The organism is Aestuariimicrobium sp. G57 (assembly GCF_050110855.1).
Classification (GTDB): Bacteria; Actinomycetota; Actinomycetes; order Propionibacteriales; family Propionibacteriaceae; genus Aestuariimicrobium.
Map to the genome: position 1 here is coordinate 115,344 of NZ_JBNINW010000004.1, position 56,734 is coordinate 172,077.

Annotated in this window: 53 protein-coding genes and 4 tRNA genes (2 of these 57 only partly in view); 45 read left to right on the forward strand and 12 right to left on the reverse strand. The window is 67.4% G+C overall.

What is annotated here, in order from left to right:
• The 8 genes from ACQCX5_RS10560 to ACQCX5_RS10595 all read left to right on the forward strand — a co-directional run.
• Window positions 1–352, forward strand: partial view of an NADH-quinone oxidoreductase subunit C gene (locus ACQCX5_RS10560; protein WP_434541995.1) — the 3' portion only. The gene continues 278 nt to the left of window position 1, outside the view; the window shows 352 of its 630 coding nt (coding positions 279–630); its start codon lies off the left edge, out of view; the stop codon is at window positions 350–352.
• On the forward strand, window positions 349–780 hold the full coding sequence (locus ACQCX5_RS10565; RefSeq protein ID WP_434541996.1) for a 4Fe-4S binding protein: 432 nt from the start codon (window positions 349–351) through the stop codon (window positions 778–780). Before ACQCX5_RS10560 ends, ACQCX5_RS10565 begins: the two co-directional genes overlap by 4 nt.
• A 14-nt stretch (window positions 781–794) precedes the next feature.
• The gene (mptB, locus tag ACQCX5_RS10570; protein ID WP_434541997.1) at window positions 795–2,297 is read left to right on the forward strand and encodes a polyprenol phosphomannose-dependent alpha 1,6 mannosyltransferase MptB; all 1,503 of its coding nucleotides are present in this window, start codon (window positions 795–797) and stop codon (window positions 2,295–2,297) included.
• 15 nt (window positions 2,298–2,312) lie between these two features.
• A complete protein-coding gene (locus ACQCX5_RS10575; protein WP_434541998.1) occupies window positions 2,313–3,275 on the forward strand; it encodes an enoyl-CoA hydratase/isomerase family protein in 963 nt (320 codons plus the stop codon).
• 10 nt (window positions 3,276–3,285) lie between these two features.
• Window positions 3,286–4,164, forward strand: a complete 879-nt coding sequence (locus ACQCX5_RS10580; protein ID WP_434541999.1) for an exodeoxyribonuclease III — start codon at window positions 3,286–3,288, stop codon at window positions 4,162–4,164.
• Window positions 4,165–5,063: 899 nt separating this feature from the next.
• Window positions 5,064–5,315 carry a hypothetical protein gene (locus ACQCX5_RS10585; protein ID WP_434542000.1) on the forward strand — a complete coding sequence of 84 codons (252 nt, stop codon included), beginning with the start codon at window positions 5,064–5,066 and terminating at the stop codon, window positions 5,313–5,315.
• A gap of 10 nt (window positions 5,316–5,325) precedes the next feature.
• Window positions 5,326–6,306 carry an L-lactate dehydrogenase gene (locus tag ACQCX5_RS10590; RefSeq protein ID WP_434542001.1) on the forward strand — a complete coding sequence of 327 codons (981 nt, stop codon included), beginning with the start codon at window positions 5,326–5,328 and terminating at the stop codon, window positions 6,304–6,306.
• A gap of 2 nt (window positions 6,307–6,308) precedes the next feature.
• Window positions 6,309–6,722 carry a DUF1801 domain-containing protein gene (locus ACQCX5_RS10595; RefSeq protein ID WP_434542002.1) on the forward strand — a complete coding sequence of 138 codons (414 nt, stop codon included), beginning with the start codon at window positions 6,309–6,311 and terminating at the stop codon, window positions 6,720–6,722.
• A gap of 73 nt (window positions 6,723–6,795) precedes the next feature.
• Here the strand turns inward: ACQCX5_RS10595 and ACQCX5_RS10600 are convergent, their stop codons facing one another.
• On the reverse strand, window positions 6,796–10,374 hold the full coding sequence (locus ACQCX5_RS10600; protein ID WP_434542003.1) for an alpha-amylase family glycosyl hydrolase: 3,579 nt from the start codon (window positions 10,372–10,374) through the stop codon (window positions 6,796–6,798).
• Window positions 10,375–10,547: 173 nt separating this feature from the next.
• Between ACQCX5_RS10600 and ACQCX5_RS10605 the strand changes: the two genes are divergently transcribed.
• A complete protein-coding gene (locus ACQCX5_RS10605) occupies window positions 10,548–11,210 on the forward strand; it encodes an SGNH/GDSL hydrolase family protein (protein WP_434542004.1) in 663 nt (220 codons plus the stop codon).
• Between the two features lie 119 nt (window positions 11,211–11,329).
• Here ACQCX5_RS10605 and ACQCX5_RS10610 read toward each other — a convergent pair whose 3' ends face one another.
• Both ACQCX5_RS10610 and ACQCX5_RS10615 read right to left on the reverse strand, forming a co-directional pair.
• Complete coding sequence (locus ACQCX5_RS10610; protein ID WP_434542005.1) at window positions 11,330–12,190, reverse strand: class II fructose-bisphosphate aldolase; 861 nt, start codon at window positions 12,188–12,190, stop codon at window positions 11,330–11,332.
• 63 nt (window positions 12,191–12,253) lie between these two features.
• The gene (locus ACQCX5_RS10615) at window positions 12,254–12,745 is read right to left on the reverse strand and encodes a YajQ family cyclic di-GMP-binding protein (RefSeq protein ID WP_434542006.1); all 492 of its coding nucleotides are present in this window, start codon (window positions 12,743–12,745) and stop codon (window positions 12,254–12,256) included.
• Between the two features lie 73 nt (window positions 12,746–12,818).
• Between ACQCX5_RS10615 and ACQCX5_RS10620 the strand changes: the two genes are divergently transcribed.
• Together ACQCX5_RS10620 and ACQCX5_RS10625 are read left to right on the forward strand one after the other, a co-directional pair.
• Entirely contained in the window at window positions 12,819–13,331 is a 513-nt protein-coding gene (locus tag ACQCX5_RS10620; protein ID WP_434542007.1) for a hypothetical protein, read from the forward strand.
• 87 nt (window positions 13,332–13,418) lie between these two features.
• A tRNA-Tyr gene (locus ACQCX5_RS10625) sits at window positions 13,419–13,504 on the forward strand.
• Between the two features lie 115 nt (window positions 13,505–13,619).
• On the opposite strand, the gene deoD is transcribed toward ACQCX5_RS10625, so the two are convergent.
• On the reverse strand, window positions 13,620–14,330 hold the full coding sequence (gene deoD, locus ACQCX5_RS10630; RefSeq protein WP_434542008.1) for a purine-nucleoside phosphorylase: 711 nt from the start codon (window positions 14,328–14,330) through the stop codon (window positions 13,620–13,622).
• A gap of 453 nt (window positions 14,331–14,783) precedes the next feature.
• Here deoD and ACQCX5_RS10635 point away from each other — a divergent pair.
• The 13 genes from ACQCX5_RS10635 (at window position 14,784) to ACQCX5_RS10695 (ending at window position 23,017) form a co-directional block, all read left to right on the forward strand.
• Window positions 14,784–14,856 (forward strand) — tRNA-Thr (locus ACQCX5_RS10635).
• A gap of 52 nt (window positions 14,857–14,908) precedes the next feature.
• Window positions 14,909–14,984: transfer RNA gene (locus tag ACQCX5_RS10640), tRNA-Met, on the forward strand.
• A 37-nt stretch (window positions 14,985–15,021) separates the two neighbouring features.
• Window positions 15,022–15,192 (forward strand): 50S ribosomal protein L33, encoded by a 171-nt coding sequence (gene rpmG / locus ACQCX5_RS10645; RefSeq protein WP_434539285.1) that lies wholly within the window; start codon window positions 15,022–15,024, stop codon window positions 15,190–15,192.
• 82 nt (window positions 15,193–15,274) lie between these two features.
• Window positions 15,275–15,709 carry a MaoC family dehydratase gene (locus ACQCX5_RS10650; RefSeq protein WP_434542009.1) on the forward strand — a complete coding sequence of 145 codons (435 nt, stop codon included), beginning with the start codon at window positions 15,275–15,277 and terminating at the stop codon, window positions 15,707–15,709.
• On the forward strand, window positions 15,706–16,116 hold the full coding sequence (locus ACQCX5_RS10655; RefSeq protein WP_434542010.1) for a MaoC/PaaZ C-terminal domain-containing protein: 411 nt from the start codon (window positions 15,706–15,708) through the stop codon (window positions 16,114–16,116). Before ACQCX5_RS10650 ends, ACQCX5_RS10655 begins: the two co-directional genes overlap by 4 nt.
• Window positions 16,113–17,279, forward strand: coding sequence for a UDP-N-acetylmuramate dehydrogenase (locus ACQCX5_RS10660; protein WP_434542011.1), 1,167 nt, complete (start codon window positions 16,113–16,115; stop codon window positions 17,277–17,279). Before ACQCX5_RS10655 ends, ACQCX5_RS10660 begins: the two co-directional genes overlap by 4 nt.
• Window positions 17,280–17,360: 81 nt before the next feature.
• Complete coding sequence (locus ACQCX5_RS10665) at window positions 17,361–18,629, forward strand: aminotransferase class I/II-fold pyridoxal phosphate-dependent enzyme (protein ID WP_434542012.1); 1,269 nt, start codon at window positions 17,361–17,363, stop codon at window positions 18,627–18,629.
• Between the two features lie 110 nt (window positions 18,630–18,739).
• Window positions 18,740–18,812: transfer RNA gene (locus ACQCX5_RS10670), tRNA-Trp, on the forward strand.
• Between the two features lie 152 nt (window positions 18,813–18,964).
• Entirely contained in the window at window positions 18,965–19,534 is a 570-nt protein-coding gene (secE, locus tag ACQCX5_RS10675) for a preprotein translocase subunit SecE (protein ID WP_434542207.1), read from the forward strand.
• A 42-nt stretch (window positions 19,535–19,576) separates the two neighbouring features.
• Window positions 19,577–20,410 carry a transcription termination/antitermination protein NusG gene (gene nusG / locus ACQCX5_RS10680; RefSeq protein WP_434542013.1) on the forward strand — a complete coding sequence of 278 codons (834 nt, stop codon included), beginning with the start codon at window positions 19,577–19,579 and terminating at the stop codon, window positions 20,408–20,410.
• A gap of 168 nt (window positions 20,411–20,578) precedes the next feature.
• Window positions 20,579–21,010, forward strand: coding sequence for a 50S ribosomal protein L11 (rplK, locus tag ACQCX5_RS10685; RefSeq protein WP_434542014.1), 432 nt, complete (start codon window positions 20,579–20,581; stop codon window positions 21,008–21,010).
• A gap of 110 nt (window positions 21,011–21,120) precedes the next feature.
• The gene (rplA, locus tag ACQCX5_RS10690) at window positions 21,121–21,828 is read left to right on the forward strand and encodes a 50S ribosomal protein L1 (protein WP_434542015.1); all 708 of its coding nucleotides are present in this window, start codon (window positions 21,121–21,123) and stop codon (window positions 21,826–21,828) included.
• A gap of 94 nt (window positions 21,829–21,922) precedes the next feature.
• Window positions 21,923–23,017, forward strand: coding sequence for a winged helix DNA-binding domain-containing protein (locus ACQCX5_RS10695; protein ID WP_434542016.1), 1,095 nt, complete (start codon window positions 21,923–21,925; stop codon window positions 23,015–23,017).
• A gap of 39 nt (window positions 23,018–23,056) precedes the next feature.
• Here the strand turns inward: ACQCX5_RS10695 and ACQCX5_RS10700 are convergent, their stop codons facing one another.
• Both ACQCX5_RS10700 and ACQCX5_RS10705 read right to left on the reverse strand, forming a co-directional pair.
• Window positions 23,057–23,875, reverse strand: coding sequence for a C40 family peptidase (locus tag ACQCX5_RS10700; protein ID WP_434542017.1), 819 nt, complete (start codon window positions 23,873–23,875; stop codon window positions 23,057–23,059).
• Between the two features lie 163 nt (window positions 23,876–24,038).
• On the reverse strand, window positions 24,039–25,262 hold the full coding sequence (locus ACQCX5_RS10705; protein ID WP_434542018.1) for an NAD(P)/FAD-dependent oxidoreductase: 1,224 nt from the start codon (window positions 25,260–25,262) through the stop codon (window positions 24,039–24,041).
• Between the two features lie 443 nt (window positions 25,263–25,705).
• Between ACQCX5_RS10705 and rplJ the strand changes: the two genes are divergently transcribed.
• The 4 genes from rplJ (at window position 25,706) to ACQCX5_RS10725 (ending at window position 34,530) form a co-directional block, all read left to right on the forward strand.
• Entirely contained in the window at window positions 25,706–26,353 is a 648-nt protein-coding gene (gene rplJ / locus ACQCX5_RS10710; protein ID WP_434542019.1) for a 50S ribosomal protein L10, read from the forward strand.
• Window positions 26,354–26,368: 15 nt separating this feature from the next.
• The gene (rplL, locus tag ACQCX5_RS10715; RefSeq protein WP_434542020.1) at window positions 26,369–26,767 is read left to right on the forward strand and encodes a 50S ribosomal protein L7/L12; all 399 of its coding nucleotides are present in this window, start codon (window positions 26,369–26,371) and stop codon (window positions 26,765–26,767) included.
• A gap of 285 nt (window positions 26,768–27,052) precedes the next feature.
• The gene (gene rpoB, locus ACQCX5_RS10720) at window positions 27,053–30,532 is read left to right on the forward strand and encodes a DNA-directed RNA polymerase subunit beta (RefSeq protein ID WP_434542021.1); all 3,480 of its coding nucleotides are present in this window, start codon (window positions 27,053–27,055) and stop codon (window positions 30,530–30,532) included.
• A 104-nt stretch (window positions 30,533–30,636) separates the two neighbouring features.
• Complete coding sequence (locus ACQCX5_RS10725; protein WP_434542022.1) at window positions 30,637–34,530, forward strand: DNA-directed RNA polymerase subunit beta'; 3,894 nt, start codon at window positions 30,637–30,639, stop codon at window positions 34,528–34,530.
• A gap of 171 nt (window positions 34,531–34,701) precedes the next feature.
• On the opposite strand, the gene ACQCX5_RS10730 is transcribed toward ACQCX5_RS10725, so the two are convergent.
• Window positions 34,702–35,535, reverse strand: coding sequence for an endonuclease domain-containing protein (locus ACQCX5_RS10730; protein ID WP_434542023.1), 834 nt, complete (start codon window positions 35,533–35,535; stop codon window positions 34,702–34,704).
• Window positions 35,536–35,985: 450 nt separating this feature from the next.
• Between ACQCX5_RS10730 and rpsL the strand changes: the two genes are divergently transcribed.
• From rpsL to tuf, 4 genes are all read left to right on the forward strand, one after another.
• Window positions 35,986–36,357, forward strand: coding sequence for a 30S ribosomal protein S12 (gene rpsL, locus ACQCX5_RS10735; protein WP_434542024.1), 372 nt, complete (start codon window positions 35,986–35,988; stop codon window positions 36,355–36,357).
• The gene (gene rpsG / locus ACQCX5_RS10740; protein ID WP_434542025.1) at window positions 36,357–36,827 is read left to right on the forward strand and encodes a 30S ribosomal protein S7; all 471 of its coding nucleotides are present in this window, start codon (window positions 36,357–36,359) and stop codon (window positions 36,825–36,827) included. The genes rpsL and rpsG overlap by 1 nt, the downstream gene beginning before the upstream one ends.
• Before the next feature lie 124 nt (window positions 36,828–36,951).
• Window positions 36,952–39,054 carry an elongation factor G gene (gene fusA, locus ACQCX5_RS10745; protein WP_434542026.1) on the forward strand — a complete coding sequence of 701 codons (2,103 nt, stop codon included), beginning with the start codon at window positions 36,952–36,954 and terminating at the stop codon, window positions 39,052–39,054.
• A gap of 264 nt (window positions 39,055–39,318) precedes the next feature.
• Entirely contained in the window at window positions 39,319–40,512 is a 1,194-nt protein-coding gene (gene tuf, locus ACQCX5_RS10750) for an elongation factor Tu (protein ID WP_434542027.1), read from the forward strand.
• A 716-nt stretch (window positions 40,513–41,228) separates the two neighbouring features.
• Here the strand turns inward: tuf and treY are convergent.
• Window positions 41,229–43,559 (reverse strand): malto-oligosyltrehalose synthase, encoded by a 2,331-nt coding sequence (gene treY, locus ACQCX5_RS10755; protein WP_434542028.1) that lies wholly within the window; start codon window positions 43,557–43,559, stop codon window positions 41,229–41,231.
• A gap of 56 nt (window positions 43,560–43,615) precedes the next feature.
• On the opposite strand from treY, the gene gltX reads away from it, so the two are divergent.
• Window positions 43,616–45,100 carry a glutamate--tRNA ligase gene (gene gltX / locus ACQCX5_RS10760; RefSeq protein ID WP_434542029.1) on the forward strand — a complete coding sequence of 495 codons (1,485 nt, stop codon included), beginning with the start codon at window positions 43,616–43,618 and terminating at the stop codon, window positions 45,098–45,100.
• Between the two features lie 27 nt (window positions 45,101–45,127).
• Here the strand turns inward: gltX and ACQCX5_RS10765 are convergent, their stop codons facing one another.
• From ACQCX5_RS10765 to ACQCX5_RS10780, 4 genes are read right to left on the reverse strand one after another with little or no spacing between them, the layout of a single operon-like run.
• Window positions 45,128–45,913: a siderophore-interacting protein gene (locus tag ACQCX5_RS10765; RefSeq protein ID WP_434542030.1), complete on the reverse strand. Its 786-nt coding sequence runs from the start codon at window positions 45,911–45,913 to the stop codon at window positions 45,128–45,130.
• Between the two features lie 3 nt (window positions 45,914–45,916).
• The gene (locus tag ACQCX5_RS10770; RefSeq protein ID WP_434542031.1) at window positions 45,917–47,605 is read right to left on the reverse strand and encodes a glutamine--tRNA ligase/YqeY domain fusion protein; all 1,689 of its coding nucleotides are present in this window, start codon (window positions 47,603–47,605) and stop codon (window positions 45,917–45,919) included.
• Between the two features lie 54 nt (window positions 47,606–47,659).
• Entirely contained in the window at window positions 47,660–48,361 is a 702-nt protein-coding gene (locus ACQCX5_RS10775) for an exonuclease domain-containing protein (protein WP_434542032.1), read from the reverse strand.
• A gap of 15 nt (window positions 48,362–48,376) precedes the next feature.
• Complete coding sequence (locus ACQCX5_RS10780) at window positions 48,377–50,254, reverse strand: DUF294 nucleotidyltransferase-like domain-containing protein (RefSeq protein WP_434542033.1); 1,878 nt, start codon at window positions 50,252–50,254, stop codon at window positions 48,377–48,379.
• 90 nt (window positions 50,255–50,344) lie between these two features.
• On the opposite strand from ACQCX5_RS10780, the gene ACQCX5_RS10785 reads away from it, so the two are divergent.
• The 12 genes from ACQCX5_RS10785 to rpsQ form a co-directional block, all read left to right on the forward strand.
• The gene (locus ACQCX5_RS10785) at window positions 50,345–51,187 is read left to right on the forward strand and encodes an SGNH/GDSL hydrolase family protein (protein ID WP_434542034.1); all 843 of its coding nucleotides are present in this window, start codon (window positions 50,345–50,347) and stop codon (window positions 51,185–51,187) included.
• A gap of 326 nt (window positions 51,188–51,513) precedes the next feature.
• Window positions 51,514–51,825: a 30S ribosomal protein S10 gene (gene rpsJ / locus ACQCX5_RS10790; RefSeq protein ID WP_259809982.1), complete on the forward strand. Its 312-nt coding sequence runs from the start codon at window positions 51,514–51,516 to the stop codon at window positions 51,823–51,825.
• 14 nt (window positions 51,826–51,839) lie between these two features.
• Window positions 51,840–52,496 (forward strand): 50S ribosomal protein L3, encoded by a 657-nt coding sequence (gene rplC / locus ACQCX5_RS10795; RefSeq protein WP_434542035.1) that lies wholly within the window; start codon window positions 51,840–51,842, stop codon window positions 52,494–52,496.
• Window positions 52,493–53,197, forward strand: coding sequence for a 50S ribosomal protein L4 (rplD, locus tag ACQCX5_RS10800; protein ID WP_434542036.1), 705 nt, complete (start codon window positions 52,493–52,495; stop codon window positions 53,195–53,197). Before rplC ends, rplD begins: the two co-directional genes overlap by 4 nt.
• Entirely contained in the window at window positions 53,194–53,502 is a 309-nt protein-coding gene (gene rplW / locus ACQCX5_RS10805) for a 50S ribosomal protein L23 (protein ID WP_434542037.1), read from the forward strand. Before rplD ends, rplW begins: the two co-directional genes overlap by 4 nt.
• 26 nt (window positions 53,503–53,528) lie before the next feature.
• Complete coding sequence (gene rplB / locus ACQCX5_RS10810) at window positions 53,529–54,365, forward strand: 50S ribosomal protein L2 (protein ID WP_434542038.1); 837 nt, start codon at window positions 53,529–53,531, stop codon at window positions 54,363–54,365.
• An 18-nt stretch (window positions 54,366–54,383) separates the two neighbouring features.
• On the forward strand, window positions 54,384–54,665 hold the full coding sequence (gene rpsS / locus ACQCX5_RS10815) for a 30S ribosomal protein S19 (protein ID WP_434542039.1): 282 nt from the start codon (window positions 54,384–54,386) through the stop codon (window positions 54,663–54,665).
• Window positions 54,666–54,690: 25 nt separating this feature from the next.
• Entirely contained in the window at window positions 54,691–55,194 is a 504-nt protein-coding gene (gene rplV / locus ACQCX5_RS10820) for a 50S ribosomal protein L22 (protein WP_434542040.1), read from the forward strand.
• A 2-nt stretch (window positions 55,195–55,196) separates the two neighbouring features.
• Window positions 55,197–56,009 carry a 30S ribosomal protein S3 gene (gene rpsC, locus ACQCX5_RS10825; protein WP_434542041.1) on the forward strand — a complete coding sequence of 271 codons (813 nt, stop codon included), beginning with the start codon at window positions 55,197–55,199 and terminating at the stop codon, window positions 56,007–56,009.
• 3 nt (window positions 56,010–56,012) lie between these two features.
• A complete protein-coding gene (gene rplP / locus ACQCX5_RS10830) occupies window positions 56,013–56,432 on the forward strand; it encodes a 50S ribosomal protein L16 (RefSeq protein ID WP_434542042.1) in 420 nt (139 codons plus the stop codon).
• On the forward strand, window positions 56,432–56,656 hold the full coding sequence (gene rpmC, locus ACQCX5_RS10835) for a 50S ribosomal protein L29 (RefSeq protein ID WP_434542043.1): 225 nt from the start codon (window positions 56,432–56,434) through the stop codon (window positions 56,654–56,656). Before rplP ends, rpmC begins: the two co-directional genes overlap by 1 nt.
• Before the next feature lie 2 nt (window positions 56,657–56,658).
• Window positions 56,659–56,734, forward strand: the beginning of a protein-coding gene (gene rpsQ, locus ACQCX5_RS10840) for a 30S ribosomal protein S17 (RefSeq protein WP_434542044.1). It continues 218 nt past the right edge of the window; the window shows 76 of its 294 coding nt (coding positions 1–76); its start codon is at window positions 56,659–56,661; its stop codon lies off the right edge, out of view.

Below are 56,734 nucleotides of genomic sequence, written 5' to 3' on the forward strand. Positions count from 1 at the left end.
CAGCTCGCTGGCCGGGGTGGTGCCGGGCGCGGTGTGGCATGAGCGCGAGGCACACGACTTCTTCGGGGTGGTTTTCGAGGGCGGCGACGACCATCCGTTGCTGGTGCACCGGGCCGAGGGCATCGAGTCGAGCCCGCCCATGCTCAAGCATGTGGTGCTCGGGGCGAGGGTCGTCCAGCCGTGGCCGGGGTCGAAGGACCCCGACGACACCGCCCAGGCCAGCCGGCGGCGCATGGCCCCGGCAGGGGTGCCCGACCCGCAGGTGTGGGGCGAGCGCGCCCCCGGCGACCCGGCGCAGGCCGACGAGGTCACCCAGGCCCTGACCGGTGGCCGGGTCAGGAGGCGACGATGAGCGAGCCGAGCCGGCAGGGTGTTGTTCAGCAGGGTGTTGGGCAGACCGGCGTGGTGCAGCACGGGTCGATCCGGCTCATCGAGTCGAAGTGCACCTCGTGCATGATCTGCGTGCGCGAATGCCCGACGTGGTGCATCCACATCGAGTCGCACAGCGAAGCCGATGGGCCGGCCGCAGCCGGGCAGGCGGGCCGCGGCCGCGAACGCCGCCACAACGTGCTCGACAGCTTCGACATCGACTGGTCGCTGTGCATGTACTGCGGCATCTGCATCGACGAATGCCCCTTCGACGCGCTCGAATGGGCGGGCGCTCATGTGGCCGGGGTTGATCGCCGAGCCGACCTGGTGCACGACCGGACGGTGCTGGCCCACGCCGGTGAAGTGCCAGCCGCCCAGACTGACGTCCAGCCGCCGGGCACGCCGTGCTGAGGTGGCTGCGCAGGGTGCTCACCCTGCGCGCGGAACAGGTGCGCGATGCGTGGCGCATCAACCATGTGCGCCGCGGCTTCTTTGGCACCGTGCTGATCACGATCGGCTCGTTCACCCCGGCCTACCTGCCGCAGGCCTCGCCGTTCTGGCCGGCGATGCGCGCGCTCAAACTCGACAACCCCGTCGCCGAGATCATCGGCACCGGCCTGGTGCTGGCGGGGGTGGCGCTGCTGGTGTCGGCGTGGTTCAGGCTGCGTCCTTGGGGTGATGACCGCATGGTCGAGGCCTACAGGCACGTGCGCCACTGGGCGGTGCTGATCATCTGGGGCGGGCCGTTCGTGCTGGCGCCGCCGATCTTCAGCCACGACGCGTATTCGTATGCGGCGCAGGGCTGGCTCGTGCACAACGGCATCAACCCCTATGAACAGGGACCCGGGGTGCTGCCCGGCGGGTTCGCCGACCAGGTGGCCTGGGTGTGGCGGTTCACCCCGGCGCCGTACGGGCCGCTGAGCCTGCAACTGCAACATTTCCTGGTCGACCTGGTCGGGCACGACCCCTACATCTCAGCCGTGGTGATGCGGGTGCCGGCACTGGTCGGCGTCGCCCTGATCGGTGCCCTGCTGCCGCGGTTGGCCGCCCGCATGAAGATTGACCCGGCCAGCGCGGCCTGGTTCGCCACGCTCAACCCGGTGCTGGTCATCGACTTCATCGGCGGCGCCCACAACGACGCCCTGATGATGGGGCTGGTGGTGCTGGCGCTGTGGCTCACCCGCATCGTGGGCTGGGGTTGGGTGCCGGGGGCGGTGATCATCGGGGTCGCGGCGGCCATCAAGCAGCCGGCACTGCTGGCGGCCTACGCGTTGCCACTCGTCCACAGGCCGTGGCGCAGACTCGAACTCGGCGAGACCCTGGACATCATTGCGCGGGCCATGGCCGCCATGACGCTGGCCATCGGCACGTTCGCGGGGGTGTCGTGGCTGACCGGGCTCGGGTTCGGCTGGCTGAACGCAGTCAACGTGCCCGGCCTGGTGGTCACGGTCAGCCCGTTCACCGTCATCGGTCAGGCTCTGTCGTGGGTCTTCGACGTGGTCGGCTGGCAGTCCGGGGCCGAGGGGGCCGTGCGCTGGTCGCGATCGGTGGGCCTGCTCACCAGCGTCGCCATCGTGGGCACACTGGCGGTGACGGTGGCCAGGCGTCGTCCGATGACGTTCCTGTCGTACTCCTACCTGGCGGTCGCAATCTGCGCGCCCGCGCTGCACTCGTGGTACGTGCTGTGGGGCGGGCTGCTGCTGCCACTGGCCAAGCCGAGCCCCAAGGCCATCCGGGTGGCGGTCTGGGCGACGGTCGTCCTGCTGTCGTACGCGGCCATCAACCTGGCCTTCCGCAACGGGGCGCTGTCGCTGGGCGTGGCCGCGATCGGGCTGTATTTCTGGCAGAGTCGCACCGAAGACCTGAAGGCCCAGCGCCGGCACCGGCGAGCGGCCCGCCAGCGCGAGAAGCAGCGAAACGCCCCCTAGCGAGAGGACCCGCCGATGAGCCAGGCCACCACCGAACCCGAGCTGATCCTGGGTGTGCATGATGGCATCGGCGCGATCCGGTTGAACCGGCCCCGGGCCATCAATGCGCTGACCCACGAGATGATGGCGGGCATCGGCGCTGCGCTGCAGGAATGGCAGCACGACGAGCGGGTGCAGCGCATCGAGATCACGGGTGCGGGCGAGCGGGGCATGTGCTCGGGTGCCGACGTGCGGGCGCTGCGCCAGCACATCGTCGAGGGCCGCCCTGAACAGGCAGTGGCATTCTTCGAGCTCGAATACCCGATCAACGCGCTGATCGCCGAATATCCCAAGCCGGTGTGGTCGGTGATGGACGGCATCACCATGGGCGGCGGCATGGGCCTGTCGCTGCATGGCACCCGTCGCATCGGCACCCACACCACGTCGCTGGCAATGCCAGAGGTCGGCATCGGACTGTTCCCCGATGTCGGGGCGACGTTCGAGTTGTCGCGGATGCCCGGCCAGACGGGCACCTGGATGGCGCTGACCGGCAACCCCGTCGACGCCTCGTCGGCGCTGTGGGCCGGGCTACTGACCGAGACCGACGAGCTGGCCACCCACCCGGACGACTCGTGGCTGACGGTCAATCGCGGCTGGATCGACGAGTGCATGGCCGGTGATGACGCCGTCGAGATCGTCGGTCGCCTGGGCGAGCATGCCGACCCGGCGGCGCGCGAGACGGCTGCGGTCATCTCGGGACGCAGCCCGCTGTCGGTGGCGGTCACCCTCGAACTGCTGCGTCGCTCGGCGAACGCACCGACCGTGCGGGCCGTCACCGAGGTCGACCAGGTGCTGGGCGAGAACTTCATGCACGACTCGGACTTCGCCGAGGGCGTGCGGGCCCAGCTGGTCGACAAGGACCGCAACCCGCAGTGGCGGCACGGGTCACTGGCCGAGGTGTCACGCGACGAGGTGCTGGGCATGTTCGAGGCCCGATAACCTGTGCCGCATGCGCATCTCGACCCTGAACGTCAATGGTCTGCGGGCGGCGTCCCGCCGGGGGTTGGGGGAGTGGCTCGCGCGACGCCAACCCGATGTCATCGCGCTGCAAGAGGTGCGCTGCCCCGTCGGTGAACTGCCGCTCGAGGTGCTCGGCGACTACCTGCTGACCTATGAGTCCGGCACCATCCCGGGACGCAACGGCGTCGCCGTGCTGACGCGCACCCCGGTCGCGGCCGTCCGCTCGTGGGGTGATGCGGTCGTCGGCGCGACATCGACGACGGAGCCGCAGCCATTGGCCGTCGAGCAGGTGCCGCTGGCGCGAGAGCTCGGCTACTTCCGGGGGCACGGGCGCTACCTCGAGGTCGACCTGGCCGACGCGCCTGTGACCGTCGCGTCGGTCTACGTGCCCAAAGGCGGACGACCGAGCGACGACACCGAACCCGCGTACGAGGCCAAGCTCGCGTTCATGGCAGGGTTCGCCAAACAGGTGACCCGCGCCCGGCGGGCGGCGGCCGCCCGGGGCAGGCACTACCTGCTGATGGGCGACGTGAACATCGCCCACACGGCCGACGACCTGGCCAATGCCGCGGGCAATGTGCGCAACCCCGGCTTCCTGCCGGTCGAACGGGAGTGGTTGACGTCGCTGGTGGGGCCTCGCCGGCTCGTCGATGTGGTGCGTTCGTTGCACCCCGGGGTGAAGGGGCCGTACTCGTGGTGGTCGTGGCGCGGCCAGGCGTGGACGAATGACTCGGGCTGGCGCATCGACTACCACCTGGCAACTCCCGGGCTGGCGGCGCTGGCGCGTGTGGGGGGTACTGATCGTGACGAGTCGTACGAGGCTCGGATCAGTGACCATGCCCCGGTGAGTGTCGACTACGACCTCTGAGGTTTGGGGGAGGGGGTCCGGGGCGCGACGGCGGGGACGACGGCGGGGACGACGGCGGGCGCGACGGCGGGGACGACGGCGGGCCGGGCGCCCCCGTGGGGCAGGCCCGGCCCGCTGATCGATCAGGGCTCTGCTGAGCCCGCGAGTCACTTCTTCTTCGACTTCTTCTTGTCCTTCTTCTTCTTCTTGTCCTTCGCCATGTGTGTCCACCCCCTTCGTGGTGTCAAGGTTTCATTGACGTGTGAGTCAATCAGGTGTTGACGGTGATGTCAACTGCTTGTTGACTGGCGGCGTGTCGGGGGCGTGGTCGGTGATCTTGCACAAGTGGCACGGGTGCCTCGTCCGCACGTTGGTGGGGCTGGATCGGTGGCACAACTGGCACTCGTGCCGCGTTCGCAGGTTTGGGTGGGTCCTGGGTGGCTGGACGGGCCTGGGCTGGGATGTCCGCGGGGCTGGTGTGGGCCGCGTTCCTGCACAAGTGGCACCAGTGCCTCGTCCGCACGTTGGTGGGGCTGGATCGGTGGCACAACTGGCACTCGTGCCGCGTTCGCAGGTTTGGGTGGGTCCCGGTGGGTGGACGGGCCTGGGCTGGGATGTCCGCGGGGCTGGTGTGGGCCGCGTTCCTGCACAAGTGGCACCAGTGCCTCGTCCGCACGTTGGTGGGGCTGGAACGGTGGCACAACTGGCGCTGGTGTCAGTTCTGCAGGTTGGGGCGGGTCCTGGTGGGTGGACGTGCCCGTGCCGGGGCAGTGCGCGGCTGGGGGTGGGGTCGGTGATCTTGCACAAGTGGCACGGTGCCTCGTCCGCATGCTGGTGGGGCTGGATCGGTGGCACAACTGGCACCTGTGCCGCGTTCGCAGGTTTGAACGCACCCACCGGCCGGTCGATACGATGCGGCCATGGCCAGCACCGAACCGACCCCCGACCCGCGTGCCGATGCGCTGCAGGCTTTGGACACCGCCCGTCGGCGCCGCGAGAAGGCCGAACGTGAAGAAGAGGCTGCGGTCGTCCGCGCTCGAGAGGCCGGTGCATCGTGGGCCCGGATCGGTGCGGTCTACGGGTTGACGAAGCAGGGTGCACAGCAGCGGTTCAAGCGGCCGGCCGAACCTGCACCCACCACCCCCTCGGCCGGGGATCGCGACGACAGCTAGGGTTTGTGACGTGCGCAACACGTCGAAGAAACTGACCAAGCTCAGCGTCATCGGGGCGGGTGCCGTCGGCACTGCCGTCGCCTACGCGAGCATCATCCGGGGATCGGCCCAGCAGGTCGCCCTCTACGACATCAACGAGGCCAAGGTCGTCGCCGAGGTCAAAGACCTGCAGCACGGCACCCAGTTCACCCCCGTCACCGAGGTGATGGGCGGCTCTGACCCGGGGGTGGTGGCGGGCTCGGACGTCGTGGTCGTCACCGCCGGCGCCAAGCAGAACCCCGGCCAGACCCGGCTCGACCTCGCCGCCAAGAACGTCAAGATCCTGGGCCAGATGCTGCCGCAGCTGCTCGAGCACGCCCCCGATGCGGTCTACGTGCTCGTCACCAACCCCGTCGACGTGCTCACCTACGAGGCCACCCGCATCGCCGGGCTGCCGGCCGGCCGCGTGTTCGGGTCGGGCACGTTGCTCGACACCAGCCGGTTGCGGCTGATGCTGGCCCAGAAGGCGCAGGTCGCGCAGGGCAATGTGCACGCCGTCATGATGGGTGAACACGGTGACACCGAGTTCCCGGTCTGGTCGTCGGCCACCATCGGCTCGGTGCCGCTGCGGGAATGGGAGCGCGACGGCAAGCCCGTCTTCACCGACGCGGTGCTCGACGAGCTGGCGCATTCGGTCACCAACGCCGCCTACGAGGTCATCGAGGGCAAGGGCGCCACGAACTACGCCATCGGCCTGGCCGGGGCGCGCATCGTCGAGGCGATCATCAACGACGAACAGGTGATCCTGCCGGTCTCGACGGTGCTCGACGACTACCGCAGCATCACCGACGTCGCGCTGTCGGTGCCGTCGCTGATCGGGCGCCAGGGCGTGACGAAGGTCTACGAGATCCCCATGTCGGTGGCCGAGCGCAAGCAGCTGCGCGCATCAGCCGACACGCTGCGCGCCGCGTTGGACGAGCTCACGGCCAGTGCACCAGCCCAGGAGGGCTGAGCATGGCGGCGTCCGACCGCAAGACCAGGCCCACGGCGCAGACTGTCGACGAACTGGTCGCCGGCATCGAGGACGAACGTCGCCGCGCTGACGTGACGGCGCTGCTGGCATTGCTGGGCGAGGTCACCGGTGAGCAGCCGGTCGTCTGGACCGGTGGCATCATCGGTTTCGGCGACCAGACCTACACCACCGCTGATGGCAAGCAGCACCAGTGGATGCGGCTGGGGTTCGCCAACCGCAAGGCCGCACTGACGCTGTACGGGCTGACGTACTACGGGTCGAACGTCGACCTGCTCGACCGGCTGGGCAAGCACACCACCGGCAAGGGCTGCCTGTACATCAAGCGGCTCAGCGATGTTGACCGGGACGTACTGTTCGAGCTCGCCGAGCGGGCGTGGGCCCAGAACTCGGACTGACTGCTCGGGCGTGATGGCTGCGGCCGGATGGGCATGGACCCGTCCGGCCGCAGGCATCACCGCAGTTGCCTACTCAGTTGCCGCAGGGCGACACGTTGCGCCAGTTCGCCACGGTGTCGGTGACGTTCATCGTGCCGTCGCTGCCATAACTGAGCGTCAGCAGGCGGTTGCCGATCTCACCACAGCCGGAATCCTTCTCGACGAAGTCCCAGCTGCCCAGCGCGTACTTGTACTGGATACTCGCGCCCTCGATGCCGGTGAGCGTGATGCGCCACTGGGTGTCGCTCAGCTGGGTCATCGCCCCCTTGGTGGGGTCCCACTCCGCCCCGCCGAGAGGCACCAGCGAACCGGCGATGTGCACAGGTGTGCTGCCGGCCGGGACGGTCACCGTGAACACCACGTCCACCTGCCGGGCATCCGCGGTGGCTGTGACGTGCGCCGACCACGGCGAGATGTTGGCCGACTGGTCGACCGCCCGCACCGCGTAGTCATAGCTGCTGCCCTGGGCCGCGCTGGTGTCGGTGAACGTGGTGCCGGTCACCGAGCCGATGACCACGAACCCGTCTGACGAGCCAGCCGCCCGCCTGCCGACCTCATAGCCGTACAGGGTGGGGTCCGCCGTCACGGCCTGCCAGGTCAGACTCACCTGGGACGGGCCGGCAGTGACAACGGCCAGCCCTGTCGGTGCCGCAGGTGGGGTGGTGTCGTCAGAATCGAGCACGGTGAGGGTGCCCGGCTGCGTCGCCGGGGCATTGCCGGCGACCGGGCCCGACAGGTCGGCGTACAGCCACGTCTGACCGTCATCGGTCGAGTAGCGGTAGACGTAGTCGAACATGCCGGCGCGGGTCAGCGGCAGCGTGGCGACGTACTCGTCATTGTTGCCGGCCTGCACGTTGAACGCGGCCTCCTGCCAGGCCCATTCGGGTGAGTCCGGGGCGCTGCCCTGTGGCCCGAAGCCGAGCTGGGCCCGGATGCCCGGCGCCTGCCCCGGTGCCTCGGTCAACCCCTCGGACCAGACCTGTCCGTACACGGCCGCCGAGCGCGTCGATGCCGACACCGTCGCAGTCAGGGTTGGGGGCCACTGCAGATTGGCCCACCCGATCGATGCCCGCGGGGTGGCGGTCACCTCGTTCGATTCGGTGCCCTCGTTGCCGGCGGCATCGACCGCGCGGACGATGAAGTGCTGCCGCTGGGCATTGGTCAGCCCGGTGGCGGTGAAGGTCGTCTCCGTGATGGGGGACTGGTTGAGCTTGACCCAGCCGCCACCGCTCAGCGGCGAACCATAGACGTTGTACGCGACCGCCCCCTCGACCGGGGACCAGTCGAGCGCCACGGTGCCGCTGCCCACGTCGCCGACCCGCAGGCTGGTGGCCCCCGGACCGGACAGGTCGACCTCGCCGGTGGCGAACCAGGCTGCGGCCCCGGCCGGCAGCGTCACGATGACCTGCCCATCAGCGACCACCGCCGTGGCACCCTGGCCCATGTTGGCCGTCATCGTGGCGGACAGCTTGGTGCCGTCGGGCAGGTAGCCCCGCACCGGCACCGTGATCGTGCGGGCCACCGTCGCGGTGTTGACCACCACGATGCCGCCACGGGTGCCGATCTTGCGCCCATACGCCAGGGTGCCGTTGGCATCATCGGCGAGCAGCGCGGCGAAGTCACCCTGGGTCAGCGCCGGGTCGGCCGCGCGTGCCTTCGCCAGTGCGGCGTAGTGGTTGTACAGGGCCATGTCCCGGCCGCTGCCCCACGGGTAGGTGCGGCGGTCGTCCGGGTCGTCGGCGCCCGTCAGGCCGACCTCGTCGCCGTAGTAGATCGTCGGCATGCCGGCCTGGGTGAACTGGATCAGCGTGGCCAGGGCCAGCCGCTTGGTGCCGGCGGCCTTCGCGGCGGCCGCGTCACGCTCAGGACCGTAGGCCCCCGGGGTCAGCGACCACAGGATGCGTTCGGTGTCGTGGCTGTCGAGGATGTTCAGCAGCGAGTAGTAGGCGGCGTCCGGGTAGTCCTCCCGCACCGACGAGAGCCGGTTGAGGAACTGGCTGGGGCTCAGCTGGTAGCCGGAGTCGGGGAAGCCCTTGGCGTCGAAGGGCTGCGGCGCGAGCAGCCCGATCACGGCGTCCCGCAGTCGGTAGTTCATCGTCGTGTCGAGCTGGTCGCCGCGCAGCTGGCGCAACGTCTCGGAGTTCTTCTGCCATGCCTCAGAGATCGTCAGGGCCTCGGGGTTGGTGCCCTTGACCACCTCGCGGAACGTCTGCCAGTAGCCGTCGGGGAAGGACGCGTCGGTGGAGACGTCCATGCGCCAACCGGACGCACCCGAGCGCAGCCAGTGCTTGGCCACCGAATCGGTCGAGGTCAGGAAGTATTCCTGCACCTGCGGCAGTGACTTGGTGAGCACCGGGATCGAGTCGAAACCGAACCAGGCCTCGTAGTTCATGGTGTTGGGGCCGTCGGGACCGGCGCAGGGGCCGCCGGCCTGGGGCTGGAACGTGAACCATTCGCGGTAGGGCGAATCGACCGACTCGCACGCACCCACGGTGGGGTAGTGGCCGTAGCGGTCGAACATCGGGCTGTCGGAGCTCATGTGGTTGAACACCCCATCGAGGATCACCCGGATGCCCAGCTCGCGGGCATGCTTGATCAGGTTGTCGTAGTCCTTCTGGGTGCCGAAGTACGGGTCGATCTTGTAATAGTCCTGGGTGTCGTAGCTGTGGTTCGAGCCGGCATCGAAGATGGGGTTGAAGTACAGCGTGGTCACGCCCAGCTGCTTCAGGTACGGCAGCTGCTGGTCGACGCCCTTGAGGTCCCCGCCGAAGTAGTCCCGTCCGCGGGGCGTCTCCTTCTGGCCCTGTCCCCACGTGGGTACGGGTGGGTAACGCCACGGGCACGTGGACGTCGTCGCGCCGGCGTAGTTGCGGCAGTAGCCCTCGGGCCGGGTGCCCCAGGCCAGCTTCAGCACCGGGTCGTCATAGCGGGTGTCGCCCGACTTGGCGTCGTTGTTGGACCGGCCGTTGGCGAACCTGTCGGGGAAGATCTGGTACACGACCTGGTTCGGTGCCCATGCGGGTGAAGTGAAGCCCGGCACGTGCAGCATCAGTGCCCAGCTGTTGTCGACGACCGTGTCGGACGGGCGCCCCGGGCCACCATCGAGGGCGGCGGTGTCGTCGGCGTAGTACACGGTCTTCGCGCCGTCCTTGATGATGAACCGGTACCAGAGGTTGTCGGCCTGGTGGTCGGCAGGCAGGGTGTGTTCCCAGTAGTCGCAGGACGAGGCAGCCAGCGTGGGCTCGTAGCAGCTGACGCCGGTGGCGGCCCGGGTCATGGCCACGACGCGCTCCCGGCCGTCGGCGACCGAATAGAGCCTCAGGTCGACCGACGTGACGTCATTCTGGAGGGTGCGGAACCGGATCGTGACCGCAGTGCCTTCGGGTACCGCGCCCTGGGGCGTGCGATAGACGGTGCTGCGGGAGTCGTGCTTCAGCCCGTCCCATTCGACGTTGCCGTCGGGGGCGGCGGTCGGCACGGCGCCGATGGACGGCGCGCCGGCGGGTGCTGAGGATGGTGCTGGCGGGCCCGCCATGGCGGGGACGGCCAGGCCCACCAGCATGGCGAGGCAGGACAGGATGGCGGCCAGTGGTCGGCCGAGGTGGCGCTTCATTGCGGGGGACCTCCAGAGGGGCGCTCGAGCGATCGCTCGCGAGCAGCATTCCAAATGGGTCCGACAAATTTGTCGAGTCGAGCAAACTGGGTGACCCAGCCCTGTTCGGCGGCGGGCCGGCAGAAGCCCCACTAGGGTTCATGACAAGCAACGATGCTGACCTTGGAGGATCAATGGCGATCAAGAACATCATGTGCTTCGGCGACTCGCTGACCTATGGCTGGGTGCCGGTACCCGAGGGGGTGCCGACCACCCGCTACGCCCCGGACGTGCGCTGGACCGGCGTGCTGGCACAGACGCTCGGCGAGGGCTACCACATCATCGAAGAGGGCCTGTCCGCCCGCACCACCGCCGTGGACGACCCCACCGACCCCCGGCTGAATGGCTCGACGTACCTGCCCTCGGCGCTGGCCAGCCACCTGCCGCTCGACCTGGTCATCATCATGTTGGGCACCAATGACACCAAGCACTACTTTCACCGCACCCCGCAGGACATCGCGGTGGGCATGTCGCTGCTGGCCGGCCAGGTGCTGGGCAGCGCGGGTGGGGTGGGCACCGGCTACCCGGCCCCGAAGTTGTTGATCATGTCGCCCCCGCCGCTCGCAGACCAGATGGGCCACCCATGGTTCAGCGTGATCTTCGACGACGAGTCGGTGGACAAGTCCAAGGAGCTCGGCCCGCTGTACGCCGCCCTGGCCGACTTCATGAAGGTCGACTACTTCGAGGTCGGCTCGGTGCTGACCACTGACGGGGTCGACGGCATCCACTTCACGCCCGAGAACAACCGGGCCCTCGGCGAGGCGTTGGCAGACAAGGTCCGAGACCTGCTGGCCTGAGCGCGGCCCCGTCCACAAAACTGCCCTGCACGCAACGACACATTTGCCCCCGCTTCGAAACAGGGGCAAATGTGCCGTTCAGGGGCAGTCAGCTACCGGCCCACGGCCCAGCGGCATCGTCAGGACAGCTGACCCTCGTACAGGCACTGCACCAGGCCCTCGAGGTTTTGCTGCACGGCATCGCGGGCGGCCACGGTCACCGGGGCCATCACATAGGTGTCGGGCTTGTCAGCCAGCAGCTGCCTGACCGCCTCGAGCGCAGCCTTGTCGGCATAGGTGTAGTAGTTGATCTTCTGCACGCCACGATTGATGCACTCGCGGTACTCGGCGGGGCTCAGCCCCGAGCCGCCGTGCATCACGATGGGCACACCCGCCCGCTCGCGCAGGGTCGAGAGCAGGTCGTAGTTGATGTTTGGCTCGGCCTTGTACAAGCCGTGCACGGTGCCGAATGAGCACGCCAGCGCGGTCACGCCCGTCTCGGCCACGAACTCCGCAGCCTGCCCCGGGTCGGTGTACAGCGACGTGTCACCCACGCCCTCGGCGCTGTCCACGCCGTCCTCGCGGCCCGGCATGACGCCCAGTTCGCCCTCGACCCCGTGGCCGTACTCGTTGGCCAGCTCGACGACCTGTCTGGTCTGGGCCAGGTTCTCTTCCCAGGGCAGCCGCGACCCATCGAACATGGCCGAGTTGAACCCGATCTCGAACCCGCGCCGGACGAAGTCGATCGACTCACCATGGTCGACGTGCACGACGAGCGGCGCCGTGGAGCGCCTGGCCAACTCGAGCATCACCGGGCCGATGTCGTCGATCGAGACCACGGGGTCGTGCACCTCGGCGTGCTGCACGATCATCGGCACACCGTGGTTCTCGGCCACCTTGATCGTCGCCAGCAGCAACTCAAGCGTGGGTGTGTTGATCGCGGCGATGCCGCAGTTGTTCTTCTCGCCGTATGCGAGGGCTTCCTTCAGGCTGATCAGCATGACCTGCATGCTATGGCGACCATCCCCGGCGTGAGCCGGCCGCCCACGGAATGCAGCCCAACCTCAGCGGTAGTTGGTGAACTGGACCGCGAAGTCGTAGTCAGCGGTCTTGATCATGCGCTGCACCTCTTGCAGGTCGTCGCGGCTCTTCGACGAGATGCGCAGCTCATCACCCTGGATCTGGCACTTGACCCCCTTGGGGCCCTCGTCACGCACCAGCTTCGAGATCTTCTTCGCATTCTCCTGGCTGATCCCCTCGCTGGTGGTCGCGGTGATGTGCCACTGCTTGCCCGACAGGCGCGGATCGCCGGCGTCGACGGCCTTCAGGTTGATCCCGCGCTTGACCAGCTTCGACTGGAACACGTCCCAGATGGCCTTCACTCGTTCCTCGCCGTTGCTGGTCATCTCGATCGCCTCACCCGACCAGCGGATCGACGAATCGGTGTTCTTGAAATCGAATCGCTGCGCGATCTCGCGTGCGGCCTGGTTCAGTGCGTTGTCGACCTCCTGGCGGTCGACCTTGCTGACGACGTCAAATGAGCTCTCGGATGCCATGGGCCCATGCTAGTCAATCGCCGCCTGTACGGCCCGGCCCCGGCTCGTCCGACCAGGGCCCTAGGCTGACTGCATGACTGAGCGCATGCAGTGGCAGATCATCGACCGCGCCATGGGACGTCTGGCCGCCCTGTTCGCGGTGGCCTCGGTCGCGATGGCCCTGGTGATGGGGCTGCGCGGGGCGAAGAACCAGTTGTTCGACGCGTTGGTGGCGTTCGGCATGACGATCGTGTTCCTGGCCCTGTGGTTCATGTGCCACAAGCTGACCAAGGTGCGTGTGTTCGTCAACGAGGGTGGCATCGGACGAACCGGTGGCCGGTTGGGCAACTTCACCGCACCCTGGGACACGGTCAGGCAGGCGGCCATCGGATCGGGCCTGCTCGGCGGCCAGGCGCCCTACCTGATCGCCGATGTCACCGGACGAAACCGCGGCATCAGCGACTTCTCGGCAGCCGGCAGCCCCTTCAAGGGCGCGAACACCTCACTGCCCGTCGAGGCGGCGCTCGTCGACCAGTTGCGGGGCGTGCTCGAGGCCCGCGGGGTCTTCCGCGACGAGCAGACCTGGGTCGAACCGGGGCGCCGCTGAGCCGCAGGTTTCCGGTGCCGGGGCCCAAATTGATGGGGGTGCCCACTTTGGGCTATCGTTGTCGATCGCTGGGCACCCACCCGGCATGGCAGGTTGCCCGAGTGGCCAAAGGGAGCGGTCTGTAAAACCGTCGGCGTCGTCCTACGTTGGTTCAAATCCAACACCTGCCACCAGGCCCCGGATCGGATGGATCCGGGGCCTGAGTGTTTTCTGGGGTCTGAGTGCTTCTGGGACCTGAGTGTCTTTCGGGGCCGGGTGTTTGGTGGACGGCCGTGGGCCGGGGTCGACTCAGGCCAGCAGCGCGCCCGCGGCGATGCTGAGCGAACGCTCGAAGATGGTCTCGCGTTCTTCGGCAGTCATGTCCTCGCCGCCGTGGAAGATGTGGTCGGAGACCGTCAGCACCGTGAGCGCCTCGCGCCGGTGGCGGGCGGCCGCAAAGTACAGCCCGGCCGCCTCCATCTCGACGCCGAGCGTCCCCAGGTCGGCCAGCACCTTGGTGATGTCAGGTCGCGTCCCATAGAAGAAGTCGGACGAGAACACAGCACCGACACGGGCTTCGATGCCGGCCTTCTCGGCCGCGGCCACCGCGCCGGAGAGCATCTTCCAGCTGGCGGCGAGTGACAGGGTGAGCCCCGGCGCCTGGATCGTGGCCACCTGCGAGTTCGTGTGCGCCGCGCTGCCGATCACCACATCGCGCACCTTCACATCGTCGGCGATACCGCCGCACGTACCCACCCGGCAGATGCGCTGCACGCCGTACTCGCGGTAGAGCTCCTCGGCATAGATCGAGATCGACGGGATGCCCATGCCCGAGGCCATCACGCTCATGGGCGTGCCCTGCCAGGTGCCGGTGAAGCACTCGATACCGCGCACCTCGCTGACCACGGTGAAGTTGTCCAGGTGCCCCTCGGCGATGCGGCGGGCGCGGCGGGGGTCACCGGGCATGAGCACGAGCGGGGCGATCTCGCCGGGCTGGGCGGTGATGTGCGGGGTGGGCATGGTGGGCCTTTCGGGTGGGGCGGGTTGTGGTCACCACGCTAGGGCAGGGGCTGTGGCACGGGAATCTTCCGAGGGCATGTCAGGCAACCAGATTGAGCCGAGGGGCAGCGTCGCACCCCCTGCGGAGCACGACGCACCCTTTCGGCGCACGACGCACCCTGTGGGCCGGGCCCTCGCGGGAGCGGCATGAACCCAAAGGGTGCGGCGTGCGCCTGACGGGGAGCGGCATGTCCTCAGGGGGCGTGATCACGTCCCCAATCCCGCGGCGATGCCTCGTCCGGTGCCCGCCCGTCACCACGGACCACACAGACCCTGCCAGCCACACCCCCGACGCGAACCACCCCGATTTCCCATCCCCGGCACCGATCCACTAGCCTCTTCACGCAGCGCAGTTCGCCCGACGAGCTCGTTTTGCGCAGCCGTGAAGGGTCCGGTAAGGTTACTCCTCGGCTTGCCCCTATAGCTCAGTAGGCAGAGCGTCTCCATGGTAAGGAGAAGGTCTGCGGTTCGATTCCGCATGGGGGCTCGGAATACGGAGGGGCCCCGGGACGTTACCCCGGGGCCGCTCCACTCCAAGCGGCGGGGTAGCTCAGGTGGTAGAGCAAGCGGCTCATAATCGCTGTGTCACGGGTTCGAGTCCCGTCTCCGCTACCACAACATCACGGCAGCACACTGACAAGAGGTAGACATCATGGCCAAGAAGTCGTCGGACATCCGTCCGAAGATCACGCTCGCTTGCGTGGACTGCAAGGAGCGCAACTACATCACCAAGAAGAACAAGCGCAACGACCCCGATCGTCTTGAGCTGAAGAAGTTCTGCCCCAAGTGCCACGCGCACACCGCGCACCGCGAGACCCGCTGAGGTTTCGCCGCAAAGGCTTCTGACAGGGCCGCCCGCTGCGTGCGGGCGGCCCATTCCGTCCCACCCGGATACTCTTGACCCCATGGCGATCACACCCGAGCATGTGGGGCGCACCTATCCCGCGGACCGGCCCTACCGGGTCAGCCGCGCCAAGATCGAAGAGTTCAGCACCGCGATCATGGATGCGCACCCGAATTACACGCCCGCCGACGACAACACACCGGCGAGCGCACCCCCCACCTTTGCCATGGTGATCGCAGCCCAGGCCTGGCAGCCCGTCTTCGACGACCCCGACCTGGGCCTGGCGCTGCAGCGCATGGTGCACACCGACCAGCGGCTCACGTTCACCCGCCCGCTGCGCGAGGGCGACCTCGTGCACGCGACCGCCACCATCGACAAGGTCCGCAACCGCGGCGACCTCGACCTGATCACCCTGAGCGTCGCCCTCGACGTCGACGGTGAGCAGGTTTGCGTCGCCACCTCGAGCCTGATGCACACCCGGGAGGCCACCGCATGAGCGTCGACACCGTTGCCGTGGGCGACCAGCTGCCCACCCGCGAAGTGCACCTGACAAGGCAGGACGTCGTCCGCTACTCGGGCGCCTCCACCGATTTCAACCCCATCCACTTCAGCGACCGCCACGCCCGCGCCATTGGCCAGGCGGGCGTCATCGCCCATGGCATGTGGACGATGGGTGCCGCACTGGCCGGGGTCATTGAATGGGCGGGCGGCCCCGACCACGTCGTCAGCTACTTCGTGCGCTTCACCCGACCCGTCGCGGTGCCGGACACCGACGAGGGCACCACGCTCACGTTCAGCGGCACCGTCACCGCGGTCGAGAATGGCATCGCCACCATCGCCATCGAGGCCACCTGCGGTGATGACAAGGTGCTGGGCGCAGCAAAGGCAGAGGTACGACTGTGAACGACAAGACCGTCACCGAACCCATCACCGACCTCGTCATCGACTACGGCCCCCTCGAGGATGAGTCCGCCTGCGAGGTGGCACGCGTTGAACTGCCGGCCCGCACTGCAGGCGCGACGTCGACGTCCATGAAACTGGCCGACCACACGACCCTGCACCTGGGCGGCGAAGCCGGCGAACTCGTCGTCGCCACCACCGCCGACGAACTGGTCGAGTCGGTGCGCGACGCCGATGCCCGGGGCATCCCGGTACTGCTGCTGGGCGGCGGCTCGAACCTGGTGATCGGCGATGACGGCTTCGACGGCCGCGTCATCCAGGTCGCGACCAGTGGCATCACCGCCGAGACGTCGGCCTGCTGCGGGGCCATGGCGACCGTCGAGGCCGGCGAGAACTGGGACGACTTCGTCGCAGCCTGCGTCGAGAACGAGTGGATCGGCATCGAGACGCTGTCGGGCATCCCCGGCCAGGTCGGCTCGACGCCCATCCAGAACGTCGGTGCCTACGGGGCCGAGGTCAGCCAGGTGATCAGCCGCGTGCGCACACTCGACCGCACCACCGGGCAGTTCAAGACGTTCTTCCCTGCGGACTGCCAGTTCGGCTACCGCAACAGCATCTTCAAGGCCAACCCCGAGCGCTACGTCGTGCTGCAGGTCAACTTCCAGTTCCTGGTCGGGCCGCTGTCGGCGCCGATCCGTTACCCCGAACTTGCCCGCACACTGGGTGTCGAGGTGGGGCAGCGCGCTCCGATCCGCGACGTGCGCGAGGCGGTCCTGGCCATCCGCGCCGGCAAGGGCATGGTGCTCAACCCCGACGACCACGACACCTGGAGCGCCGGCTCGTTCTTCACCAACCCGATCCTTGACGCTGCCGAGGCAGCGAGGTTGCCCGCGGACGCTCCGCGCTTCGACCAGCCAGATGGACGAGTGAAGAGCTCCGCGGCATGGCTCATTGCCCACGCCGGCTTCGAGAAGGGCCACCCGCTGCAGCTGAACGCGGCGGCCCCGGCATCGCTGTCGACCAAGCACACCCTGGCGCTGACCAACCGGGGCCACGCCACCACCGCGGACCTGCTGGCGGTCGCCCGCGAGGTCAGGGACGGCGTCGAGGCCGCGTTCGGCATCCGGTTGGTGCCCGAGCCTGTGCTGGTGAACTGCGCGCTCTGAGTTCTCGCTCTGAGTTCTCGCTCTGAGTTCTGCAGTGAACTCACGCGCGTGACCCGCGTCACGGCTGGCAGAATTGCGGCCATGACCTTGACAGATCTCTCTGCTGCCCAGCTCGCCGAACTGCATGCCCAGTTCCAGTCGTCGTACGACGACCTGACCAAGGCGGGCCTGAAGCTCGACCTCACCCGCGGCAAGCCGAGCCCCACGCAGCTGGACCTGTCGAACGACCTGCTGACCATTGACGTCGATACCCACGACGCCGCTGGCACCGACCTGCGCAACTACGGCGGCCTGCAGGGCATCCCGGCCCTGCGCGAGATCTTCGCCGAACTGCTGAACGTGCCCGCTGACCTGCTGGTCGCGGGCGGCAACTCGTCGCTGACGATGATGTACGCCCACGTCACCCAGGCGATGCTGTTCGGTGTGCCCGGGGGACAGGGGCCCTGGCGTGACCAGGCCGTGAAGTTCATCTGCCCGGTGCCCGGCTACGACCGCCACTTCGCGATCTGTGAGCGCCTCGGCATCGAGATGGTGCCCGTCGAGCTGGGTGAGCACGGCCCCGACGTCGACGAGGTGGCCACGCTGCTGCAGGACCCGGCGGTGAAGGGCATGTGGGTGGTGCCGATGTACGCCAACCCGTCCGGCGCGGTCTACGACGAGGACACCACGCGCGCGCTGTTCTCGCTGCCCTCGGCCGCCCCCGATTTCCGCATCTGGTGGGACAACGCGTACGCGCTGCACCACCTGACCGATGAAGAGCCCCGTCCCCTCGATGTCATCGCGATGGCCGCCGAAGCTGGCCACCCCGATCGGGTGCTCACGTTCGCGTCCACCTCGAAGGTGAGCTTCGCGGGTGCCGGTGTCGCCTTCTTCGCCTCCTCGAAGTCCAATGTTGACGCCTACCTCAAGGCGACCGGCTACGAGACGATCGGCCCCGACAAGGTCAACCAGCAGCGCCACGTGCAGTTCCTGCGCGACGCCGACGGCGTGCGCGCCCTGATGCGCCGCCACCGCGAGCTGATCGAGCCCAAGTTCCAGATCGTCCGCGAAACGCTCGAGGCCAACCTGGGCGAGTACGGCTTCGCCCGGTGGACCCACCCCGAAGGAGGCTACTTCGTGACCCTGGACGTGCTCGAGGGCACCGCCTCGCGGGTGGTTGCACTGGCCAAGCAGGCGGGCATCGCGCTCACCCCAGCAGGCGCCTCGCACCCGCGCGGCAACGACCCGTTCGACCGCACCATCCGCATCGCGCCGACCTTCCCCAGCGAGGCCGACCTGCGCACCGCGATGCAGGCCTTGACCACCTGCGCCGTTCTCGCCGCGGTCGAGAAGCTTCGCGACAAGGCCTGATGCCAGCGCCGGCGCTCGTCGTCCCGGTCCCATGAGTGTGGGCTGGTTCGACGGGCGGCCGGTTGCCCCTATACTCTTCTTCTTGGTGGCACCCATCGGGCTGTCGCCGAAGGGCAATAGCTCAATTGGCAGAGCAGCGGTCTCCAAAACCGCAGGTTGGGGGTTCAAGTCCCTCTTGCCCTGCGATGCAGGCTGGTCTCCAGTCCTGTTGACCAGCCAGCATCCGCCCAGGTGCCACCTGGCGTGACCGAAGGAACGATGTGACCAACGACAAGTTGCTGCCCGAAGACAAGGACGATGCGCTTGACGCGCAGGCCGTCGCGTCCGACGACAGCATCGCGGCCACCGATCCCGAGTTTGACGACGAGCAGGCGGGCGACGTCATCGACGACGAAGCCGGGACCGAAGACCCCGCTGACCTCGAAGACCCCGCCGGCGAGGACCTCGCTGCAGAGGCCGACCTGGACACCGACTACATCGTGGTTGACGACGAGGCTGAAGAGCTGACCGACGCGGACGACGAGGTCGACGACACCCCCGACAAGGGTGACCCCGAAGACGTCGTGATCGACGACGAGCAGCAGTTGGCCGAGGCCGAATCCGTCGCCGCGAAGGCAAAGAGCACGCGTCCCGCCAAGCGCAAGGTCACCACGGCCCCCGTCAAGAAGGACCGCGCCACCCCGAAGCAGGACAAGTCGTCCAAGGGCGTCGAGAAGAAGAAGCGCACCGGCCCGATCGGCTTCGCCAAGCAGTCGGGCGCCGAGCTGAAGAAGGTCATCTGGCCGACCGGCGACCAGCTGCGCGAGTACTTCATCGTCGTGCTCGTCTTCGTGCTCCTGGTGGTTGGCTTCGTGAGCCTGCTCGACCTGGGGTACGGTCGATTGTTGCTCTGGTGGCTGGCCTGACCGGCTGTCCCCGACGTCCCCAACCTGAAACGTGAGATTGCCGTGAGCGAGAATTCCGAGTTTGACCCGATCGCCGGGGATGACATCCAGATTGACCTGGGTGCCTTCGACGCCGAGACCGAGTCGGACGACACCGGTCTGAACCTGGACTTCGGTGCCGACGACGAGACCCCCGAGCAGGAACTGAACCTCGACTTCGATGTCGAGGGCGGCGCTGACGAGGACGACGAGGCTGCAGCCCTCGAGCAGGAGCCCGACGCCCTGCTCGACGCTGCACTCGAGGAACTGCGCGCCGAACTGCGCAGCAAGCCCGGCGACTGGTACGTGCTGCACACCTACTCCGGCATGGAGAACAAGGTGAAGCAGAACCTGGACGCCCGCGCCCAGACGCTCGACCAGACCGACTACATCTTCGAGACGGTCGTGCCCACCGAGACGGTCGAAGAGATCCGCAATGGCACCCGCAAGCAGGTCACCCGTGTGGTGCTGCCCGGTTACGTGCTGGTGCGCATGGAGATGACTGAGGACTCGTGGGCCACGGTGCGCCACACCCCCTCGGTCACCGGTTTCGTCGGCCACGCCAACGACCCGGTGCCGCTCAGCCTCGCCGAGGTCGAGAACATGCTCACGCCCTCGATCAAGGCCAGGGTTGCTGCCGAGAACCAGGGCAGGCCGACCCCGCGCACGAAGAAGAAGGTCGAGGTCGTCGACTACCAGGTGGGCGACTCGGTGCAGGTCATCGACGGCCCCTTCGCCGGTGTGCACGCCTCGATCACCGAGATCAACCCGAACAGCCAGCGCCTCAAGGCCCTGGTCGAGATCCTGGGCCGCGAAACCCCGGTCGACCTCGAGTTCTCGCAGATCCAGAAGCTCTGAATTTCCCTCTCGCCCCGATTTGGGGGATGATGGGGAGTCGGCTCCCTGTGGGGCCGCGATTCGTGGTGTGCCCGCGCATGGTGGGCATGCCGCGCCCGGCTTCGTCCGGGTACCCCAGATGAACCCCGGCTGCAGCCTGCAGCCGGAACCAAACGAAGGACCCACCACATGCCTCCCAAGAAGAAGGTGGCGGCGCTCGTCAAGGTTGCCTTGAACGCGGGTGCTGCAACCCCGGCTCCGCCGGTCGGTACCGCCCTCGGCCCGCATGGCGTCAACATCATGGAGTTCTGCAAGGCGTACAACGCCCAGACGGAATCCCAGCGTGGCAACGTCATCCCCGTCGAGATCACGATCTACGAGGACCGTACGTTCACGTTCGTGCTCAAGACCCCGCCGGCTGCTGAGCTGATCAAGAAGGCCGCTGGTCTGCAGAAGGGCTCGCCCGTCCCGAACAAGGACAAGGTTGGCAAGCTGACCAAGGACCAGGTGCGCGAGATCGCCACCACCAAGATGCCCGACCTCAACGCCAACGATGTTGAGCAGGCCATGAAGATCGTCGCCGGCACCGCCCGGTCCATGGGCGTCACTGTCGAGGACTGATCCCCGCATTCCCGCGCCGGTGATCGCACCGGCACCCACCTGGCAGGGCAGCGCGCCCGCACCAGGAACTGGTCGGCCAGATCACGGTCTGGCCATGGAAAGGAACCAGGATGAAGCGCAGCAAGGCTTACAACGCCGCCGCCGACAAGATCGACGACGCGCAGCTGTACACCCCCGAGCAGGCACTGGCGCTGGTCAAGGACGGCGCCTCGGCGAAGTTCGACGAGACCGTCGACGTGGCCATGCGGCTGGGTGTTGACCCCCGCAAGGCTGACCAGATGGTGCGCGGCACCGTCAACCTGCCCCACGGCACCGGCAAGACGGCACGGGTCCTCGTCTTCGCCACGGGCCAGAAGGCAGAGGACGCGCTCGCGGCCGGTGCTGACGAGGTCGGCGCCGACGAGCTGATCGAGAAGGTGGCCGGCGGCTACCTCGACTTCGACTCTGTCGTGGCCACCCCCGACATGATGGGCAAGGTCGGTCGTCTGGGCCGCGTGCTCGGCCCCCGCGGCCTGATGCCGAACCCCAAGACCGGCACCGTCACCATGGACGTCACCAAGGCCGTCTCGGACATCAAGGGCGGCAAGATCGAGTTCCGTGTCGACCGGCACGCGAACCTGCACTTCCTGGTCGGCAAGGCGTCGTTCACCCCGCAGCAGCTCAACGAGAACTACTTCGCGGCGCTCGACGAGATCCTGCGCCTGAAGCCCAGCACCTCGAAGGGTCGCTACCTGAAGAAGGTCGTCGTCAGCTCGACGATGGGCCCCGGCGTCAACATCGACCCGGCCCGTCACAAGGCTGCCGCCGACGAGGCCTGAGCCAACAGCATCCACGGCCCCGTCCCCACCGTGGGGGCGGGGCCGTGTGCTGTCCCCGGGGTGAATGTCACAGGTGCGCTGTAGTCTCACCCACATGCCCGACCCCTCACTCGGACGCGCCCGCCTGGTCGCCCAGGGCCTGCTGACCCGTCCGTTCACCACACCATCGGACGCCGTGCGTGCCCACGTCGCGATGCAGGGCCAGGATCTGCCCGGGGTCATGGCCTCGGCCGCGCTGCGTACCGCCGGCGGCACCGTCGAGGCGGTGATCGAGGCGCTCGACAGCGGCGAGCTTGTGCGTGGTTACCCGATGCGTGGCACGGTGTTCCTGATGGCCGCCGATGACGTGGCCTGGGTGACCGAGTTGGCCAGCGGGTGGATGCTGCGTGCCCAGGCGGCGCGGCGTGGGCAACTGGGCCTGACGGCAGACCTTGTCGAACAGGCCAGCGAGGTTGCCCAGCAGGTGCTGGTGGGCACCGAGCGTGGTCTGCCGCGCACCGAACTGTTCGCCCACTGGCAGGCGGTCGGCGTGCCGACCACCGGCGGCGCCGGCTACCACGTGCTGTCGCACCTGATCGGCCGCGGTGAGCTCGTCCACGGGCCGTGGAACGGCACCGACCAGAACGTGGTGGCCACCGCGCAGTGGCTGCCACGCGGCAACGACGTCGAGTTGCGGTTCAACGGTGACGTCACGGCGGCGACGGCTGAGTTTCTGCTGCGCTACCTGACCAGCCATGGGCCGGCGACCGTGCGTGACTTTGCGTGGTGGACGAAGCTGCCGCTCAAACAGGTGCGGGCGGGGCTGGCCCTGGTGCGCGACCAACTCGAGGCTTCCGACGAGGACGAGCCAGCCTATTGGCGTGCGGGGCTGGCCGACGAGGTCGACGCCCTGGGTGACGAGGTCGGCAGGCCGTTGCTGCTGCCGGGCTTCGACGAGTTCATCCTGGGCTACCAGGACCGGCTGTTCGCCATGGCAGAGCTCGAGCACGACTTGCTGGTGCCCGGCAACAACGGCGTGTTCCGGCGCACGGCGGTGCGCGATGGCCAAGTGCTCGGCACCTGGTCGCGCGGGGGTCGTCCGGGCAAACGGACGTTCGAACTGGTGCTGTTCGAAGGCGTGCGGGTCACGAAGAAGCTCGCCGGTGCCTACGAGCGGCTCTACCGCGACTTCCCGTGGTTGGTGGACTGAGCGTCGTGGACTGAACCAAGGTGGGCTGGCGCGCCGGGCTCAGGCGGCCGGTCGCACCGAGTAGTAGTACGGCATCGTCGACATCTTGGCCTTGTTGACCGGGGTGCCCGGACGGGAGGCGTGGATGACGTAGCCGTCGCCGACGTAGAGGCCGACATGCCCGCCGGTGTAGAAGCCGACGATGTCACCGGGACGCAGTTCGGACTTCGAGACCTTCTTCAGGCTGCCCAGCTGCTGGTAGCTGGTGCGGGGCACGCTGACGCCGGCCGCCTTCCACGCCGCGCCGGTCAGGCCCGAGCAGTCATAGGACGACGGGCCGGTCGCGCCATAGACATAGGGCTTGCCGAGCTGGGCATAGGCGAACTTCACGGCCACGTCGGCCTTGGACACGGCCTGGGTGGTGGTCGTCGGCGACGTGGTCGGCAGCGGCTTGGCGACGGCACGGGGCACCGTCTTGAGCGGCACCTTGCCGCCCAGCGACGAGCCGGTGGCGATCACTGACCCGGCCCCCGAGCGCAGGGCGGCCAGGGTGGCGGTGTCGACCGTGCCATTCTGGGCCAGGCCGCGCGACCTCTGGTACTGCAGCACATAGGCGCGGGTCTGGTCGTCGAAGGTGTTGGTCACCTTGATGCCCAGCTGCAATTGCTGGATCGACTTCTGCAGCGCGGTCACCTCGCTGCCCGAGGTGCCATACGTGGCCGAGGTGGTGACGAAACCTGCCCAGTACATCGAGCAGTAGACGGTGGGGGTGCTGGTGCACGGGTTGGCGTGCGCGGGGGCAGCGGACACCAGGGTCGTGCCGGTGCCCAGCGCCAGGGCGGTCGTGAGTGCCACAGCAGCGGTGCGAAGCTTGGACATGGGTCCCCTTACGGAGGGGTGCTGCGTGGGCGGCACCTGGTTCGTCGGTGGAGTCGTCGTGGTTCGCGCGACGATCCACTGTAAACCAACTGAGTTTCCTCAGCCAAGTCTCATGCAATCGCGTTATTTCTCAGGTTCGTGGTCGGACCTGCCGGACGTGGCCTCACAAGTGGTCCAGCGGCACCGCCTCGTCCTTCAGGTGCGCGGCCGACACATCACGTCCGACGATGCCGCGCAGGGTGTCGTTGACGTCCCAGGTGTTCACGTTCATCGCCGCCGTGACCACGCCCTCGCGGCGCCAGAAGGCGATGAACTCCCCGGCCTCGACCGACCCACGCACGACCAGTTCGTCGTCGGGGGAGTTGTCGCCGATGTATTCCATGCCCAGGTCGAACTGGTCGGTGTAGAAGTACGGCAGCCAGTCATAGGTGTTGGTGTGGCCCAGGATGGTCTGGGCCGCGAGCTTGCCCATGCGCAGGGCGTTGTCCCAGTGCTCGCGGCGAAGCCGTTTGCCCAGCAGGGTGTTGCGCGCGTTGGCGATGTCGCCGATGGCCAGGACTGCCGGGTCGCGGGTGCGCAGGTGCTCATCGACCAGCACGCCATTGTCGACGTCGAGGCCGGCCTCGGCGGCCAGGGCCACCCGTGGCGCCGCGCCGACGGCCAGCAGCACCAGGTCGGCCGGCACCTCGCCGCCGTCGGTCACCAGGCCTGCGGCCCGCCCGTCGCGTTCGATCACCGCCGACACATTCGTGTTCATGCGCAGGTCGACGCCGTGGTGGCGGTGCAGGTTCGCGAAGTGCTCGCCCATGGTGTCGCCGAGAATGTTGCCGAGGGGCTGGGGGACCGGTGCCACAGCGGTCACCTGCATGCCGGCCAGCTGTGCGGCGGCGGCAACCTCGAGCCCGATCCAGCCAGTGCCGACGATGGCCACTCGCCCGCCCCGGGCAAACCGTTCGTGCAGCGCATCGGATTCGCCGAGTTCGCGCAGGGTCACCACGCCCGGCAGGTCTGCTCCCGGCAGCGGGATGCGACGGGAGTCGGCGCCGGTGGCAAGCACCAGCTGGTCGTAGTGCACCTGCTGCGCGCCTGCCTCGTCCGGCCCCTGGATGGTGATGGTGTGGGCGGACCGGTCGATGGAGCCCACCGTCGTGCCAAGCCGCAGGTCGATGCTGTGCTCGGCATACCATTCCCGGGCTTGCAGGGTGATCTCGGCCAGTGTGGCCCGGCCCTGCAGGTACTCCTTGGACAACTTGGTGCGGTCGTAGGGCAATGCCTGTTCGCTGCCCACGAGGGTCAACGGACCCGTGAAGCCCTGCTCGCGCAACGCGAAGGCGGCATGCGCCCCCGCCAGTCCTGCCCCGATGATCACAACACTGTGGTGGTTCATGACGCTCCAGACCCTGGTGCCGTCTGCCCCCCGTGGCAACGGCGGTCAGGCCAGTCTAGTGAGACTGGCGGGCTGCGGGTAGGCCCTGTGGCAGTGGCCCTGTGTGGGAATAGCCATGTGTGGGAATAGCCATGTGTGGGAATAGCCCTGTGTGGGAATAGCCCTGTGTGGGAATGGCGCTGTGGGAAGCCGGTGCGGCCGCTGATTTGGTCGGTGGGGCCAGGTCGCGTACAGTACTGCGAGTACCAAAGACCGCCGGTGGCAAGTTCCCAAAGGTCTGGCATCAGTTCGCTGGGGCCGGACGCCTGCGCAGGTGACACGAGGAAGTCCTGGCTGCGTGCAGCCGGGGACGCATGCCCCGCGCCGCCCGCGCCGGGGCTTTTTTTGTGGCACGCGCCTCCCACGTCCCAGGAACAACATCCGAGAAGTGGAAGGAGACCGAAATGGCGAGGCCTGACAAGGTGGCCGCGGTCGAGGAGCTGCAGGAGAAGTTCTCCAGCTCCCAGGCCGTCGTGCTGACCGAGTATCGCGGACTCACCGTGGCGGCGCTGAAGGACCTTCGTCGGTCCCTCGGCGAGGACGCCACCTACGCCGTTGCGAAGAACACTCTGACCAGGATTGCGGCCAGGAATGCCGAGATCGAGGGGCTCGACGAGCACCTCACCGGCCCCACGGCCCTGACCTTCATCAGCGGTGACGTTGCCACCGTGGCGAAGGGTCTGAGTAACTTCGCGAAGGCGAATCCGCTTCTGGTGATCAAGGGTGGCGTGATGGACGGTCGTGTCCTGAACGCCGACGAGGTCAAGAAATTGGCCAACCTCGAGTCGCGCGAGACCCTTCTCGCAAAGCTCGCCGGCGGGATGCAGGCCAACCTGCAGCGCGCCGTGTTCATGCTTGCCGCTCCGCTCAGCCAGGCCGCTCGTGCCCTGGGTGCGCTGGAGGCCGCCGCGCAGGCAGACCCGTCCGTCATCGGAGGCGCCGGCCAGGCTGCCCCCGTTGCCCAGACCCAGGAGCAGGGCAGCGATGCTGCCACCCCCGCCGCAGAAGCGGCACCCAGTGAAGACGCCGCTGGTGCGGCTGAAACCGAGTAAGGAAGGACGCCCATCATGGCTAAGCTCACCAACGAAGAGCTGCTCGAGGCTTTCAAGGAAATGACCCTCATCGAGCTCAGCGAGTTCGTCAAGCAGTTCGAGGACGCTTTCGGCGTCACCGCTGCTGCCCCCGTGGCTGTCGCCGCTGCCGCTCCGGCTGCCGGTGGCGCCGGTGGCGACGAGGCCGCTGCTGACGAGGGCTCGGACGAGGTCGACGTCATCCTCGACTCGGCCGGCGACAAGAAGATCCAGGTCATCAAGGAGGTCCGCGCCCTGACCAGCCTTGGTCTGAAGGAGGCAAAGGACCTCGTGGAGTCGGCCCCCAAGGCCATCCTGGAGAAGGTCAAGAAGGACGTTGCCGAGAAGGCCAAGGAGCAGCTCGAGGCTGCCGGCGCCACCGTCTCGTTCAAGTGATCTGACGCTGCCACAGCATGCAAGGCCGGTCCCCCCGGGGGCCGGCCTTGTGTCGTGCCTGGGTGTGGCAGGCCCACCCTGCCCATCTGCCGACATCCCGGCACCCGCGCGTTGTGCAGCCCCGTGACGGCGCTATCATCGTTGCTGAACTGCGCCGACTTGCATGCGGCGCCCATGTTGGCGTACCGTAATCTCTTGCCCTATCGCAACTTGCGCCCCGCGCCTTGACGCGGGCCGTCCTGCATGCACAAATCTGCGTGTTGAAGTTCTTGGAAGGAACGCACCTTGGCCGCCTCGCGCACTGCGTCGAAGAACACCAACGTCATCTCCACCAGCGGACGGATCTCTTTCGCCAAGATCGCTGAACCCCTCGAGGTTCCCGATCTGCTCGAGGTTCAGACCGCGTCGTTCGACTGGCTCGTCGGCAACGACACCTGGAAGGCCAAGGTCGAGCAGGCGCTCGCCGAAGGCCGCACCGATATCAACCCCAAGTCGGGCCTCGAAGAGATCTTCGAAGAGATCTCGCCGATTACCGACCTCGCCGAGACGATGTCACTGTCGCTGCGCGACCACCGTTTCGAGGAGCCCAAGCACACCATCGAGGAGTGCAAGGACAAGGACGTCACCTACGCCGCCCCGCTGTTCGTCACCGCCGAGTTCATGAGCGACGTCGACGGCGTCATCAAGTCGCAGACCGTGTTCATCGGCGACTTCCCCCTGATGACCCCCGAGGGCACCTTCATCATCAACGGCACCGAGCGCGTGGTCGTCTCGCAGCTGGTGCGTTCGCCAGGTGTCTACTTCGAGCAGACCCCCGACAAGACGTCGGACAAGGACATCTTCACCGCCAAGATGATCCCCTCGCGTGGTGCGTGGCTCGAGTTCGAGGTCGACAAGCGCGACCTCGTCGGCGTTCGCCTCGACCGCAAGCGCAAGCAGCACGTCACCGTGCTGTTGCAGGCACTTGGCTGGACCCGCGACCGCATCATCGAGGAGTTCGGTGAGTACGAGTCGATGCGCCAGACCCTCGAGAAGGACAACATCCAGACCCAGGATGACGCACTGCTCGACATCTACCGCAAGCTGCGTCCGGGCGAACCGCCGGCACGCGACGCCGCGCAGACCCTGCTGAACAACTACTACTTCAACCCGAAGCGCTACGACATGGCCAAGGTCGGTCGCTACAAGGTCAACAAGAAGCTGGGCCTGGGCCTGCCCTTCGACCAGCAGGTGCTGACCGAAGAAGACATCGTCGCCACGATCCACTACGTGTGTGCGCTGCACGAGGGCCGCGAGACCCTGGGTGAGAACAACCTGCCCGTCGAGGCCGATGACATCGACCACTTCGGCAACCGTCGCCTGCGCACGGTCGGCGAGCTGATCCAGAACCAGCTGCGCACCGGCCTCGGCCGCATGGAGCGTGTGGTCCGCGACCGCATGACCACCCAGGACATCGAGGCCATCGCGCCGCAGACCCTGATCAACATCCGCCCGGTCACCGCTGCGCTGAAGGAGTTCTTCGGCACCTCGCAGCTGTCGCAGTTCATGGACCAGAACAACCCGCTCGCGGGCCTGACCCACAAGCGCCGCCTGTCGGCGCTGGGCCCCGGCGGTCTGTCACGTGACCGCGCCGGCATGGAGGTGCGAGACGTGCACCCCTCGCACTACGGCCGCATGTGCCCCATCGAGACCCCTGAAGGCCCGAACATCGGCCTGATCGGCTCGCTGGCCTCGTTCGCCCGCGTCAACGCGTTTGGCTTCATCGAGACCCCGTACCGCAAGGTGGTCGACGGTGTCGTGACTGACCAGATCGACTACCTCACCGCCGATGAAGAGGACCGCTACGTCATCGCCCAGGCAAATGCCGCCATGGACGAGCAGGGCAACCTCATCGAGGAGCGGGTCCTCGTCCGCATCAAGGACGGCGACGTCGACTCGGTGCACCCGACCGAACTGCAGTACATGGACGTGTCGCCGCGCCAGATGGTGTCGGTCGCCACTGCCCTGATCCCGTTCCTCGAGCATGACGACGCCTCCCGGGCCCTCATGGGTGCGAACATGCAGCGTCAGGCCGTGCCGCTGCTGCGCAGCGAGGCCCCGTTCGTCGGCACCGGCATGGAATACCGCGCCGCGACCGACGTCGGCGACGTCACCCTGGCCGCCAAGCCGGGCGAGGTCGTCTCGGTCTCGGCCGACCTCATTGAGGTGGCCAACTCCGACGGCACCAACTCGGTCTACCGCCTCAAGAAGTTCGAGCGCTCGAACGCCGGCACCTGCACGAACCAGCGCCCGCTGGTGCAGCCCGGCCAGAAGGTCGACGTGCGTACCCCGCTCGCTGACGGTCCCTGCACCGACGGTGGCGAGATGGCGCTCGGCCGCAACCTGCTCGTGGCATTCATGCCGTGGGAGGGCCACAACTACGAGGACGCGATCATCCTGTCGCAGCGCCTCGTGCAGGACGACGTGCTCACCTCGATCCACATCGAGGAGCACGAGGTCGACGCCCGCGACACCAAGCTTGGTGCCGAAGAGATCACCCGCGACATCCCCAACGTCAACGAGGACATGCTCGCTGACCTGGACGAGCGTGGCATCGTGCGCATCGGCGCCGAGGTCTCGGCGGGCGACATCCTCGTCGGCAAGGTCACCCCGAAGGGCGAGACCGAGCTGACCCCCGAGGAGCGCCTGTTGCGTGCCATCTTCGGCGAGAAGGCCCGCGAGGTGCGCGACACCTCGATGAAGGTGCCCCACGGCGAGACCGGCACAGTCATCGGCGTGCGCGTCTTCGACCGCGAAGAGGGCGACGAGCTCGCCCCCGGCGTGAACCAGATGGTGCGCGTCTACGTGGCCCAGAAGCGCAAGATCTCGGACGGTGACAAGCTGGCCGGTCGTCACGGCAACAAGGGCGTCATCTCGAAGATCCTGCCGGTCGAGGACATGCCGTTCCTCGAGGACGGCACCCCTGTCGACATCGTGCTGAACCCGCTGGGTGTGCCTTCGCGCATGAACATCGGCCAGGTGCTCGAGAACCACCTGGGCTGGATTGCGAAGACCGGCTGGGACCTGACCGAGGCCGAGGGCGAGTGGGCAGACCGCATGCGCGAGGTGGGCCTGTCGCACGTCGACGGCAACTCGCGTCTGGCCACACCGGTCTTCGACGGCGCCAACGAGGCTGAGATCGCCGGTCTGCTCGAGCACGGCCTGCCCACCCGCGACGGCGACCGCCTGGTCGACGGCAACGGCAAGGCGCGCCTGTACGACGGTCGTTCTGGTGAGCCCTACCCCGAGCGCATCGGTGTCGGTTACATGTACATGCTGAAGCTGCACCACCTGGTCGACGACAAGATCCACGCGCGTTCGACCGGCCCGTACTCGATGATCACCCAGCAGCCGCTGGGTGGTAAGGCGCAGTTCGGTGGCCAGCGTTTCGGTGAGATGGAGGTGTGGGCACTCGAGGCCTACGGCGCGGCCTGGGCGCTCCAGGAACTGCTGACCATCAAGTCGGACGACGTGCCGGGCCGTGTCAAGGTCTACGAGGCGATCGTCAAGGGCGAGAACATCCCTGAGCCGGGCATTCCTGAGTCGTTCAAGGTGCTGATCAAGGAAATGAAGTCACTGTGCCTGAACGTCGAGGTGCTCTCGACTGACGGCACCGTCGTCGAGTTGCGTGACTCCGAGGACGACTTCCGCTCTGCCGAGGACTTCGGCATCGACCTGTCCCGCCGCCCTGGAAGTGATTCCTTCGCAGGCGTCGACGAAGTCTGAGACCCCTCAGACCCGGAACTCAGACGATCGTCATCCCCGGGGCGCTGGACGCCAACCCCAGCGCCCCAACCACCACCTGCAGCTACAGGGGAAAGAGAAGCAACGTGCTGGACGTGAACTTCTACGATGAACTCCGCATCGGCCTTGCCACGGCCGATCAAATCCGTGAGTGGAGCCACGGCGAGGTCAAGAAGCCCGAGACCATTAACTACCGCACCCTGAAGCCAGAGCGTGACGGCCTCTTCTGCGAGAAGATCTTCGGCCCGACCCGCGACTGGGAATGCGCCTGCGGCAAGTACAAGCGCGTGCGTTTCAAGGGCATCATCTGCGAGCGCTGTGGCGTCGAGGTGACCCGTTCGAACGTGCGCCGCGACCGCATGGGCCACATCGAGCTGGCCGCCCCCGTGACACACATCTGGTACTTCAAGGGCGTGCCGTCGCGCCTGGGCTACCTGCTCGACATTGCCCCGAAGGACCTCGAGAAGGTCATCTACTTCGCCGCGTACATGATCACCGAGGTCGACGCCGAGTCGCGTCACCGTGACCTGACCTCGCTCGAGGCCAAGGTGATCACCGAAAAGGGCCAGATCGAGAAGCGCCGCGACGCCGACGTGAACGCCCGCATGACCAAGCTCGAAGAAGATCTTGCCCAGCTCGAGTCCGAGGGCGCCAAGGCCGACATCAAGAAGCGCGTGCGTGACGGTGCCGAGAAGGAGGCCAAGCAGCTGCGCGACCGCGCCCAGCGTGAGCTCGACCGCCTGGACGCCGTGTGGACCCGCTTCAAGTCGCTCAAGGTCCAGGACTTCGAGGGTGACGAAATCCTGTACCGCGAGATGAAGGCCCGCTTCGGCAAGTACTTCAAGGGTTCGATGGGCGCCGAGGCGATCAAGGACCGCCTGGCCAGCTTCGACCTGCAGGCCGAGGCCGAGAACCTCAAGAACACCATCCAGACCGGCAAGGGCCAGCGCAAGACCCGCGCCCTGAAGCGTCTGAAGGTGGTCTCGGCGTTCCTGGACGGCCGCAACTCGCCGATGGGCATGGTCCTCGACGCGGTCCCGGTCATCCCGCCGGACCTGCGCCCGATGGTGCAGCTCGACGGTGGCCGCTTTGCGACGTCCGACCTCAACGACCTGTACCGCCGCGTCATCAACCGCAACAACCGCCTCAAGCGACTGCTCGACCTCGGTGCCCCCGAGATCATCGTGAACAACGAGAAGCGCATGCTGCAGGAGGCCGTTGACTCGCTGTTCGACAACGGTCGTCGCGGTCGTCCGGTGACCGGCCCGGGCAACCGCCCGCTCAAGTCGATCTCGGACATGCTGAAGGGCAAGCAGGGTCGATTCCGCCAGAACCTGCTGGGCAAGCGCGTCGACTACTCCGGCCGTTCGGTCATCGTCGTCGGCCCGCAGCTGAAGTTGCACCAGTGCGGTCTGCCCAAGACCATGGCCCTGGAACTGTTCAAGCCGTTCGTCATGAAGCGTCTGGACGACCTGAACCACGCCCAGAACATCAAGTCGGCCAAGCGCATGGTCGAGCGCCAGTACCCGGTGGTGTGGGACGTCCTCGACGAGGTCATCCGCGAGCACCCCGTGCTGCTGAACCGTGCACCCACCCTGCACCGCCTCGGCATCCAGGCGTTCGAGCCCCAGCTGATCGAGGGCAAGGCCATCCAGCTGCACCCGCTCGTCTGCACGGCGTTCAACGCTGACTTCGACGGTGACCAGATGGCTGTGCACCTGCCGCTGTCGGCCGAGGCACAGGCCGAGGCCCGCATCCTGATGCTGTCGACCAACAACATCCTCAAGCCGGCCGACGGCCGTCCCGTGGCACTTCCCAGCCACGAGATGATCATCGGCATGTACTACCTCACCCAGAACCTGGACGGGCTCAAGGGCGAGGGCCGGGTGTTCGGTTCGGTCGCCGAGGCGATGATGGCCCACGATGCCGGCGAGCTTGACATCCGTGCCAAGGTGACCATCCGCGTTGCTGACCTGGTCCCCGGACCGGGCTCGGACATCACGCTGCGTCCCGACGGCTCGGCCGTCATCGCGACGACGCTCGGCAAGGTGCTGTTCAACGAGGCGCTGCCGAAGGACTTCCCCTTCGTCGAACTCCACGTCGGCAAGAAGGCCATCGGTGCGATCGTCAACCAGCTGGCTGACGAGTGGTCGATGTCGGTCGTCACCGAGACCCTCGACAACCTCAAGGACCTCGGCTTCCGCTGGGGTACCCGTTCGGGCGTCACGGTCTCGATCGGCGACGTGCAGACCCCGCCGACCAAGCCTGAGGTGCTGGCTGGTTACGACGCCAAGGCGTCCAAGATCGACCGTCTGTACGACCGCGGTGCCGTGACCGAGGACGAGCGCCGTCAGGAGCTCATCCAGATCTGGACCGACGCCACTGCCGAACTGACCACGGCCATGGAGAAGAACTTCACCGAGACCAACCCCATCTACATGATGGTGCACTCGGGTGCCCGTGGAAATATGACGCAGATGCGCCAGATCGCCGCCATGCGAGGCCTGGTGGCGAACCCGAAGGGTGAGATCATCGCCCGCCCGATCAAGTCCAACTTCCGTGAGGGCCTGTCGGTGCTGGAGTACTTCATCTCGACCCACGGTGGCCGCAAGGGCCAGGCCGACACGGCTCTGCGTACCGCAGACTCGGGTTACCTGACCCGTCGTCTGGTCGACGTGAGCCAGGACGTGATCATCCGCGAGGAGGACTGCGGCACCGAGCGTGGCCTGGTCAAGCCCGTGGCCGAGGTCGACGAGACCGGCGCACTGCAGCTGCATTCGAAGGTCGAAACCGCGATCATCGCCCGCACGCTCGCCAGCGACGCCACCGATGCTGACGGCAACGTGCTGGTGCCCGCCGGCACCGACATGACCGACGCCCACGTCAAGCAGCTGCTGGCTGCCGGCGTGGCCCAGGTCAAGGTGCGTTCGGTGCTGACCTGTGACGCCAAGACCGGCACCTGCGCCAAGTGCTACGGACGGTCGCTGGCCTCGGGCAAGCTCGTCGATGTCGGCGAGGCCGTCGGTATCGTCGCTGCCCAGTCGATTGGTGAGCCCGGCACCCAGCTGACGATGCGTACCTTCCACACCGGTGGTGTGGCCGGTGACGACATCACGCAGGGTCTGCCCCGTGTCATCGAGCTCTTCGAGGCCCGTACCCCCAAGGGTCGTGCCCCGATCGCCGACGCGGACGGCATCCTGGAGATCCAGGAAGAGAACGGCCGCCGCACCCTGGTGCTGCACCGTTCCGACGGCGGCGAGGACATCGCCTACCCGTCGCCGCGCCGCGCCCGTCTGGAGTTCGAGGACGTCAAGGGCAACCCGGTCAGCATCACCGATGGCATGCGGGTGCAGGCTGGTCAGCAGCTGACCGCCGGCACGCTTGACCCCCAGGACGTGCTGCGCGTCAACGGCCTGCGCAAGGTGCAGGAGCTGCTGGTCGACGAAGTGCAGAAGGTGTACGCCACCCAGGGTGCGCCGATTCACGACAAGCACCTCGAGATCATCATTCGCCAGATGCTGCGCCGCATCACCGTCATCGAGTCCGGTGACACCCAGATGATGCCGGGCGAGCTGGTCGACCGCCAGACGTTCGAGTCGCAGAATCGCCAGGCCATGTCGGAGGGCGCCAAGCCCGCCGAGGGTCGTCCGGTGCTGATGGGCATCACCAAGGCCTCGCTGGCCACCGAGTCGTGGCTGTCGGCTGCCTCGTTCCAGGAGACCACCAAGGTGCTCACCGACGCGGCGATCCACGGCAGGAGCGACTCGCTGCGCGGCCTGAAGGAGAATGTGATCCTCGGCAAGCTGATCCCGGCCGGTACGGGTCTGGAGCGGTACCGCAACATCAGGGTCGAGCCGACCGCCGATGCCAAGGCCACCGCGTACACGATGACCTACGACCCGTTCGACTACGACTTCGGGTCGGGCTCGGGTGCGGCGGTGCCGCTGGACGACCTGGACTTCGGCGACACGATGCGCTGAGGTTCTCGGGTTCGCCTGTGACGGGGGAAGGGGTCACGACCTGCGGGTCGTGGCCCTTTCGCGGTTGGTGGCGGGGTTGGGCCAAGTCTTCGTCCCAGTGCAAGTTTTTCGACCCGTGCCCGCCGTGGCGGGCGAAATCCTTGCTCCCACGCAAAGATTTGGCCGTTACGGTCATGCCACCGCTTCGAGCCAGCGTGCATCGAGCACAGCACCCCGCCCGCGGTAGCCCCCGGCACGCAGGGCGGCATCGATGCGGTACACGAGCGTGACCGGGTCACGCAGTGAGGCCGCCGTCACCCTGATCACCGTCCAGCCCAGCCGTTCCAGCTCTTCGTAACGCTTGATGTCGGATTCCCACTGCTCGGCGTTCGTCAGATGCTGCTGGCCTTCGTACTCGACCACCACCTTGTGTTCAGGCCACGCGAAGTCGACCCTGCCGACTGCGCTGCCATCGGCTCGCGCGATCCAGTACTGCCGCCTCGGGGCGGGCAGGCCGGCGGTGTGCATGAGCATCCTCGTCCGCGATTCACGCACGGAAGCCGAGTTGGCCACACTCAGCCCCCAAGCCAGGGGACGATGCGCCGCAAGCTCGCCTGCTTCGGACCGACTGACCCGCTTCTTGCGCCGCAGCTCGTCGAGCGTGACCACCTCGTCGACCAGCCGCAGGTCTGCATCCTGCAGTGCGGTGACGAGGTCGGCAACGGCATCGTTCTGGGGACGATCGCCCAGCACCGCCTTGATGCCCTGACGGCTGATCCGCTTGGGCGAGCGCAGCCAGACGGGGGAGTCCGTCCCGAGGCTTGCCCCACGCAGGCGCAGGGCCGTGACGCCCGTGACCGTGGCCTCGGGCAGTAGCGCCCTGGCCCCGGCCACGAGTACCCGCAGCGTGGGCAGCACGTCCACATCGACGTAGACTCCATGGAACAACCGCCGGAACCGGGGGCCGTACAGTTCGTTGAGCGTGATGCCGTAGGACTGGGCATTCGCACGGGTGATGATTCGCATGGCAGCATGCTCACAGGCCAAGAGGGCGGACGTTCCTGGCCATCCACAGGCCTGAGGGTTGTCCACAGGTCGACGGCTGCTCATCCGGTGGTGGGTCCGGCCAAGAACTTGCGCATCAGCAACTATTTCGCCCAGGGAGGCCGGGCCGAGGCGAAAACCTTGCACCAGTACAAGGTCTTGGCCGAGGCCCCCATCCCCGCCCGTTTTGCTCTCACTTGCCATGGCGTCTATCCTTGACGAGTGTGCTCGGAGTTGCCCGAGCCTCTGTGCGTGCCCTGGCATGTCCGGCGCCCCCGAGTTGCAGGGTCGGCCCGGTCTGTGCGACAGAGTTCGTACGCGTCCATGGTTGGCAAGCTGATGGGTAACGGTGGCCCTCGCCTGCAGACCTGAACGCACCCCAGGGATCAACCTCCGAGGTCACCACCTCAGAAACGAAAGAGATACCAGCCGGTGCCTACAATCCAGCAGCTGGTCCGCAAGGGCCGCACTGACAAGGTCAGCAAGAGCAAGTCTGCTGCGCTCAAGGGTTCGCCCCAGCGCCGCGGAGTGTGCACCCGTGTGTACACCACGACCCCCAAGAAGCCGAACTCCGCGCTGCGCAAGGTTGCCCGTGTGCGCCTGTCGTCCGGCGTCGAGGTCACGGCGTACATCCCCGGTGTGGGCCACAACCTGCAGGAGCACTCGATGGTGCTCGTGCGCGGCGGTCGTGTGCGTGACCTGCCCGGCGTCCGTTACAAGATCGTTCGCGGTGCCCTTGACACCCAGGGTGTCAAGAACCGCAAGCAGGCTCGCAGCCGCTACGGCGCGAAGAAGGAGAAGTAATGCCTCGCAAGGGTCCGGCGCCGAAGCGTCCGATCATGGTCGACCCCGTCTACGGGTCGCCCCTCGTCTCGCAGCTCGTCAGCAAGATCCTCCTCGACGGCAAGAAGACCGTCGCGCAGGACATCGTCTACACCGCGCTTGAGGGAACTCGCGCGAAGACCGGCGTTGACCCGGTCCAGACGCTGAAGAAGGCTCTCGACAACATCAAGCCCTCGCTCGAGGTCAAGTCCCGCCGCGTCGGTGGCGCCACCTACCAGGTGCCGATCGAGGTGAAGCCGGCCCGCGCGACCACCCTGTCGATGCGCTGGCTCGTCGCCTTCAGCCGCGCCCGTCGCGAGAAGACCATGGCCGAGCGCCTCATGAACGAGATCCTCGACGCCTCCAACGGTCTGGGTGCTGCGGTGAAGCGCCGCGAGGACACCCACAAGATGGCCGAGGCGAACCGCGCCTTCGCGCACTACCGCTGGTGATCGGACTGCCCCCTCGTCCTGGGGCCCTCGTGGGCCTGGCGGTGAGGGGGCATTTCGCTGTCACGGGGCAGCCGCACTAATCTTCACACCGCAGTCACTCCACAAGATTTGAGGTAGCAGGCCAATGGCCAAATCCTACGACCTGGGCAGGGTTCGCAACTTCGGCATCATGGCCCACATCGACGCCGGCAAGACGACCACGACCGAGCGCATCCTGTTCTACACCGGCATCAACTACAAGATCGGCGACACCCACGAGGGCACCGCCACCATGGACTGGATGGAGCAGGAGCAGGAGCGTGGCATCACGATCACCTCTGCTGCGACCACCTGTTTCTGGAAGGATCACAAGCTCAACATCATCGACACCCCCGGGCACGTCGACTTCACCGTCGAGGTGGAGCGCAACCTGCGCGTGCTCGACGGTGCCGTGGCTGTGTTCGACGGTGTGGCCGGTGTCGAGCCACAGTCGATGACCGTGTGGCGCCAGGCTGACAAGTACCAGGTGCCCCGTATCTGCTACGTCAACAAGCTCGACCGCACCGGTGCCAGCTTCGACTTCGTCGTGAAGACCATTCGTGAGCGCCTCAACGCCACCCCGCTGGTGATCCAGCTGCCCATCGGCGCAGAGAGTGACTTCCTGGGCGTCGTCGACCTCGTCGGCATGCGCGCCCTGACCTGGCGCGGCGAGACCAAGGTGGGCGAGGACTACGAGGTCGAGGAGATCCCGGCCGACATGGTCGAGCGCTCCAACGAGGCCCGCGAAGAGCTGCTCACCCAGCTCGCCGACCTCGACGACGAGTTCGCCGAGAAGTACCTTGAGGACGAGGACTCGCTCACCGCCGACGACATTGACCACGCCGTGCGTCGTGTCGTGCTGGCCAGCAAGGGCAACGCCATCGTGTGTGGCTCGTCGTTCAAGAACAAGGGCGTGCAGCCCCTGCTCGACGCCGTCATCAAGTACCTTCCCGCCCCGACCGACATCCCCGCCATCCAGGGCTTCAAGCCCGGCAACGAGGACGTCGTGCTGGAGCGTCACCCCAACGATGACGAGCCGCTGTCGTCGCTCGCCTTCAAGATTGCTGCCGACCCGCACCTGGGACGCCTGACCTTCGTGCGCGTCTACTCCGGCGTGCTGAAGAGCGGCGAGTCGGTGCTGAATGCCAGCAAGGGCAAGAAGGAGCGCATCGGCAAGATCTACCAGATGCACGCCAACAAGCGTGAAGAGGTGGACGAGATGGGCGCCGGCATGATCTGCGCCGTGATGGGCCTGAAGGACACCACCACCGGTGAGACCCTCTGCGACCAGGGCAACCCGATCGTGCTCGAGTCGATGGAGTTCCCGAACCCCGTCATCGAGCAGGCCATCGAGCCCAAGACCAAGTCCGACCAGGAGAAGCTGGGCACCGCCATCCAGCGCCTCGCCGAAGAGGACCCGACCTTCCGCGTGCACACCGACGAAGAGACCGGCCAGACCATCATCGCCGGCATGGGCGAGCTGCACCTCGACGTGCTGATCGACCGCATGAAGCGCGAGTTCAACGTCGAAGCCAACATCGGCAAGCCCCAGGTGGCCTACCGCGAGACCCTGCGTCGTCCTGTCACGAAGATCGAGTACACCCACAAGAAGCAGTCCGGTGGTTCGGGCCAGTACGGCAAGGTCATCATCGACCTCGAGCCGCAGGAAGCCGGCGCGGGCTACGAGTTCGTCAATGCCGTGACCGGTGGTCGCATCCCCAGGGAGTACATCCCCGCGGTGGACGCCGGCATCCGTGACGCCATGACCACCGGCGTGCTCGCCGGCTACCCGGTCGAGGACATCAAGGTGACCCTGCTCGACGGTGCCTACCACGACGTCGACTCCTCGGAGCTCGCGTTCAAGATCGCCGGTTCGATGGTCTTCAAGGAGGCCGCACGCAAGGCCGACCCGGCCCTGCTCGAACCGCTGATGGCCGTCGAGGTCACGACCCCCGAGGACTACCTGGGCACCGTCATCGGTGACCTGAACGGTCGTCGCGGCCAGGTGCAGTCGATGGACGAGCAGCACGGCAACCGCGTGGTCCGCGCCCTCGTGCCGCTGTCGGAGATGTTCGGCTACGTCGGTGACCTGCGGTCGAAGACCTCGGGCCAGGCCTCGTACTCGATGGAGTTCGACAGCTACGGCGAGGTTCCCAAGAACGTTGCCGATGAGATCGTCGCGAAGGCTCGCGGCGGCGCGGTCGACTGACCCACTGACCCCCTGATCCGGGTCAATCACCAGCCGCCTGTTGGCCTCGTCCACCTGTGTTGGGGACGAGGCCGACCGGCAGGCGGCAGTGGTCCAAGCACATGTGGTTTGACTACTACCGCCTGATCCAGAAAAATGGACCGGGTGACCCTGCCTTGACCAAGGCAGGAATCCGTCCACAGATAGCTCTGTCGGGAACCGGTCCCGTCAGTAACCACACAGACGCCCCGTTTCAAGCGTGGGTACCATCCAGAAGGAGCCCCAGTGGCAAAGGCCAAGTTCGAGCGGACTAAGCCGCACTGCAACATCGGCACCATCGGACACATCGACCACGGCAAGACCACCCTGACCGCGGCGATCTCCAAGGTGCTGCACGACAAGTACCCCGACCTCAACGAGGCCTCGCCGTTCGACAAGATCGACAAGGCTCCCGAGGAGCGTCAGCGCGGTATCACCATCTCGATCGCACACATCGAGTACCAGACCGAGAACCGCCACTACGCGCACGTCGACTGCCCCGGCCACGCTGACTACGTCAAGAACATGATCACCGGTGCTGCCCAGATGGACGGCGCCATCCTGGTCGTGGCCGCCACCGACGGCCCCATGCCGCAGACCCGCGAGCACGTGCTGCTCGCCCGCCAGGTCGGCGTGCCCGCCATCGTCGTTGCCCTGAACAAGTGCGACATGGTGGACGATGAGGAGCTCATCGAGCTCGTCGAGATGGAGGTGCGCGAGCTGCTGTCGTCGCAGGAGTTCGACGGCGACAACTGCCCCGTCGTGCGCGTTGCTGCCTTCCCGGCCCTCAACGGTGACGAGAAGTGGGGCCAGAGCGTCCTGGAGCTCATGGACGCTGTCGATGAGTACATCCCGCAGCCCGAGCGTGAGACCGACAAGCCGTTCCTCATGCCCGTCGAGGACGTCTTCACCATCACCGGTCGTGGCACCGTGATCACCGGTCGTATCGAGCGCGGCATCGTCCGCACCGGTGACACCGTTGACATCATCGGCATCCACGACGCCAAGCAGACCAGCACCATCACCGGTGTTGAGATGTTCCGCAAGATCCTCGACGAGGGTCGCGCTGGCGAGAACGTCGGCCTGCTGCTCCGCGGCACCAAGAAGGAGGACGTGGAGCGCGGCATGGTCGTCATCAAGCCGGGTTCGACCACCCCCCACACCGACTTCGAGGGCTCGGTCTACGTGCTCACCAAGGAGGAGGGTGGCCGTCACAAGCCGTTCTTCTCGAACTACTCGCCGCAGTTCTACTTCCGCACCACCGACGTGACCGGTGTGGTCGAGCTGCCCGAGGGCACCGAGATGGTCATGCCTGGTGACAACACCGACATGACTGTTCACCTGAACAAGCCCATCGCCATGGAGGACGGCCTGAAGTTCGCCATCCGTGAGGGCGGCCGCACCGTCGGCGCCGGCCGCGTGACCAAGATCCTCAAGTGACCTTGATCCAGCGCTGAGCTGTCTCACTGAGCAGTGGCACAAGGCCCGCATCCCTTCGGGGGCGCGGGCCTTGTTGCGTTGTTGCTGGGCCTGGGTGAGTGGGGGCCGGGGTGGACGAGGCCGGCTGCCCCGCGTTCAGGATCGCTGGGGCCGGTGGGCGGCTCGGATCTTGTACAAGTGGCGCCAGTGCCTCGTCCGCAGGGGGTTCGGCCGGAACCAGCCGCATTCGTGGCACGGGTGTCAGTTGTGCAGGTTTCGGTGGTGTGCAGGGCCCCCGTACCCCGTCCGGCCCTTGCAAGCACGCTGACACCCTTGTGTGCACGTTGACACCCGTCTGCAGGTGTCGTCGTGTGCGCAAGGGTGTCGAGGTGCTCGTCCGGGCGTGGACGAGGCAGGCCGCCGCGCCCGCAGGGCCGTCAAGCGCCTGGTGGGCCGCCCCAACATGTGCAAGTGGCACCAGTGCCTCGTCCGCAGCCCGTTCAGCCGGAACCAGCCGCATTCGTGGCCCCCGCGTCACGTGTGCAGGTTCGGTGGTCTGCAGGGCCCCACCCCGTCCCCCGTCCGGCCCCTGCAAGCACGCTGACACCCTTGTGTGCACGTTGACACCCGTCCGCAGGTGTCGTCGTGTGCGCAAGGGTGTCGAGGTGCTCGTCCGGGCGTGGACGAGGCCGGTTGCCCCACGTTCAGGATTGCTGGGCACCGTCGCCCAGCCCCCCTCAATCCCGCACGAGCAGCGCCACCGGCATCTTCTCGAACATGTCAGCCAGGGCCACGCCGCCACTGATGGTGTTCTCGCCCAGCACGTTCGTCCAGGCGCCGTCCAGGGTCAGGCTCGCGTCGCCCCACCGTCCGGCCCGCAGCAGGCCGTGCGGCATCCGGGTGGCCAGTGTGATGGCCCCGCCCCGGTCAAAGGCGACCAGGTGTTCGCGCAATGGCCCATCCAACACGATCGGACGATAGCTGGTGAACAGTTCGGGCCGTTCCCGTCGCGTGGTCAGCGCATTCTTGACCACCCAGTGCTTGGCCGAGTCGAACGGTCCACTCTCACCGAGCCGGGTGCTCGCCGGGGCGGGCACCAGCCGCTGCGCCGCAGCCGCCAGCCGGGCCTGGTCGGGCAACCGCCGGTTGTCGGGATCCACGAGCGAGTCATCGGTGATCTCGGTGCCCTGGTAGACGTCCGGGATACCGGGCATCGTCAGCTGCACCAGCTTCTGCGACAACATGTTCGAGATCGTGCCCGGCGCATGCTGGATCAACAGCGACACCCAGTCGCGGTTGAGCGACTCATCGGCGTAGGCCAGGTCGATCGCGGCATGCACCGACGACTCGAACTCTTCATCGGGCGAGGCCCAACTGGTGCTCGTGGCTGCCTCACGCATCGCCTTGGTTGCATAGGCGTGCATCCGCTCGGGGTCCACGGGGCCGACCGCCGCCAATGTCTGCGCAAGCAGATGGGCGAAGGGCCGGTCGGCCAATCCAGTCGCGCTCTGGAATGCCAACGACCACTTCTGCAGTTCATCCGGCAGCTCGGTCAACGACTCCAGGGCCGCCCGCACGTCTTCGCCGCGTTTGGTGTCGTGGGTCGACAGCGTGGTCATCGACTGCGGCAGTTGGGCCTGGCGCCGTGCCATCGCCGCATGGAACTCATCGAGGCTGCACGCGACGCGCGCCGGGTTGCCGCCGACCTCGTTGGCGCCGATCCAGCGCGCATAGCGGTACCAGGCCGTGTCCTCGAGCCCCTTGGCCATCAGCGCGCCCGTCAACTGCTCGAAACGCCGCGCCGCAGGCTCGGCGCCGTCGTGCAGCACCGGCGCCAGCTGGTCGAGTCCCGCAGCAACCCCCGGGACGCCCCGGCGCGTGTTGGCCAGGGCCACCTCGAGGGCCCCCGGCTCCGAGGGCACATAACTGCGGTACGCCGGCACGTTGATCGCCAGCTCGATGAGCGCCTGCTGCAGCCGGTTGTCGGCCACCGGGTCGTCGGCGGCGGCCTCGCTGAGCCCAGCCGGCAGCTCACGGATGATGCGCGAGATCTCCGACCCGAACGCCCCCGTGGCCTGGTCACGCTTGCCGCGCTCGACGTGGGCCGCCGCGTCCAGGCCGTCCCCCGTGAGCGCCACATACCCCTCGGTGAGCACCGCCTCGCTGGCCGGGTCGGTGAACAGCGGGGTGAGCTCGGCGATCGCGTCGTAGCCGGTCGTGCCGTCGATGGGCCAGTCGGGCATCGGTTCACCCTCGCCCAGGATCTTTTCAGCCAGCAGCCACATGTCGTCGCCGACCCGGGCCCGCAGGCGGCGGAAGTACTCGCCGGGGTCGGCCAGGCCGTCGGGGTGGTCCACCCGGATGCCCTGCAACTGGCCCTCGTCCACCATGCGAAAGATGCGCGCGTGGGTCGCCTCGAAGACCGACTCGTCCTCGATGCGCAGCCCCGCGAGCGTGTCGACCGTGAAGAACCGGCGGTAGTTCAGCTCAGTGGCAGCCAGCGGCCATGCCCCCAGCCGGTAGTGCTGCCGGGCGGCCACCTCGACCGGGTCATCACCCGGCGACGCGGTGCCCGGGGCCACCGGCAGCCGCAGCCCGTGGTGCACGAGCTCGGTGCTGTCGTCGCTCAGCCGCAACCCCGACAGGTCGCCATCAGCGCCCAGCTTCGGGATCAGGATCGGTCCCCGGGTCCAGTCGATGTCGAACCAGTGCGCGTACTCGGAATCGCGGCCCTCACGCAGCACGCTCCACCAGAACGGGTTCTGTTCCGGTGCAGCGATGCCGCAGTGGTTGGGCACGATGTCGAGCACCACCTTCAGCCCCAACGCCCGGGCGGCGTCGATGAACGCCGCCCAGCCCTCTTCGCCGCCACGCTGCGGGTCGACGGCGCGGCAGTCGACCCAGTCATAGCCGTGGTCCGAACCGGCCGTCGCGGTCAACACCGGCGACAGGTAGGCCGCGTCCACACCCAGGGCGACGATGCGCGGCAGGTCGGCAGCAGCGTCGAACAAGGTGAATCGCGGGCTGATCTGGTAGCGGTAGGTGGACGTCGGCAGCGCTCTGGTCACGCAGCCGAGCCTACAGAGCGGGCCACGTCGGGCAATCCCGATAGGCTGGGCCCACCATGTCTGATGCACCCATTCCCGCCCGCACCCGAGTCGCCCCCAGTCCCACCGGGGACCCCCATGTCGGCACCGCCTACATGGCGCTGTTCGACGTCGCCTGGGCCCGCAAGACCGGTGGCCAGTTCGTGCTGCGCATCGAGGACACCGACCGCGCGCGACTGGTCGAGGGCAGTGAGCAGCAGATCTTCGACTCGCTGAAGTGGCTGGGCCTGGCCTACGACGAGGGCCCAGATGTCGGTGGCGACCACGGCCCCTACCGCCAGTCCGAACGGCTCGGCACCTACCGTCCCTACGTCGACCAGCTGATCGCCGACGGCCACGCCTATTACTGCTGGTGCTCGACCGAGCGCCTCGCCGAACTGCGCGCGCAGCAGCAGGCCAGCAAGCAGTCGGTCACCGGCTACGACCGGCTCTGCGTGGGCAACACCCGTGACGAGCGCGCCGCGCTGCCGGGCTTCACCGAGAACCCCGTCGTGCGCATGCGGGTGCCCGACGCCATCGACCTCACGTTCGACGACATCATTCGTGGACGGGTCACGGCCCCGCGCCCCGATGACCAGGTCATCCTCAAGGCAGACGGGTTCCCGACCTATCACCTCGCGGTCGTCGTCGATGACCATCTGATGGGCATCACCACCGTCGTCCGCGGCGAGGAATGGATCAGCTCGACCCCCAAGCATGTGCAGCTCTACAAGTGGCTGGGCTTCGCCATGCCGCAGTTCGCGCACATGCCGCTGCTGCGCAATGTCGACAAGTCCAAGATCAGCAAGCGCAAGAACCCCGCCGCGCGGCTGATGTGGTTCCGCGAGCAGGGCTACCTGCCCGAGGCGCTGCGCAACTTCCTGCAGTTGCTGGCCTATCCGCCGAAGCTCGAGGACGACGGCAGCGAGCGTGAGGTCGTGGCCTTCGACGAGTTCATCGCCGACTTCGACTGGTCGCGCATCAACACCGTGGGCCCGATCTTCGACGTCAAGAAGCTCGACTGGCTCAACGGGGTCTACCTGCGCAACCTGTCGGTCGACGAACTCACCGAACGCATCATTGAGCACGAACTGCGCACCGGCCGCTGGACCGAGGTCGACGGCGCGCGCCGCGAGTTGCTGCGCCAGGCCGTGCCGCTGGTGCAGGAACGCATGACACTGCTCGGCGATGCGGTGCCCGCGCTGGAATTCCTGACCACGCCCGACGACGAACTGGGCATCGAGGACGACGCACTGGCCTCGCTGAAGGACGACGCGGGGCAGGTGCTGGCCGCGGCCATCTCGGCGCTGGAGGCCGTGGGGGAGTGGGGCCACGAGACCATCCAGGCGACGCTGCGCGAGGCGCTGGTCGATGGCATGGGGCTGAAGCCCAAGTTCGCCTTCGCTCCCGTGCGGGTGGCGATCAGCGGCAAGAAAGTCTCACCGCCGCTGTTCGAGTCGATGCAGATCCTGGGCCGCGACTCGAGCCTGGCCCGGTTGCGCCGGCTGGCAGTGCGCCTCTGAGGCCTGGCCCTCTGAGGCCCCCGCCCCTCAGACCTTCCCCACCTCGGTGCGCTTCTCGGCCTGGAACTCGTCCTCGACCCGCCCGAGCGCCCAGTAGCCCGACAGTGACAACCGCTCGCGGGGCACCTGCAGCTGGGTGAACAACCTGCGCAGTGCCTTCATGGCGCCGCGCTCGCCGTGGGCGAACACGCTCACGTCGCCAAGCGTCGTCCAGTCGAGCGCGGCGACCTCGTCGGCGAGCCGCTCTTCGCGGTACGGCTCGTCGCCGCGGACGACCCAGCGCACCTCGACACCGGCGGGTGGCACGAGGTCATTCACGCCCTCGTGGTGCACCTCGATGAGTGCCAGCCCGCGGGCACGCGAGTCGATGTACTGCAGTCGCTCGAGGCCGGCAGCAATCGCGGGCAGCGCTGAGGCGTCGCCCACGAACAGGTGGAAATCGGCGTCCTCGGCTGGCGACCAGGCCCCACCGGGCCCGTAGGCGAGCACCCGGTCACCGGGCTGGCAGTGCACGGCCCACGGCGCTGCGAGCCCCTCGTCGCCGTGCACGACGAAGTCGAGCGCCAACTCGTTGGCCACGGCGTCGTGGGCGCGCACGGTATAGGTGCGGGTCATCGCGCGGGGACCGTCATCGGCCGGGGGAGCAGCCAGCGGACCATGATCATCAAAGAGCAGCTTGACGTAGGAGTCGGTGTGTTCGCTCGGCTCGAAGCGCTCGTGGGCAAGCCACAGCCGCACCAGCTCGGACGACAGTGTTTCGCGTGAGGAAACGGTGAGCTCGACCACGGGCTTCGGGGTGCGCTGGTTGGCCATGGCTCAGTTGCCCTGACGCTTCTGGATGGCCGCCCACTCATCCTTGAGGCCGACGGTGCGGTGGTAGAGGCCGTCCACGTCGGCATCCTTGGCGAAGTAGCCGAGCCGCTCGAACTGCACCACCTGGCCGGGGGCGGTCTCGCCCAGCGCTGCCTCGCCCAGCGCGCCCTCGAGCAGCTCACGCGAGTTCGGGTTCAGGTCGTCCAAAGGTTCGCCGGTGGCGGCACCAGGCACCTCGGCGGTGAACAGCCGGTCGTACAGGGCGGCGGTCAGCGGCACGGAATGGGCCAGCGAGACCCAGTGCATCGTCGACTTCACCTTGCGGCCGTCGGGGGCGTCGCCGCCGCGGGTGGCCGGGTCATAGGTGGCGTTGACCTGGACGATGGTGCCGTCGGTGTCCTTGACGACGTCGGTGGCGGTGACCAGGTAGGCGCCGCGCAGGCGCACCTCCTTGCCGGGCGAGAGCCTGAAGAACTTCGGCGGGGGCACCTCGGCGAAGTCGTCGGCCTCGATGACCAGTTCACCGCTGAACGCGACGGTGCGGGTGCCGTCGTCAGGGTTCTCGGGGTTGTTGGTGACCTCGAAATGCTCGACGACCGGCTGGCCGGCCTCATCGGTGGGCCAGTTGGTCAGCACGAGCTTCAGCGGCTTCAGCACGGCCATGCGGCGCTGCGCGGTCTGGTTGAGTTCGCGGCGCACGATGGCTTCGAGGGCCTCGATGGCATGGCGCGAATTGGTGCGGGCGGTGCCGATCTCGGTGCAGAAGGTGCGGATGGCCGAGGCCGGGTAGCCGCGGCGCTTGAGGCCCTGCAGGGTGGGCATGCGGGCGTCGTCCCAGCCGTCGACCACACCGTCTTCGACCAGCTTCTTCAGCCGCCGCTTCGAGGTGACGATGTGGGTGAACTCCAGGCGGGCGAACTCGATCTGCTTGGGTCGGTCACCCGGCAACGGCAGCTGGTCGAGGCACCAGTCGTACAGGGGGCGGTGCACGTCGAACTCGAGCGTGCACAGCGAGTGGGTGACGCCCTCGATGGCATCGCTTTGCCCATGCGCCCAGTCATAGGTGGGATAGATCGTCCACGCGTCGTGGGTGCGGTGGTGGTGCCCGTGGCGAATGCGGTAGAGCACCGGGTCACGCAGCCACATGTTGTCGTTCTGCATGTCGATCTTCGCGCGCAGGCAGGCCGCGCCCTCGTCGAGTTCGCCGGCGCGCATGCGGGCGAACACCTCCAGGCTCTCGGCCACCGGACGATCACGGTACGGGCTCTCAATGCCCGGCTTGCCGAAGCCACCGCGCTGCGCCGAGATCGTCTCGGCATCCTGCTCGTCGACATAGGCCAGCCCTCGGTGCACCAGGTCGACGGCCCAGTTGTACAGCTCCTCGAAATAGTCCGAGGCATAGAACACGTTGTCGGGGTGGTAGCCCAGCCACTCGATGTCGTCGATGATCGCCTCGACGTACTCGGTCTCTTCGGTGTCGGGGTTGGTGTCGTCAAAGCGCACATTGCAGACCCCACCAAAGGCCAGGGCCGTCTCGAAGTCCTGGATGATCGCCTTGGCATGCCCGATGTGCAGGTAGCCGTTGGGTTCGGGTGGGAACCGGGTCTGCACTCGTCCGGCGTAGGTGCGCTCGGCGTTGTCGCGTTCGACGATGTCGCGGATGAAGTCAGAGGCACCTGCGGGCTTGGTCATGCGCGGGAGTCTATCGGGCTGCCCCGCGCCGATCATCCGGACTGCGCTGGCAGGTCATCGCTGCAGATCACGCAGGGTGGCCCCGGCATGGGGCTCCTCGACCAGCGCCAGGTACAACTCGGCACAGGCCAACGCATCGGTCAGCGCGTCGTGGGCCTTGTAGGTCGGCAGCCCGAACCGTGCCCGCGCCGCCCACAACCGCAGCGACTGCCGCGGCGGTTCGTCGTAGTGGGCCGCTGTCCACAGCCGGTAGGCGATGTCGAGGGTGTCCACGTCGACCCATGGCGGTTCGACCCCGTGGACGAGCCGGCAGGCGGCCGTGAGGAACCCGGTTTCGAGGTTTGAATAATGCGCCAGTAATGCTCGTCCCTGCATGGCGGCCAGGGTGAGGTCGAGCACCTCGGCCAGCGGCAGGCCCTCGGTGGCGACCTGGTCGTCGGTCAACCCGTGGATCGTGGCGGACTCGCCCACGCCGGCGCCCGTGTCCGGCTGGGCGACGAGGATGCGCCGGGCACCGCCGAGGGTGATGCGCCGTCCGTCGACGGGCACGAAACCGACCGACAGGATCAGGTCGGTCGCCGGGTCGAAGCCGGTGGTCTCGAGGTCGATGGCGAGCAACCCCAGCTCGTCGACGGGGGTGTCGGGCGTCGGCGGGTCGACGGCGAGGAAGTCGTGCAGCGCCCCCGGCGGGGCCGCGGCCAGCGCCCTTCGCCGGCGCCGGGTCGGCGAGTTCGGTAGCGCATCGGTGAACTTCATCGCTGCCACCACCGCTCAGATCAGGTGCGTGCGGTGGGCGTACGCGAGGCTCCTGTGTGCCCGCTCGATGACGACGAACGCCTCTTTGAGGGTGCGCTGGTCGAGGGTGTTCAGCGTCTGCGGCGCGAGGTGGTTGTCGGGTTCGTGGCCGGTGAGCAGAGCCTCGGCCTGGTGGGCCAACCGCAGGTGCTGGATGAATTCGGCGGCGTCGACCAGCGCCGAGGCCAGCCGGGCGTCGAGTTTGCCGGCGTCGACGGCCACCTGCAGGCGGGCCTCGGTGGTGACCTCGGGTGAACCTGCCGACAGGGCATGCACGCGCGCCAGCTGGATGATGGCGTGGCTGGCGGCCTTGAGGTCGAGGGTGTTGGCGTGGTCGCCGCCGCGTTCGAGCACGAAGCCCTTGAAGAAGCCGAGCGGCGGCTCCCACGCCACGGCGTGCGAGGCCAGGTGGGCCAGGAACCGGGTGGCGCCCGGGGCCTGGGTGGCGAGCCACGAGAGCAGGTCGTCGACCAGTTGCGCCTCGCCGTACACTGCGCGGGCGTCGAAGAAGATCTGGCCGTGCATGACTTCCATCGAGTCAGGGGTGTTCAACCAGTGGCTGAACTTTGCCCGCCATTGCGTTGCGGTGAAGCACCAATTGGTCGCCATCACCTCTCCGTGGCAGGGCGGGTAGCCGGCCGCCTCGAGACCGTGGACGACCCGCGCGGCGACACGGGTGAACCACGCGAGGTCGTCCGGGCCGAGTGCTGTGGCGGCATCATCGAGGATAATCGCGTGGTCCTGGTCGGAGCCCAGCCGGGCCTCGTGGCGGGCCACCGACCCGAGCGCCACCCACGCCCACGCGACCGGGGCGCCGTCGACGGTGGGGGCGGGGCCGAACTCGTCAATGGCGAGCTTGATCAGCCGACGGGTGGCGGCATCGCTGATGGTCGAGAGCAGTCGCGAGATCTCGGCGGCCGAGGCATCGGTCTCGATATGTTCGGCGACCAGTCGCGGGATGCGCTGGCAGACCCTGGCCACCCCTTCGGCATCGGCCTGCCGGTTGATGTCACCGGCGATGTAGATGGGGTGGGCACGGTCGAGGCGCATGACATCACCGCTGCTGACCAGCCCCAGCAGCCGGCCGTGGTCGACGACCGGAAGGTGGTGGATCGCCCGCGAGGTCATCTCGAGCAGCACCTCGAACACGCGGGCGTCCGGGCTGATGGTGATCGGGTGGGGGGTCATCACCTCGGCCACGGGTGCCGAGGTGTCGTGACCGGCGGCCACCACCTTCGAGCGCAGGTCGCGGTCGGTGACGATGCCAACGAGGTGGCCGGCGTCGACGAGCAGCAGCGCCGAGACCCTGTGCTCGGTCATCAACTGTGCGGCTTCGGCGATGCTGGTGGTGCTCGGGGCCTGCAGGGGTCCGCGGGCCAGCAGCGACCCGACGGTGCGGCCCAGCGCGATCTGGCCGGTGCGTGATTCGCGGGTGCGCCCAACGGCCCGGCGCAGCCGCATGTCGCTGGTGGCCTGGAAGAACGCGGCAAATTCCTCATCGGCGCCGGCCAGGGTGACGAACTGGCTGCCCGGCACGGTGATCACCAGTGAGTCCTCGATGGCGACCACCCGCAGGGGCGAGCTGGTGCGGTTCAGCACCGACGAGACCCCGAACATGCCGCCGGGTTCGACGCGTTCGACCAGCCGTTCATCGGCCCCCAGCAGGTCGACCGCACCCGAGCGCAACACATAGACGGTGTTGTTGGGCTCACCCACCGAATACAACGTGGTGCCGCGGCGGTAGTAGCGCAGCGCCAGGTGCGGGGCGAGCGCGTCGAGCTGCGCCGCGGCGAGACCCTGCCAGGGGGCGTGGGTGCCGAGGAAGTCACGAACCTCACGGACCTCGATGTCCATGACTGTGAGCCTATCCAAGGTGGCCTTCGGTTCGCGTGCGGGGTTCACGTACGATGTGGGCGTCCACAGCCTGCAACCCGGAGGTCCACCATGCCCGTCTCGCGTCGACAGCTCGGTCTCGCGACCGGTGCGGCTGCGTTGATGGCCGTCGGTGCGGGCGTGTCATGGCAGGTGGCGGGCCACGCGAGTGCCCAGAATGCGGTGACGTCGTCCAGCCGGACGAGCGGGCCATCGACCGGGCCCACCTCGACGACGCCCAATCCCACGTCCACGCCGACCGCACGCCCGACGGGACTGGCCCATGGTGCGCGCGTGTTGTTCCAGGGCGATTCGATCACCGACGTGAACCGCAGCCGGGTCGATGACGGCCCCAACACCCGGGCATCGCTGGGTGCCGGTTACGCGTGGCTGGCGGCGAGCTCATGCCTGGTGGCCCGGCCCACGCAGGGGCTGGAATTCTTCAACCGCGGCATCAGTGGCAACACGGTGGCCGACCTCGCGGCCCGGTGGCAGCGCGACACGGTGGCGCTGGCGCCCGACGTGGTCTCGCTGCTCATCGGCGTCAACGACTACTGGAACCGGCACCGGGTGCTCGGCTACAAGGGTTCGCCCGAGAAGTACCACCGAGAGGTGGACGCCCTGGTCGCGTCGACACTCGAGGCACTGCCGGGCGTGCGGATCGTCATGTGCGAGCCGTTCCTACTGGTCGCGGGACCGGTGAAGGAGTCGTGGCAGCACGACTTCGCCGGCTACCGGCAGGCCGCGGCCGACATCGCGCTGGCGCGTGGCCTGGCCTTCGTCGGGTTCCAGTCAGTGCTCGACCTGGCCTGTGAGCTGGCGCCAGCGGGGGAGTGGCTCCACGACGGGATCCACCCCACGACATCGGCTGCTGCCCTGATGGCGCGCGAGTGGGTGCGGGTGGTCGGCGCCTGACTCGTCCGCGCCGATGCGGGTCACCCCCTCGATTTGGAAACCGGGGCCGGGTCATGACAGAATCTTCAAGTTGCTCCGAGCAGGGGTGGCTTGTGCGTGCCGGAAACGGAACCCGACAGGGGGCTGGGTCCAGGCGTCCGGGCCCGCCTGGCGCGCATGGTGTGTCACCGGCGTGGGGGATGGACATCCGAACAGCTGTTGGATGTCGTGCGCCCCGCCAATAATGCGACACACCCGACCGCGTGGGTCGGAGAGGGACAACCGGCGTGAGCCGGAAGCGAGAGCCGGAAAACCGGTCAGTAGCAGGGACGAGAGAAGGAACTACTGTGGCGGGACAAAAGATCCGCATCAGGCTCCGGGCCTATGACCACGAGGTCATCGACTCGTCGGCGCGCAAGATCGTCGACACGGTGACCCGCACCGGGGCCAAGGTCGCCGGCCCCGTGCCGTTGCCGACCGAGAAGAACGTGTTCGTCGTGATCCGTTCGCCCCACAAGTACAAGGACAGCCGCGAGCACTTCGAGATGCGCACGCACAAGCGGCTGATCGACATCCTTGACCCCACGCCGAAGACGGTCGACTCGCTGATGCGTCTCGACCTGCCGGCTGGTGTCGACATCGAGATCAAGCTTCCGTGAGGTTGGTGAACACAATGACTGAACGCAAGGCAAAGGGCATCCTGGGCACCAAGCTCGGCATGACGCAGCTCTGGGACGCCGACAACAAGGTCGTGCCCGTGACCGTGATCCAAGCCGGCCCGTGTGTCGTGACCCAGGTCCGCACCCCCGAGAAGGACGGCTACAACGCCGTGCAGCTCGGCTTCGGCGCCATCAAGGCGAAGCAGGTGACCAAGCCGTACGCCGGCCTGTTCACCGCCGCCGACGTGACCCCCCGCAAGAACCTCGTCGAGCTGCGCACCAGCGACGCCAGCGAGTACACCCTGGGCCAGGAGATCACCGCTGAGACCTTCGCGAGTGACGAGGTCGTCGACGTGACTGGTGTGACCAAGGGCAAGGGCACCGCCGGTGTCATGAAGCGCCACGGCTTCCGTGGTCTGTCGGCCGGTCACGGTGTGCACCGCAAGCACCGCGCCCCCGGTTCGATCGGTGGCTGCTCGACCCCCGGACGCGTGTTCAAGGGTCTGCGCATGGCCGGTCGCATGGGTGTGGCGAAGAAGACCGTCCAGAACCTGTCGATCCACGCGGTCGACGCAGAACGTGGCCTGATTCTGGTCCGCGGCGCCATCCCGGGCCCCAAGGGCTCGCTGGTCGTCGTCCGGAGCGCGGCCAAGAAGGGTGATGTGGCATGAGCGAGTCGCGCAACGTTGACATCCTCTCGACCGAGGGCAAAAAGGCCGGTCAGGCCGAGCTCCCCGCCGAGCTGTTCGATGTCCAGACCAATGTCCCGCTGATCCACCAGGTTGTGGTGGCCCAGCAGGCCGCTGCCCGCCAGGGCACGCATTCCACCAAGACCCGCGGCGACGTCCGCGGTGGTGGCATCAAGCCGTGGCGCCAGAAGGGCACCGGTCGCGCCCGCCAGGGTTCGCGCCGCGCCCCGCAGTGGGCAGGCGGTGGCGTCGTCCACGGGCCGCAGCCCCGCGACTACTCGCAGCGCACCAACAAGAAGATGATCGCCGGTGCCATCCGGGGCGCCCTGTCCGACCGCGCACGCGACGGCCAGGTCTTCGTGATTGAGAGCATCGTCGCTGGAGAGACCCCGTCGACCAAGGCGGCACTTGCCTCGCTGGCGCACATCGGCGACATCAGCAAGCTGCTCGTCGTGCTTGACCGCACCGAGGACGTCGCCTGGCTGAGCCTGCGCAACGTGCCGACCGTGCACGCCCTGTCGGTCGACCAGCTCAATGCCTACGACATCCTGGTCAATGATTCGGTGCTGTTCACCAAGGCAGCGTTCGACACCTTCGTCGCCGGCCCCGCCAAGGGCAAGTCGGTCAAGGTCGTCGCCACTGAGTCCGAGGCCGCTGCTGCCGACGAGGAGGCCACCAAGTGAACGACTTCAAGATCAAGGACCCGCGCGACATCCTGCTCGCGCCCGTGGTCAGCGAGAAGAGCTACGGGCTGCTCGACGAGAACAAGTACACGTTCATCGTCAGCCCCGACGCCAACAAGACCGAGATCAAGATTGCCGTCGAGCAGGTTTTCGACGTCAAGGTTCTCAGCGTCAACACCATCAACCGCCAGGGCAAGGCTCGCCGTACCAAGTACGGCCTGGGTCAGCGCGCCAACACCAAGCGTGCGATCGTGACTGTCGCCGAAGGCCAGCGGATCGACATCTTCTCCGGCCCGGCTGAGTGACCGGGCGAAAGGACTGAAGAGAACTCATGGCTATCCGCAAGTACAAGCCGACGACCCCGGGTCGTCGTGGCTCCAGCGTCTCTGACTTCGCCGAGGTGACCCGCACGACGCCCGAGAAGTCGCTGTTGGTCTCGAAGCCCAAGACCGGTGGTCGCAACAACACCGGCCGCATCACCACCCGTCACATCGGTGGTGGCCACAAGCAGGCCTACCGCCTGATCGACTTCAAGCGCTACGACAAGGACGGCGTTCCGGCCAAGGTCGCTCACATCGAGTACGACCCCAACCGCACCGCCCGCATCGCGCTGCTGCACTACCTCGATGGTGAGAAGCGTTACATCATCGCTCCCCAGGGCCTGACCCAGGGTGCACAGGTCGTCGCCGGTGAGGGTGCTGACATCAAGCCGGGCAACAACCTGGCGCTGCGCAACATCCCCGTCGGCACCACGGTGCACGCGGTGGAGCTGCGCCCGGGCGGCGGCGCCAAGCTCGCCCGCTCGGCCGGTGTCTCGATCCAGCTGGTCGCCCGTGAGGGCAAGTACGCCACCCTGCGCATGCCCTCGGGCGAAATGCGCATGGTCGACGTGCGCTGCCGCGCCACCATCGGCTCGGTCGGCAACGCCGAGCAGTCGAACATCAACTGGGGCAAGGCCGGCCGCAGCCGCTGGAAGGGCATCCGCCCGACCGTGCGTGGTGTGGTCATGAACCCGATCGACCACCCGCACGGCGGTGGCGAGGGTCGTACCTCGGGTGGTCGTCACCCGGTGTCGCCCTGGGGCAAGCCCGAGGGTCGTACTCGCGACAAGAACAAGGCGAGCAGCCGACTCATCATCCGTCGTCGCAAGTCCGGCAAGAAGCGCTGATAGGGAGCCTGAAGAACAATGCCACGCAGCCTGAAGAAGGGCCCCTTCGTTGATGAGCACCTCGCCAAGAAGGTCGAGGCCCAGAACGAAAAGGGCACCAAGAACCTGATCAAGACCTGGTCGCGCCGGTCGATGATCGTGCCCGACATGCTCGGTCACACCATCAGCGTGCACGACGGTCGCAAGCATGTCCCGGTCTTCGTGACCGAGGCCATGATCGGCCACAAGCTCGGTGAATTCGCGCCGACCCGCACGTTCAAGGGTCACGTGAAGGACGACAAGAAGAGCCGCCGGCGCTGAGCCAGCGAGACAAGGAACGAGAAGAATGAGCAACTCAGAACGGCCCAGCCGTCGCGCTGCCCTGCTCGGGGATCGTCCTGGCTCGTACGCGATCGCGCGTCACGTCCGGATGAGCCCGACCAAGGTTCGTCGTGTCGTCGACCTGGTGCGCGGGATGGACGTCCAGGATGCCCTCGTGGCCCTGAAGTTCGCCCCGCAGGCCGCCTCGGAGCCGGTGTACAAGGTGGTCGCTTCGGCCGCTGCGAATGCCGAGCAGACCGAAGCCCTGCGCGCCGACGACCTGTACATCTCCCAGGCGTACGTGGACGAAGGTGTGACCATGCGTCGCATCCGTCCCCGCGCCAAGGGTTCGGCCAGCCGCATCCTCAAGCGCGCCGCCCACATCACTGTGGTCGTCGAGCCCCGTGAGGCCGCTGCCCCGGTCGCCAAGAAGTCGAAGAAGGCCGACGTGAAGAAGGCAGAAGCCAAGAACACCGACGCCACCAAGGCTGCTCCCGCGGCCGACACCGAGAGCACGAAGGAGGACTGAACATGGGACAGAAGATCCACCCCACAGGCTTCCGCCTCGGCACGACCACTGACCACACCACCCGCTGGTACGCAGACAAGCAGTACTCAGCGTTCGTGGGTGAGGACGTGAAGATTCGGGAGTACCTGACCAAGACCCTGGAGCGCGCCGGCATCAGCTCGATCGAGATCGAGCGCCGCAGCGAGCGCGTCACCATTTTCCTGCACGCTGCCCGTCCGGGCATCGTCATCGGCCGCAACGGCGCCGAGGCTGAGCGTGTGCGCGGCGAGCTCGAGAAGCTCACCGGCAAGCAGATCCAGCTGAACATCCTCGAGGTCAAGAACCCCGAGATCGATGCACAGCTGGTCGCCCAGGGCATCGCCGAGCAGCTCGGCGCCCGCGTGGCCTTCCGTCGCGCGATGCGCAAGGCCCAGCAGACGGCCATGCGTGCAGGTGCCCAGGGCATCCGCATCAAGTGCTCCGGTCGTCTCGGTGGCGCTGAGATGAGCCGCTCCGAGGGTTACCGCGAGGGCCGCGTGCCCCTGCACACCCTGCGCGCCGACATCGACTACGGCTTCTTCGAGGCCCGCACCACCTTCGGTCGCATCGGTGTCAAGGTCTGGATCTACAAGGGTGAGGTGTCGGGCACCCGCGCTGAGCGCGCCGCCCAGAAGGCTGCCCGCCAGTCTGCCCCCGCCGGACGCCAGCGCCCGGCCCGTCGTCCGGGTCGCGGTGAAGGCCGTGGGGATCGTCCCGAGCGTGGCGGTCGCCGCCGCGCCGAGGCAGCCGAGGGCAACACCCAGGCTGTCGCCAGCACCGAGAACGCAGGAGCCTGATCCATGCTGATTCCTCGTCGAGTGAAGTACCGCAAGCAGCACCACCCCAAGCGTGACGGCATGGCCAAGGGTGGCACCAAGCTGGCCTTCGGTGAGTACGGCATCCAGGCCCTGGAGTCCGGCTACCTGAAGAACCGCCAGATCGAGGCTGCCCGTATCGCCATGACCCGCCACATCAAGCGTGGCGGCAAGGTCTGGATCACGGTCTACCCGGACCGTCCCCTGACCAAGCACCCCGCCGAGTCGCGAATGGGCTCCGGCAAGGGCTCGCCCGAGTTCTGGGTGGCCAACATCAAGCCGGGACGCGTGCTGTTCGAGCTGTCCGGCGTGCCGGAGGAAGTGGCCCGCGAGGCCATGCGCCTGGCAATCCACAAGCTGCCCTTCAAGGCGCGTTTCATCAAGCGTGAGGCGGGTGAAATCTGATGGCAACCAAGCTTTCAGCAGCAGACCTGCGTGGTCTGAGCCGTGAGGCACTCAACACCAAGGTCAAGGAACTGAAGGAGGAGCTGTTCTCGCTCCGCTTCCAGTCCGCGACCGGCCAGCTGGACAACCCCGGCCGGCTGCGCGAGGTCCGCAAGGACATCGCACGCATCTACACCGTGCTGCAGGAGCGCAACCTGGGCATCGAGTCGGAACCTGAGGAGTGAGCATGAGCGAGAACACCACCTCGAACGAGTCCGTCGAGACCGCCGAGCGCGCAGCCCGCAAGGTGCGTGAGGGCATCG

Coding starts and splice junctions, on each gene's coding strand:
- rpsG (WP_434542025.1), top strand. CDS start 36,357: ATGCCTCGCAAGGGTCCGGCGCCGAAGCGTCCGATCATGGTCGACCCC.
- rplK (WP_434542014.1), top strand. CDS start 20,579: ATGCCTCCCAAGAAGAAGGTGGCGGCGCTCGTCAAGGTTGCCTTGAAC.
- rplV (WP_434542040.1), top strand. CDS start 54,691: ATGAGCAACTCAGAACGGCCCAGCCGTCGCGCTGCCCTGCTCGGGGAT.
- ACQCX5_RS10605 (WP_434542004.1), top strand. CDS start 10,548: ATGGCGATCAAGAACATCATGTGCTTCGGCGACTCGCTGACCTATGGC.
- ACQCX5_RS10655 (WP_434542010.1), top strand. CDS start 15,706: ATGAGCGTCGACACCGTTGCCGTGGGCGACCAGCTGCCCACCCGCGAA.
- rpsS (WP_434542039.1), top strand. CDS start 54,384: ATGCCACGCAGCCTGAAGAAGGGCCCCTTCGTTGATGAGCACCTCGCC.
- ACQCX5_RS10765 (WP_434542030.1), bottom strand. CDS start 45,913: ATGGCCAACCAGCGCACCCCGAAGCCCGTGGTCGAGCTCACCGTTTCC.
- ACQCX5_RS10595 (WP_434542002.1), top strand. CDS start 6,309: ATGGCGGCGTCCGACCGCAAGACCAGGCCCACGGCGCAGACTGTCGAC.
- ACQCX5_RS10575 (WP_434541998.1), top strand. CDS start 2,313: ATGAGCCAGGCCACCACCGAACCCGAGCTGATCCTGGGTGTGCATGAT.
- rpmG (WP_434539285.1), top strand. CDS start 15,022: ATGGCCAAGAAGTCGTCGGACATCCGTCCGAAGATCACGCTCGCTTGC.
- rplC (WP_434542035.1), top strand. CDS start 51,840: ATGACTGAACGCAAGGCAAAGGGCATCCTGGGCACCAAGCTCGGCATG.
- rplL (WP_434542020.1), top strand. CDS start 26,369: ATGGCTAAGCTCACCAACGAAGAGCTGCTCGAGGCTTTCAAGGAAATG.
- ACQCX5_RS10610 (WP_434542005.1), bottom strand. CDS start 12,190: ATGCTGATCAGCCTGAAGGAAGCCCTCGCATACGGCGAGAAGAACAAC.
- rpmC (WP_434542043.1), top strand. CDS start 56,432: ATGGCAACCAAGCTTTCAGCAGCAGACCTGCGTGGTCTGAGCCGTGAG.
- ACQCX5_RS10695 (WP_434542016.1), top strand. CDS start 21,923: ATGCCCGACCCCTCACTCGGACGCGCCCGCCTGGTCGCCCAGGGCCTG.
- ACQCX5_RS10705 (WP_434542018.1), bottom strand. CDS start 25,262: ATGAACCACCACAGTGTTGTGATCATCGGGGCAGGACTGGCGGGGGCG.
- ACQCX5_RS10565 (WP_434541996.1), top strand. CDS start 349: ATGAGCGAGCCGAGCCGGCAGGGTGTTGTTCAGCAGGGTGTTGGGCAG.
- ACQCX5_RS10650 (WP_434542009.1), top strand. CDS start 15,275: ATGGCGATCACACCCGAGCATGTGGGGCGCACCTATCCCGCGGACCGG.
- rpsC (WP_434542041.1), top strand. CDS start 55,197: ATGGGACAGAAGATCCACCCCACAGGCTTCCGCCTCGGCACGACCACT.
- deoD (WP_434542008.1), bottom strand. CDS start 14,330: ATGCCCACCCCGCACATCACCGCCCAGCCCGGCGAGATCGCCCCGCTC.
- rplJ (WP_434542019.1), top strand. CDS start 25,706: ATGGCGAGGCCTGACAAGGTGGCCGCGGTCGAGGAGCTGCAGGAGAAG.
- ACQCX5_RS10580 (WP_434541999.1), top strand. CDS start 3,286: ATGCGCATCTCGACCCTGAACGTCAATGGTCTGCGGGCGGCGTCCCGC.
- rplA (WP_434542015.1), top strand. CDS start 21,121: ATGAAGCGCAGCAAGGCTTACAACGCCGCCGCCGACAAGATCGACGAC.
- rplP (WP_434542042.1), top strand. CDS start 56,013: ATGCTGATTCCTCGTCGAGTGAAGTACCGCAAGCAGCACCACCCCAAG.
- ACQCX5_RS10585 (WP_434542000.1), top strand. CDS start 5,064: ATGGCCAGCACCGAACCGACCCCCGACCCGCGTGCCGATGCGCTGCAG.
- rplB (WP_434542038.1), top strand. CDS start 53,529: ATGGCTATCCGCAAGTACAAGCCGACGACCCCGGGTCGTCGTGGCTCC.
- ACQCX5_RS10615 (WP_434542006.1), bottom strand. CDS start 12,745: ATGGCATCCGAGAGCTCATTTGACGTCGTCAGCAAGGTCGACCGCCAG.
- ACQCX5_RS10665 (WP_434542012.1), top strand. CDS start 17,361: ATGACCTTGACAGATCTCTCTGCTGCCCAGCTCGCCGAACTGCATGCC.
- ACQCX5_RS10785 (WP_434542034.1), top strand. CDS start 50,345: ATGCCCGTCTCGCGTCGACAGCTCGGTCTCGCGACCGGTGCGGCTGCG.
- ACQCX5_RS10700 (WP_434542017.1), bottom strand. CDS start 23,875: ATGTCCAAGCTTCGCACCGCTGCTGTGGCACTCACGACCGCCCTGGCG.
- ACQCX5_RS10780 (WP_434542033.1), bottom strand. CDS start 50,254: ATGGACATCGAGGTCCGTGAGGTTCGTGACTTCCTCGGCACCCACGCC.
- ACQCX5_RS10620 (WP_434542007.1), top strand. CDS start 12,819: ATGACTGAGCGCATGCAGTGGCAGATCATCGACCGCGCCATGGGACGT.
- fusA (WP_434542026.1), top strand. CDS start 36,952: ATGGCCAAATCCTACGACCTGGGCAGGGTTCGCAACTTCGGCATCATG.
- gltX (WP_434542029.1), top strand. CDS start 43,616: ATGTCTGATGCACCCATTCCCGCCCGCACCCGAGTCGCCCCCAGTCCC.
- rplD (WP_434542036.1), top strand. CDS start 52,493: ATGAGCGAGTCGCGCAACGTTGACATCCTCTCGACCGAGGGCAAAAAG.
- ACQCX5_RS10770 (WP_434542031.1), bottom strand. CDS start 47,605: ATGACCAAGCCCGCAGGTGCCTCTGACTTCATCCGCGACATCGTCGAA.
- ACQCX5_RS10730 (WP_434542023.1), bottom strand. CDS start 35,535: ATGCGAATCATCACCCGTGCGAATGCCCAGTCCTACGGCATCACGCTC.
- ACQCX5_RS10775 (WP_434542032.1), bottom strand. CDS start 48,361: ATGAAGTTCACCGATGCGCTACCGAACTCGCCGACCCGGCGCCGGCGA.
- ACQCX5_RS10600 (WP_434542003.1), bottom strand. CDS start 10,374: ATGAAGCGCCACCTCGGCCGACCACTGGCCGCCATCCTGTCCTGCCTC.